Annotated in this window: 52 protein-coding genes and 7 tRNA genes (2 of these 59 cut by a window edge); 26 read left to right on the top strand and 33 right to left on the bottom strand. The window is 64.1% G+C overall.

Going from position 1 to position 56306, the window contains the following annotated elements:
• Window positions 1-4: the 5' end (the start) of a DUF559 domain-containing protein gene (locus ACSHWJ_RS11030; RefSeq protein ID WP_432539796.1), read on the bottom strand. The gene continues 4541 nt to the left of window position 1, outside the view; only the first 4 of its 4545 coding nucleotides appear in the window; it begins with the start codon at window positions 2-4; its stop codon lies off the left edge, out of view.
• Window positions 5-98: 94 nt separating this feature from the next.
• Window positions 99-947, bottom strand: coding sequence for a TrmH family RNA methyltransferase (locus ACSHWJ_RS11025; protein WP_432539795.1), 849 nt, complete (start codon window positions 945-947; stop codon window positions 99-101).
• A gap of 6 nt (window positions 948-953) precedes the next feature.
• Between ACSHWJ_RS11025 and ACSHWJ_RS11020 the strand changes: the two genes are divergently transcribed.
• Window positions 954-1550 (top strand): pseudouridine synthase, encoded by a 597-nt coding sequence (locus ACSHWJ_RS11020; RefSeq protein WP_432539794.1) that lies wholly within the window; start codon window positions 954-956, stop codon window positions 1548-1550.
• On the opposite strand, the gene ACSHWJ_RS11015 is transcribed toward ACSHWJ_RS11020, so the two are convergent.
• Both ACSHWJ_RS11015 and ACSHWJ_RS11010 read right to left on the bottom strand, forming a co-directional pair.
• Window positions 1513-5286, bottom strand: a complete 3774-nt coding sequence (locus ACSHWJ_RS11015; RefSeq protein ID WP_432539793.1) for a sensor domain-containing protein — start codon at window positions 5284-5286, stop codon at window positions 1513-1515. The genes ACSHWJ_RS11020 and ACSHWJ_RS11015 overlap by 38 nt on opposite strands.
• A gap of 38 nt (window positions 5287-5324) precedes the next feature.
• Window positions 5325-6335: a hypothetical protein gene (locus ACSHWJ_RS11010; RefSeq protein ID WP_333688025.1), complete on the bottom strand. Its 1011-nt coding sequence runs from the start codon at window positions 6333-6335 to the stop codon at window positions 5325-5327.
• 117 nt (window positions 6336-6452) lie between these two features.
• On the opposite strand from ACSHWJ_RS11010, the gene ACSHWJ_RS11005 reads away from it, so the two are divergent.
• The 5 genes from ACSHWJ_RS11005 (at window position 6453) to ACSHWJ_RS10985 (ending at window position 13406) form a co-directional block, all read left to right on the top strand.
• Window positions 6453-7589, top strand: coding sequence for a calcium:proton antiporter (locus tag ACSHWJ_RS11005; protein WP_432539792.1), 1137 nt, complete (start codon window positions 6453-6455; stop codon window positions 7587-7589).
• Between the two features lie 155 nt (window positions 7590-7744).
• Window positions 7745-9829, top strand: coding sequence for an elongation factor G (gene fusA, locus ACSHWJ_RS11000; protein ID WP_218797291.1), 2085 nt, complete (start codon window positions 7745-7747; stop codon window positions 9827-9829).
• Window positions 9830-10008: 179 nt separating this feature from the next.
• Window positions 10009-10371 (top strand): hypothetical protein, encoded by a 363-nt coding sequence (locus ACSHWJ_RS10995; RefSeq protein WP_143708446.1) that lies wholly within the window; start codon window positions 10009-10011, stop codon window positions 10369-10371.
• Window positions 10372-10459: 88 nt separating this feature from the next.
• Window positions 10460-12280 carry an asparagine synthase (glutamine-hydrolyzing) gene (asnB, locus tag ACSHWJ_RS10990; RefSeq protein WP_432539791.1) on the top strand — a complete coding sequence of 607 codons (1821 nt, stop codon included), beginning with the start codon at window positions 10460-10462 and terminating at the stop codon, window positions 12278-12280.
• A gap of 4 nt (window positions 12281-12284) precedes the next feature.
• Window positions 12285-13406: a glycosyltransferase gene (locus tag ACSHWJ_RS10985; RefSeq protein ID WP_218797289.1), complete on the top strand. Its 1122-nt coding sequence runs from the start codon at window positions 12285-12287 to the stop codon at window positions 13404-13406.
• Here ACSHWJ_RS10985 and ACSHWJ_RS10980 read toward each other — a convergent pair.
• Both ACSHWJ_RS10980 and orn read right to left on the bottom strand, forming a co-directional pair.
• Window positions 13329-14270, bottom strand: coding sequence for an SDR family oxidoreductase (locus ACSHWJ_RS10980; protein WP_218797288.1), 942 nt, complete (start codon window positions 14268-14270; stop codon window positions 13329-13331). The two genes, ACSHWJ_RS10985 and ACSHWJ_RS10980, sit on opposite strands and share 78 nt — an antisense overlap.
• 5 nt (window positions 14271-14275) lie before the next feature.
• On the bottom strand, window positions 14276-14821 hold the full coding sequence (gene orn / locus ACSHWJ_RS10975) for an oligoribonuclease (RefSeq protein ID WP_218797287.1): 546 nt from the start codon (window positions 14819-14821) through the stop codon (window positions 14276-14278).
• Between the two features lie 102 nt (window positions 14822-14923).
• Here orn and ACSHWJ_RS10970 point away from each other — a divergent pair, with 102 nt between their 5' ends.
• Both ACSHWJ_RS10970 and rsgA read left to right on the top strand, forming a co-directional pair.
• The gene (locus tag ACSHWJ_RS10970) at window positions 14924-16165 is read left to right on the top strand and encodes a M48 family metallopeptidase (RefSeq protein WP_218797286.1); all 1242 of its coding nucleotides are present in this window, start codon (window positions 14924-14926) and stop codon (window positions 16163-16165) included.
• Window positions 16166-16182: 17 nt separating this feature from the next.
• A complete protein-coding gene (gene rsgA, locus ACSHWJ_RS10965; RefSeq protein WP_218800951.1) occupies window positions 16183-17082 on the top strand; it encodes a ribosome small subunit-dependent GTPase A in 900 nt (299 codons plus the stop codon).
• Between the two features lie 3 nt (window positions 17083-17085).
• Here rsgA and ACSHWJ_RS10960 read toward each other — a convergent pair whose 3' ends face one another.
• The gene (locus tag ACSHWJ_RS10960) at window positions 17086-17394 is read right to left on the bottom strand and encodes a hypothetical protein (RefSeq protein ID WP_249385113.1); all 309 of its coding nucleotides are present in this window, start codon (window positions 17392-17394) and stop codon (window positions 17086-17088) included.
• A gap of 123 nt (window positions 17395-17517) precedes the next feature.
• Here ACSHWJ_RS10960 and ACSHWJ_RS10955 point away from each other — a divergent pair, with 123 nt between their 5' ends.
• Window positions 17518-17928, top strand: coding sequence for a hypothetical protein (locus ACSHWJ_RS10955; protein WP_143708445.1), 411 nt, complete (start codon window positions 17518-17520; stop codon window positions 17926-17928).
• 8 nt (window positions 17929-17936) lie between these two features.
• Here the strand turns inward: ACSHWJ_RS10955 and ACSHWJ_RS10950 are convergent, their stop codons facing one another.
• The 10 genes from ACSHWJ_RS10950 to ACSHWJ_RS10905 form a co-directional block, all read right to left on the bottom strand.
• Entirely contained in the window at window positions 17937-19079 is a 1143-nt protein-coding gene (locus ACSHWJ_RS10950) for an ATP-grasp domain-containing protein (protein WP_218797285.1), read from the bottom strand.
• Window positions 19080-19131: 52 nt separating this feature from the next.
• Entirely contained in the window at window positions 19132-20997 is a 1866-nt protein-coding gene (locus ACSHWJ_RS10945) for a SurA N-terminal domain-containing protein (protein ID WP_218797284.1), read from the bottom strand.
• 86 nt (window positions 20998-21083) lie between these two features.
• Window positions 21084-21160, bottom strand: a tRNA-Asp gene (locus tag ACSHWJ_RS10940).
• Between the two features lie 16 nt (window positions 21161-21176).
• A tRNA-Val gene (locus tag ACSHWJ_RS10935) sits at window positions 21177-21252 on the bottom strand.
• 14 nt (window positions 21253-21266) lie between these two features.
• Complete coding sequence (locus ACSHWJ_RS10930; protein WP_010959880.1) at window positions 21267-21539, bottom strand: HU family DNA-binding protein; 273 nt, start codon at window positions 21537-21539, stop codon at window positions 21267-21269.
• Window positions 21540-21693: 154 nt separating this feature from the next.
• Window positions 21694-24123 carry an endopeptidase La gene (lon, locus tag ACSHWJ_RS10925; RefSeq protein WP_218797283.1) on the bottom strand — a complete coding sequence of 810 codons (2430 nt, stop codon included), beginning with the start codon at window positions 24121-24123 and terminating at the stop codon, window positions 21694-21696.
• 129 nt (window positions 24124-24252) lie between these two features.
• Window positions 24253-25539 carry an ATP-dependent Clp protease ATP-binding subunit ClpX gene (gene clpX, locus ACSHWJ_RS10920; RefSeq protein WP_010959878.1) on the bottom strand — a complete coding sequence of 429 codons (1287 nt, stop codon included), beginning with the start codon at window positions 25537-25539 and terminating at the stop codon, window positions 24253-24255.
• A gap of 95 nt (window positions 25540-25634) precedes the next feature.
• Complete coding sequence (gene clpP, locus ACSHWJ_RS10915) at window positions 25635-26255, bottom strand: ATP-dependent Clp endopeptidase proteolytic subunit ClpP (RefSeq protein ID WP_275450022.1); 621 nt, start codon at window positions 26253-26255, stop codon at window positions 25635-25637.
• Between the two features lie 32 nt (window positions 26256-26287).
• Complete coding sequence (gene tig, locus ACSHWJ_RS10910) at window positions 26288-27610, bottom strand: trigger factor (RefSeq protein ID WP_041360712.1); 1323 nt, start codon at window positions 27608-27610, stop codon at window positions 26288-26290.
• Window positions 27611-27714: 104 nt separating this feature from the next.
• Window positions 27715-27799, bottom strand: a tRNA-Leu gene (locus ACSHWJ_RS10905).
• 64 nt (window positions 27800-27863) lie between these two features.
• Between ACSHWJ_RS10905 and ACSHWJ_RS10900 the strand changes: the two genes are divergently transcribed.
• The 4 genes from ACSHWJ_RS10900 to ACSHWJ_RS10885 are packed head-to-tail and all read left to right on the top strand — an operon-like array spanning window position 27864 to window position 30441.
• A complete protein-coding gene (locus ACSHWJ_RS10900; RefSeq protein WP_432539788.1) occupies window positions 27864-28835 on the top strand; it encodes a CPBP family intramembrane glutamic endopeptidase in 972 nt (323 codons plus the stop codon).
• Entirely contained in the window at window positions 28832-29512 is a 681-nt protein-coding gene (locus ACSHWJ_RS10895) for a class II aldolase/adducin family protein (protein ID WP_432539787.1), read from the top strand. The genes ACSHWJ_RS10900 and ACSHWJ_RS10895 overlap by 4 nt, the downstream gene beginning before the upstream one ends.
• Window positions 29509-29910, top strand: coding sequence for a hypothetical protein (locus ACSHWJ_RS10890; protein WP_017364908.1), 402 nt, complete (start codon window positions 29509-29511; stop codon window positions 29908-29910). Before ACSHWJ_RS10895 ends, ACSHWJ_RS10890 begins: the two co-directional genes overlap by 4 nt.
• Window positions 29911-29955: 45 nt before the next feature.
• Window positions 29956-30441 (top strand): cytochrome P460 family protein, encoded by a 486-nt coding sequence (locus ACSHWJ_RS10885; protein WP_218797280.1) that lies wholly within the window; start codon window positions 29956-29958, stop codon window positions 30439-30441.
• Between the two features lie 61 nt (window positions 30442-30502).
• Here ACSHWJ_RS10885 and ACSHWJ_RS10880 read toward each other — a convergent pair whose 3' ends face one another.
• The 4 genes from ACSHWJ_RS10880 to ACSHWJ_RS10865 all read right to left on the bottom strand — a co-directional run bounded on the left by ACSHWJ_RS10880 (window position 30503) and on the right by ACSHWJ_RS10865 (window position 32629).
• A complete protein-coding gene (locus ACSHWJ_RS10880) occupies window positions 30503-30937 on the bottom strand; it encodes an FKBP-type peptidyl-prolyl cis-trans isomerase (RefSeq protein WP_371131247.1) in 435 nt (144 codons plus the stop codon).
• A 62-nt stretch (window positions 30938-30999) separates the two neighbouring features.
• Window positions 31000-31461 carry a hypothetical protein gene (locus ACSHWJ_RS10875; protein ID WP_218797278.1) on the bottom strand — a complete coding sequence of 154 codons (462 nt, stop codon included), beginning with the start codon at window positions 31459-31461 and terminating at the stop codon, window positions 31000-31002.
• Between the two features lie 26 nt (window positions 31462-31487).
• Window positions 31488-31931, bottom strand: a complete 444-nt coding sequence (locus ACSHWJ_RS10870) for a YcgN family cysteine cluster protein (RefSeq protein ID WP_010959869.1) — start codon at window positions 31929-31931, stop codon at window positions 31488-31490.
• The gene (locus ACSHWJ_RS10865; protein WP_026045886.1) at window positions 31931-32629 is read right to left on the bottom strand and encodes a DUF2959 domain-containing protein; all 699 of its coding nucleotides are present in this window, start codon (window positions 32627-32629) and stop codon (window positions 31931-31933) included. Before ACSHWJ_RS10865 ends, ACSHWJ_RS10870 begins: the two co-directional genes overlap by 1 nt.
• Before the next feature lie 88 nt (window positions 32630-32717).
• On the opposite strand from ACSHWJ_RS10865, the gene ACSHWJ_RS10860 reads away from it, so the two are divergent.
• Window positions 32718-33158, top strand: a complete 441-nt coding sequence (locus ACSHWJ_RS10860) for an NUDIX domain-containing protein (protein WP_432539786.1) — start codon at window positions 32718-32720, stop codon at window positions 33156-33158.
• Between the two features lie 18 nt (window positions 33159-33176).
• On the opposite strand, the gene gluQRS is transcribed toward ACSHWJ_RS10860, so the two are convergent.
• From gluQRS to ACSHWJ_RS10820, 8 genes are all read right to left on the bottom strand, one after another.
• Entirely contained in the window at window positions 33177-34085 is a 909-nt protein-coding gene (gene gluQRS, locus ACSHWJ_RS10855; protein ID WP_218797277.1) for a tRNA glutamyl-Q(34) synthetase GluQRS, read from the bottom strand.
• A gap of 18 nt (window positions 34086-34103) precedes the next feature.
• Complete coding sequence (gene dksA / locus ACSHWJ_RS10850) at window positions 34104-34535, bottom strand: RNA polymerase-binding protein DksA (protein ID WP_010959865.1); 432 nt, start codon at window positions 34533-34535, stop codon at window positions 34104-34106.
• A gap of 155 nt (window positions 34536-34690) precedes the next feature.
• Window positions 34691-35221 carry a peptidylprolyl isomerase gene (locus tag ACSHWJ_RS10845; RefSeq protein ID WP_256996577.1) on the bottom strand — a complete coding sequence of 177 codons (531 nt, stop codon included), beginning with the start codon at window positions 35219-35221 and terminating at the stop codon, window positions 34691-34693.
• Window positions 35222-35418: 197 nt separating this feature from the next.
• Window positions 35419-36954 carry a complex I subunit 4 family protein gene (locus ACSHWJ_RS10840; protein WP_432539785.1) on the bottom strand — a complete coding sequence of 512 codons (1536 nt, stop codon included), beginning with the start codon at window positions 36952-36954 and terminating at the stop codon, window positions 35419-35421.
• 19 nt (window positions 36955-36973) lie between these two features.
• Window positions 36974-38524 (bottom strand): complex I subunit 4 family protein, encoded by a 1551-nt coding sequence (locus ACSHWJ_RS10835; RefSeq protein WP_432539784.1) that lies wholly within the window; start codon window positions 38522-38524, stop codon window positions 36974-36976.
• A gap of 10 nt (window positions 38525-38534) precedes the next feature.
• Window positions 38535-40064, bottom strand: a complete 1530-nt coding sequence (locus tag ACSHWJ_RS10830; RefSeq protein WP_432539783.1) for an NADH-quinone oxidoreductase subunit 5 family protein — start codon at window positions 40062-40064, stop codon at window positions 38535-38537.
• Between the two features lie 45 nt (window positions 40065-40109).
• Entirely contained in the window at window positions 40110-43331 is a 3222-nt protein-coding gene (locus ACSHWJ_RS10825) for a DUF2309 domain-containing protein (RefSeq protein ID WP_432539812.1), read from the bottom strand.
• A 73-nt stretch (window positions 43332-43404) separates the two neighbouring features.
• Window positions 43405-44871, bottom strand: a complete 1467-nt coding sequence (locus ACSHWJ_RS10820; protein WP_432539782.1) for a complex I subunit 4 family protein — start codon at window positions 44869-44871, stop codon at window positions 43405-43407.
• Between the two features lie 233 nt (window positions 44872-45104).
• On the opposite strand from ACSHWJ_RS10820, the gene gltX reads away from it, so the two are divergent.
• Both gltX and cysS read left to right on the top strand, forming a co-directional pair.
• The gene (gene gltX / locus ACSHWJ_RS10815; RefSeq protein ID WP_432539781.1) at window positions 45105-46505 is read left to right on the top strand and encodes a glutamate--tRNA ligase; all 1401 of its coding nucleotides are present in this window, start codon (window positions 45105-45107) and stop codon (window positions 46503-46505) included.
• Window position 46506: 1 nt separating this feature from the next.
• Window positions 46507-47904, top strand: coding sequence for a cysteine--tRNA ligase (gene cysS / locus ACSHWJ_RS10810; protein ID WP_218800942.1), 1398 nt, complete (start codon window positions 46507-46509; stop codon window positions 47902-47904).
• A gap of 12 nt (window positions 47905-47916) precedes the next feature.
• Here cysS and ACSHWJ_RS10805 read toward each other — a convergent pair whose 3' ends face one another.
• The gene (locus ACSHWJ_RS10805; RefSeq protein ID WP_010959856.1) at window positions 47917-48777 is read right to left on the bottom strand and encodes an NADP-dependent methylenetetrahydromethanopterin/methylenetetrahydrofolate dehydrogenase; all 861 of its coding nucleotides are present in this window, start codon (window positions 48775-48777) and stop codon (window positions 47917-47919) included.
• Between the two features lie 127 nt (window positions 48778-48904).
• Here ACSHWJ_RS10805 and fchA point away from each other — a divergent pair, with 127 nt between their 5' ends.
• From fchA to ACSHWJ_RS10770, 7 genes are all read left to right on the top strand, one after another.
• On the top strand, window positions 48905-49528 hold the full coding sequence (fchA, locus tag ACSHWJ_RS10800; protein WP_010959855.1) for a methenyltetrahydrofolate cyclohydrolase: 624 nt from the start codon (window positions 48905-48907) through the stop codon (window positions 49526-49528).
• A gap of 85 nt (window positions 49529-49613) precedes the next feature.
• A tRNA-Pro gene (locus ACSHWJ_RS10795) sits at window positions 49614-49690 on the top strand.
• Window positions 49691-49696: 6 nt separating this feature from the next.
• Window positions 49697-49773, top strand: a tRNA-Arg gene (locus tag ACSHWJ_RS10790).
• A gap of 9 nt (window positions 49774-49782) precedes the next feature.
• Window positions 49783-49858: transfer RNA gene (locus ACSHWJ_RS10785), tRNA-His, on the top strand.
• Window positions 49859-49870: 12 nt separating this feature from the next.
• Window positions 49871-49946: transfer RNA gene (locus ACSHWJ_RS10780), tRNA-Lys, on the top strand.
• A gap of 955 nt (window positions 49947-50901) precedes the next feature.
• The gene (locus ACSHWJ_RS10775; RefSeq protein WP_432539780.1) at window positions 50902-51501 is read left to right on the top strand and encodes an excisionase family DNA-binding protein; all 600 of its coding nucleotides are present in this window, start codon (window positions 50902-50904) and stop codon (window positions 51499-51501) included.
• Window positions 51488-51751 (top strand): hypothetical protein, encoded by a 264-nt coding sequence (locus ACSHWJ_RS10770; RefSeq protein ID WP_282213568.1) that lies wholly within the window; start codon window positions 51488-51490, stop codon window positions 51749-51751. Before ACSHWJ_RS10775 ends, ACSHWJ_RS10770 begins: the two co-directional genes overlap by 14 nt.
• 330 nt (window positions 51752-52081) lie before the next feature.
• On the opposite strand, the gene ACSHWJ_RS10765 is transcribed toward ACSHWJ_RS10770, so the two are convergent.
• The 3 genes from ACSHWJ_RS10765 to ACSHWJ_RS10755 all read right to left on the bottom strand — a co-directional run bounded on the left by ACSHWJ_RS10765 (window position 52082) and on the right by ACSHWJ_RS10755 (window position 54503).
• A complete protein-coding gene (locus tag ACSHWJ_RS10765; protein ID WP_432539779.1) occupies window positions 52082-53239 on the bottom strand; it encodes a GGDEF domain-containing protein in 1158 nt (385 codons plus the stop codon).
• The gene (locus ACSHWJ_RS10760) at window positions 53209-53436 is read right to left on the bottom strand and encodes a transposase (RefSeq protein ID WP_432539811.1); all 228 of its coding nucleotides are present in this window, start codon (window positions 53434-53436) and stop codon (window positions 53209-53211) included. The genes ACSHWJ_RS10765 and ACSHWJ_RS10760 overlap by 31 nt, the downstream gene beginning before the upstream one ends.
• A 119-nt stretch (window positions 53437-53555) precedes the next feature.
• On the bottom strand, window positions 53556-54503 hold the full coding sequence (locus ACSHWJ_RS10755) for an HNH endonuclease (RefSeq protein ID WP_432539778.1): 948 nt from the start codon (window positions 54501-54503) through the stop codon (window positions 53556-53558).
• Window positions 54504-55028: 525 nt separating this feature from the next.
• On the opposite strand from ACSHWJ_RS10755, the gene ACSHWJ_RS10750 reads away from it, so the two are divergent.
• The 3 genes from ACSHWJ_RS10750 to ACSHWJ_RS10740 form a co-directional block, all read left to right on the top strand.
• Window positions 55029-55385 (top strand): hypothetical protein, encoded by a 357-nt coding sequence (locus tag ACSHWJ_RS10750; RefSeq protein ID WP_041360703.1) that lies wholly within the window; start codon window positions 55029-55031, stop codon window positions 55383-55385.
• 154 nt (window positions 55386-55539) lie between these two features.
• Complete coding sequence (locus ACSHWJ_RS10745; protein ID WP_017364924.1) at window positions 55540-55950, top strand: GFA family protein; 411 nt, start codon at window positions 55540-55542, stop codon at window positions 55948-55950.
• 152 nt (window positions 55951-56102) lie between these two features.
• Window positions 56103-56306, top strand: the 5' end (the start) of a protein-coding gene (locus ACSHWJ_RS10740; protein ID WP_432539777.1) for an NnrU family protein. 477 nt of this gene lie beyond the right edge of the window; the window shows 204 of its 681 coding nt (coding positions 1-204); its start codon is at window positions 56103-56105; its stop codon lies beyond the right edge, outside the window.

Below are 56306 nucleotides of genomic sequence, written 5' to 3'. Positions count from 1 at the left end.
TCATGGAGCGGGTCCTTGTCGTCCGGCCGATGGAAACGAAGCGGTTCCTGAAACCTCGATCTCGACATAGGGTAACGGAATCTCGGCAACCCGTGCCCCTAGCGTTCCGTTTGCCGGAGGAGCAGCGAATACGTCAGGATCGCCGCGGTGGCCGAGACGTTCAGAGACTGGATCTGCCCGCCGCCCGGAATGGTGACGACGGTTTCGCAGGCGGCGAGGGTCGGCGGCGGCAAGCCGTTTTCCTCGTTGCCCAGCACCAGCAGAATGGGACGGCGGTCCCGCGGCACGGCTTCCGGGGGAATGCCTCTGGCATGCAGGGCGGTACCGACGACATGGAAATGGGGGCGCAAGCTTCGCAGCGCTTGCGCCGCGCCGGTGAGGCGACGGACGTCCAGGAACTCCAGCCCGCCTTCGGCCACCCGGTAGGCCGCGTCGGACAGGCCGGCTTGGGCCGGATGGTCCGACAGGACCAGATGACCCAGGCCGAAGAAGGCCAAGGTCCGGGCGATGGCGCCGAGGTTGTGGGGATTGCCCACGCCATCGAGCAGGACCGTGGCGGCGCCTGCTTTCGCCCAGCGCTGCGCGGTCTCGAGGGTGAGGTCCGGCACCTCGCGCGGCCTGACCGCGGCGACGATGCCGCCGTGCAGGACGGTGCCGGCGACCCGCGCCATTTCCTCCGGCGGCAGCAGGCGGTACGGCCGGCGCAGCCGCGCCAGCACGGCGCAGAAGGGGCCGGCCGCCGTTTTCATCGAGTCGTCGTAGTAGAGCCGCACCACCCGTTCGGGCTCACGCCGGAACACCGCGGCCACGGCGGACAGTCCGGCGATCTTGCCGAGCTTCTCTTCCGCCGCGCCGGAGTGGGCCGGCCGCGCCGCCCGTACCGCGGGCCCGGCTCCGCGTTTCCCGGGGGCGCCGCCCGCCCGGGGCGGCCTGGTTTTCCGTATCATCTGGTCATGTCCCGCATCATTATCTTCAACAAGCCTTACGGCGTTCTGACCCAGTTCACCGACCGTGAACACGGCCGGGCGACGCTGGCCGACTTCATTCCCATCCCCTGGGTCCGTCCCGCCGGCCGCCTGGACCGCGATTCCGAGGGGCTCATCGTCCTCACCGACGACGGCCGCCTGCAGGCCCGGATCGCCGATCCCCGCCACAAGATGGCGAAGACCTATCGGGTCCAGGTCGAAGGGCTGCCCGACGAAGCGGCGCTGAACCGGCTGCGACGGGGGGTGCGGCTGAACGACGGTCTCACCCTTCCGGCCGAGGCGAACATCATCCCCGAACCGGCCTGGCTGTGGCCGCGCGATCCGCCGGTCCGTTTCCGCGCCACCATTCCCACCACCTGGCTGGAACTGGTCATCCGCGAGGGCCGCAACCGGCAGGTGCGGCGCATGACGGCGGCGGTGGGCTTCCCGACGCTGCGCCTGATCCGCTGGGCCATCGGCGCCTGGACGCTGGAAGGCCTGGCGCCGGGGGAATGGCGGGAGCTGCCGCCCCTCGCCGGGAAGGGACTCAGGCGCGGCGCTGACGTTCGGCGACGAAGCGGATGAAGTCGTCCTTGGGCAGCGGCCGGGCGAAGTAGTTGCCCTGGAACCGGTGGCAGCCGTAACGCTCCAGGATCTCGACCTGGGTCCGGGTTTCCACGCCTTCGGCAATGACGTCGAGTCCCAGATGGCGCGCCATGCTGACGATGGTCTCGACGATGGCCGCGTCACTGCTGTCCTGCTCCAGATCGCGGACGAACGCCGAGGCGATCTTGAGGTCGTCCAGCGGCAGATGTTTCAGATAGGCCAGGGAGGAATAGCCCGTTCCGAAATCGTCGATGGAAAAACTCACGCCGAGGTTCTTCAGGCGCCCGATCTGCGCGACGGCGAGCTCGGTATGGTTCAGCAGCACACCTTCCGTCAGTTCGAGGCAAAGGTCCGTCGGCGAAACGCCGTTCTCCAGGCAGAACTGCTCCAACTGGGTCATCAGGTCGCTGCGCATGAACTGGCGCGGACTGACGTTCACGGAAAGCTTCGGCAGGGCCAAGCCCTGCGCCCGAATCTCGGCCAGACAGGCGCAGGCCCGCCTCAGCACGATAGCCCCCACCCGCAGTATCATGCCGTTCTGCTCGCAGACCGGTATGAACTGATCGGGGGAGATCGCACCGCGTTCGGGATGGAACCAGCGGATCAGGGCTTCGGCACCCACCACCCGCCCGTCACCGAGCATCTGCGGCTGGTAGTAGACCTCGAACTCGTCGTTGGCCAGCGCCTTCCGCAAGGCCTTTTCCAGCTCCAGCCGGCCGCGGACGACGGCCTCCATCGCGCTCTCGTAGAAACGGACGCCGTCGCGCCCCTCGTTCTTTGCCACGTACATGGCCGTGTCCGCCTGTTTGAGCACATCCTCGGCGGTGTTCGCGCCGTCGGGAAACAGCGCGATGCCGATGCTCACGGAGATATAGTGCACGTAATCGTCGAGCTGAAACGGCGCCGAGAGCAGCTCGCGCACCCGCCGCGCATGGACGATCGCCTGGCCCGCCGCAACCGAGGCGCTGGGCTTGACCGGCGCGAGCAGGACGACGAATTCGTCCCCCCCGAGGCGGGCCGCCGCTTCCTCGTCCTCCAGGCAGTTTTTCAGGCGCTCGGCCACCTGGACCAGCAGGCGGTCGCCCATGTGGTGGCCCAGCGAGTCGTTCAGGGTCTTGAAATAGTCCAGGTCCATGAACAGCAGCGCGCCGTAGGTTCCCTCGCGCCGCGCCGCTTTCATCTGCTGCGTGAGCCGCTCGAAGATCAGACTCCGGTTCGGCAGGCCGGTCAGGGAATCGTAATAGGCGAGCTGGCGGATCTTTTCTTCCGTGCGCTTGAGTTCGGAAATGTCCGAGGAAATCGCGACGTAGTGCGTGATGTCCCCGTTGGCCGACCGAACCGCGGTGATGGTCTTGCGCTCGGGATAGACCTCGCCGTTCTTCCGCCGGTTCCAGATCTCGCCCTGCCAGCGCCCCGTCTGTTCGAGGCTGCGCCAGACCTCCCGGTAGAACTCCGCGCCATGCAGGCCCGACTTGAACAGCCGGGGATTCCGGCCGACCACGTCCTCCTGCCGGTAGCCCGTGATCCGGCTGAACGCCGCGTTGACCCTCAGAATCCTGCCGTCGGCACCGGCGATCAGAATGGCTTCGTCGGTCTCGAAGGTCGTCGCCGCCAGCCGCAGCTCGGCCTCGACCGCCTCGCGCCGGGTGATGTCGTCCACCAGCGAGGCCACGCCGATCAACTTGCCGTCCGGCGTCGTCAGCGGGGTGTTGTACCATTCGCAACGTATCGTGCGACCGTCCGCCGTCACATTGGCGGTGACGACACGGTTGCCGGACCCTCCCGATACCTCCCGCCAGATCGCTTCCGCCTGCTCCAGTACGTCCTCCGGAAACAGTATGCCGGCGGAACGGCCGATCATCCGGTCCGCACCGTAGCCGAAGATTCTTTCCGCCGCCGGATTCCAGCGGCTGACGATGAAATCCAGGTCCCACTCGATCACCGCCAGCGGCAGGTGTTCGACGTGCAGGCGCAGCCTTTCCTCGGATTGCCGCAGCGCCCGTTCGGCTTCCCAGCGTTCGGTGACGTCCTGCAGGGTACCCTGCAGCACCGGCCCCGAATCTCCCCGCCGTCCCTGGAGTTCGACCTTGAAGTTCACCTGCCGCACCGCGCCGTCCGCCCGCCTCACACACAGCGGCCGTTCCACCCCGAGCAGATCGTCGCGTCCGCCCCGCAGCGCGGCCTCGATGAGCTCACGGTCTTCCGGGGCAAACAGGGCGGCGAACTCCCGATACCGATGGGGAACCTCACCGTCGGAGGGAAGCCCGAAAATCCGGTAGGTTTCCTCCGACCAAGTCATGCGGTCCGTCGCCGGGTCATAGACCCAGCTCCCCACGCGGGCGAGACGCTGAGCCTCCGCCAGCCGGCGCCGCTCGGCCTTGGCGATCCGTGAAGACAGCCACAGGCGCTGACGGCTCACCTCGAAGCCGAGCGTGCCCATGGCGATCAGCAGGGCGATGGCGATGGCGACCACGCGGTAAGCCGCGACCCGGTCCCGCCTCACCGCCGCGTCGATCTCCAGGCCCAGAGCGGCGAAAATCTCCCCGGTCTCCGTGTCCCGCACCGGCGCGAAAGCGGAAACCGTGTCCTTGCCATCCCCATGGGCCAGACCGAGCACCCGTGACCGGCCGCTGGTAAACACGCCGGCCACGGCTTCCGCATGCTCCGTGTTCGGCCACCCCCGCCCTTCGACGCCATTCCGGGGTGGCTCGATGTCGCCCGCGCTGGAGCCGATGGCGCGCATCGCCCCCCCTTCCGCCGGAATCAGGAGGTAAAGGCCCTTGAGTTTGGGGTCCGCGGCATCGATGCGCAGGAGCTGGCTGATGAGCCAATGCTCCTCCCGTTCCCGAACCTCCGTGGCCCCCGTACGGACCTGACGAATCCACTCCGGGTTGATCGACGCCGCCACGGTTTCGGCCTGGATCGACAACTCGCGGCGGACGCTCCGGTCGGCCGCATGCCCGAAAAGCTCGGTCAATACGAATGCAGCCCCCAGCACGACCGACGCGACCAGGACCAGCCTGACACCGAATCCCAGACCGGAACTGAGTTCCTCCGCGGGGACCGGAAGCTCGCCCGAGCGCCGGTAATGAAGCCAGATTCCCGCCCCCATGGCCAACGCACAGAGAGCGCGCAGCAGCGGCGCGGTCAGGGTGGCCGGAGGAAAACGGGACGTGCCCGACCCGGCAACCCCCAGGCTCACGGCGAAGACGGCCATCGCCAGGGCCGCCGCGACGAGGGCGACGTCGTACCGTCCTCGCGCGGTCCGCGCCGCCCGAACGAACGCCCCGACCGCCGCCAGCGCGCCCGGGAGCCCCAGGGCGTCATACAACACGCCGCTCGAGCCGCCACCTGCACTCGGGGACAGCAGCCCCACCGCTACGAACACGAGCGCCTGGACCAGATAAACCCCCCGCACGGGCAGCCGGACACCCTGGCTGACCAGCCCCTGGACGCCGAAATGGAACAGGCAGAGGAAGGAAATCGTCAAAACCGCCAACCGCGCCCAGGCGAAGACCGGATGATCCCCCAGCGAGGCGGCGAACAGGTCCAGCCATTCGTCGGCGCCATGAGCGATACCGAACATCCCCAGCCACAGCCAGGGTAGGCGCTGGCGGCTTCGGTCGTGGATCGCCCCGCAGACGGCAGCGAGCAGAATGAACGACAGGCCGTCGAAGAAGTAGATCAGATCCGGCTGTCCGTACGGCAGGACCATGGCCATCAAATCCCGTTGCCACCCGAAAAATGCCGGCATCAACGCACCGAGGCCTTGAGCCGCTCCATTCGCCCGAACATGACCGCCCTCAAGCGCTCCCGCCCTATCGCGTGCTTGAGGCCGGCGCCGACGCCGGCGACCTGATCCGTCGAAGTGCAGTGGCTGTAAAACACCAGGCTCCCTTGCCGATACGGCAGAATGCCGAGCACCATCTGGCTGGAATTGAAAGAATGGCCGACATAGAAATCGCGCACCGCAACGAGGGCGCCACCAGCCTTGGGCTGGACCATCTGATGAACCAGGATCACGGTGGGGCGCCCCTCCACCTTACGCTCGACCCATTGCAGAGTGCTGGCCGCCTCTGAAGGCGCCGGAAACCGCAGCAAAGCCGCCTGCAATTCAGGCGCGTAGTGGCGCAGCACCGCGCTTTGCTCGGTGAATGTCCTCAACTCCGCGGCCACGTCCACGGTGGCGCCCCCGGAACGGGCATAAGGCTCGATGGCGTCCGCGCCGTATCTGCGGTAGCCATCCAGCCGTTGCCACAAAACCTCCCGATATCGGCGCGACAGGAGGCGCAGCTTCTCCGTTTCGGAGACATGCGCCAAGGTCCGGCCCAGCGCTCTGAATCCCTGGATTTCGGCCGCCGAGAAATTGAATTCCGGGCCGGGCTCGACTTCGCTCAAGGCTTCCGCCTCCTCGGCATCGGAAGGGCCGAATTCGAAGCCGTTCAGCGCCTCCGGACCGCCGGCCGGAAGAAAAATGCCCGCGGCGATCACGTCGGAATCCCCCATCAGCAGCGCTCCATTGCGGACCGCGGCGATCAGCCGCTCGGGCGGCGCCTCGACGTACATGGCCAAGCCGGCGGCAAGGGTCTTGTCGGTCGGCTCGCGGACGTCGTAGGAAACGATTTCGCCCTGATCGAGACCGCCAAGGTCGGCGATTCCCAGCACCTCCGTCACCGGCCGATCCGCCGCGGCAGCGGCGAGCACCGGCAGGACGAACAGCACCCACGTCGGCAACCGCGGGAGACCTCTGAATTTCCGAAACATCACCATACCGTCCGATCCTCGTTTCCTCCGTCCCCGACACCCGGCCGCAGCACCGGAAGCCGCGCCCGCGAATGGTATCCTTAAGACAGAAGAGCAAAACGAAAGTGCGTCACAACCATGTCCCCCCCCTCGAAGTCCCGGAAAATCCTCCGCGACCACGTTTCCGTCGTTCTGGGCTGGCTCATCTGGATCATCCTGCTGCTCAGCGGCCACAAGTTCGGGCGGGGTGACAGCCTCGCGGTGCTGGCCGCCGGCTCCGCACTGACATTCTGCACCATGCTGGGCTGCGTCTTCTCGGTAGTCCGGCACGCCGACGAACTGGCCGAACTGCTGGAAGAGCCCTATGGCACGCTGGTCCTGACCCTGTCGGCCACCGCCATCGAGGTCAGCCTGATGCTGATGGTCATGGCCGGCGGCGGTCAAAATCCCTCGATGCTGCGCGACACCATCTTCGCCACCCTGATGGTCGTACTCAACGGCATGGTCGGCGTCTCCCTGGTCAGCGGCGGCTGGATCAACGTCGAACAGTCGTTCAACCTACGCGGTGCCCTGTCGTTCCTGCACCTCATCGCCCCCCTCTCGCTGCTGCTCCTGGTGCTGCCGAACTATACCAGCAGCACCGGCGGACCGACCCTGGCCCCCGTCCAGGAAGCGTTCCTGGGGATACTGTGTCTGCTCGTGTACGGGGTGTTCCTGATCATCCAGACCGGCCGGCACCGGTCCTATTTCGCCAACATGAGCGCCGTCCTCGACGAAGAGCCCGAAAACGACGGCACCGCCCCCACGCTTCGCAGCCGCCGCGGCGCCATCCTCCGGACCTCGTCGGGCCTGCTGGCGGCACTCCTGCCCGTCGTTCTCCTCGCGGAACACCTCGGTTCGGTCATCGATTTCGCGATCGAAGAGTCCCACACGCCTGCCGCGCTCGGCGGCCTGGTGGTCGCCGCCCTGGTGCTACTCCCGGAAGGCGTCGGTGCGCAGCGGGCGGCGGCGCTGAATCTGATGCAACGGGCGGTCAACATCTGCCTGGGATCCGCGCTCGCCACCATCGGCCTGACCGTGCCGACCATCCTGCTCGCCGCCAGCCTGCAGCGGCATTCCCTGACCCTCGGCCTCAACGGCGCCGAGGAAACCCTGCTGTACGCCACCCTGCTGGTCTCGATGATGACTTTCATCAGCGGGTTTGCCAACGTGCTGCAGGGGATGGTCCACCTGATGCTGTTCGTCGCCTACCTGTTTTTCGTGTTCGTTCCGTGAACGGACGCCGCCCGGCCGTCAAAAGCCGTCAACCAGGCCGTGGTACTCTCGACGCCGGCCGGGGCGGACGGCTGCGGAGCCCGAAAAGGGGAGACAAATGCCGCACCGGCGGTCTATAATTGGCGAATTTTTTTCCAACCCCCAGAAGTATCGACATGACTGATTTATCGCGTTACCGAAACATAGGCATCTTCGCTCACGTCGACGCGGGCAAGACCACCACCACCGAGCGGATTTTGAAGCTCACCGGCAAGATCCACAAGATCGGCGAAGTGCACGACGGTGCCGCGACGACCGACTTCATGGAGCAGGAGCAGGAACGTGGTATCACCATTCAGTCCGCGGCCACCACCTGTTTCTGGAAGGATCACCGCTTCAACATCATCGACACCCCGGGACACGTCGACTTCACCATCGAGGTCTACCGCTCGCTCAAGGTTCTCGACGGCGGCATCGGCGTATTCTGCGGTTCCGGCGGCGTGGAACCGCAATCGGAGACCAACTGGCGCTATGCCAACGACTCCGAAGTCGCACGGATCATCTACGTCAACAAGCTGGACCGGGTCGGCGCCGACTTCTATCGCGTGGTCAAGCAGATCAGGGACGTCCTGGGGGCCTATCCGCTGGTCATGACCCTGCCGATCGGCCGCGAAGAGAGTTTCATCGGTGTGGTCGAGCTGCTGACCCGCAAGGCCTGGATCTGGGATGACTCCGGCGACCCGATGAAATACGAGGTCAAGGACGTTCCCGCGGAGATGGCCGACGAGGTCGAAAAATGGCGCGCCGAGCTGGTGGAAAAAGCCGTCGAGCAGGACGACGAGGTCATGGAAAAGTACCTCGAGGGCGAAGAGCCGGACGTCGACACCCTCAAGCGCCTGATCCGCAAAGGCACCATCAAGCTGGACTTCTTCCCGACCTACTGCGGCTCCTCGTTCAAGAACAAGGGCGTGCAGCTGGTGCTGGACGCCGTGGTGGACTATCTGCCCGACCCGACCGAAGTCAAGCCTCAGCCCGAAGTGGACCTGGAAGGCCATGAGACCGGCGAGTTCGCCATCGTCGACCCGGATCGTCCGCTGCGCGCCCTGGCCTTCAAGATCATGGACGACCGTTACGGCGCCCTGACCTTCCTGCGCCTTTACTCGGGCCGGCTGGAAAAAGGCACCACCGTCCTCAACACCGCGACCGGCAAGACCGAGCGCATCGGCCGCATCGTCGAAATGCACGCCAATCAGCGCAACGAGCTGGACTCGGCCCAGGCCGGCGACATCGTGGCGGTGCTGGGCATGAAGAACGTCCAGACCGGCCACACCCTGTGTGACCCGGACAAGCCGGCCACCCTGGAGCCGATGGTATTCCCCGACCCCGTCATCTCCATCGCGGTTACGCCCAAGGACAAGGCTGCCAACGAGAAAATGGGCATCGCCCTCGGCAAGATGGTGCAGGAGGACCCGTCTTTCCACGTCGAGACCGACCAGGAATCCGGCGAAACCATCCTCAAAGGGATGGGCGAGCTCCACCTCGACATCAAAGTGGACATCCTGAAGCGTACCCACGGGGTGGAAGTGAACGTCGGCAAGCCGCAGGTGGCCTACCGGGAAACCATCACCAGGCGCGTCGAGGACGAGTACGTCCACAAGAAGCAGACCGGCGGTTCCGGCCAGTACGCCAAGATCAACTACGTCATCGAACCCGGCGAGCCGGGGTCGGGGTTCGTGTTCGAATCGACCGTGACCGGTGGCAACGTGCCGCGTGAATTCTGGCCGGCGGTCGAAAAAGGCTTCAGGAGCATGCTCGGCAAGGGTGTCTTGGCGGGCTACCCATGCGTCGATTTCAAGGTCAACCTGACCGATGGCGGCTTCCACGCCGTGGACTCTTCGACGATCGCCTTCGAAATCGCGGCCCAGGCGGCGTTCCGCCAATCCGTGCCGAAGGCGGCGCCGCAGCTGCTGGAACCCATCATGAAGGTGGACGTGTTCACCCCGGATGCCCACGTCGGTGACGTGATCGGCGACCTGAACCGCCGCCGCGGCATGATCAAGTCGCAGGAAGCCGGCGTGACCGGCGTGCGCATCAAGGCCGAGGTTCCGCTGTCCGAAATGTTCGGCTACATCGGCGATCTGCGCACCATGACTTCCGGCCGCGGCCAATTCTCCATGGAGTTCTCGCACTACATGCCTTGCCCGAAGAACGTCGCGGACGAAGTCATCAAGGAAGCCCAGGAGCGTGCGGCCAGGAAATAACGGCCTTCCACGCATGCTCGTCGCACCGCGGAAGGCGCCCCCCGGGCCTGCCTTCCGCGGTCCGTCCCTTTCCGGATTCCCCGGCGGATCGAGGGCCCGGGTCCTCCCTATCCTTCGGCTCACGGCCGTTGTAACTTAATGGCGACACGGGCTTGCCAACAACCAATGAGGGGGATTTCATGAGCAGAAAGAGCATGGCCGACTGGTGGAAGGAGAGGCGGGCGAACGAGGAAAGGAAAAAGACCGGCCAGAGCGACTTCGAGGACGTCGAGGCCCTGTATGACCGGCTCGGCCGGGAACCGGCGGTGGATGCCTCGCTCGAGGCGATTCGCAAGGAAATGGCCGCGGTCTACCGCGACATGCGCGCCGGCCGGATCGACTGCAACGATGGCACCCGTCTGGCCTATGTGCTCGACATGCTGCGCAAGACCCATGAATCCAACGTCGTGAAGAACCGGCTGGGCGCCCTGGAAAAAGCCATGGGCGTGAAATCCGACACCGGTCCGGAATGGCTGGGACTGCCGTTCGGCAATTCCGACTGAAGGCACGATCGGCCGCAAATCCCACTCCCACCGGGCCAACGGGGCGGCGACACTCTCTCCCATACCGACTCTTCGAGAACCGGGCACCATGTGCGGCATTGCCGGCCTGTTCAACTGCAATCTCCCTGCTGACGAGCTCCGGCTCGACCAGGCCGTGGCCAAGCTGACCCATCGGGGCCCCGACGACCGGGGCATCTTCCTCGACGGCCGCTTCGGCATGGGGCATACCCGCCTCTCCATCATCGACCTGGCGGGCGGCCACCAGCCCCTGTTTTCCGAAGACCGGAGGCTGGCGCTGATAGCCAATGGCGAAATCTACAATTTCATCGAACTGCGCTCCGAGCTGACGGCGGCGGGATTCCGTTTCCAGACCCAGTCGGATTCGGAGGTCATCCTCCATGCCTACCTCGCCTTCGGGGAGGGCTTTTTGGAGCGTATCCAGGGCATGTTCGCCTTCGCACTGTACGATGCCCTCGAAGGACGCCTGATCCTGGCCCGTGATCGCTTAGGGATAAAACCGCTGTTTCTGGCTCGGCGTCCGGACGGCATCGCCTTCGCCTCCGAAATCAAGGCCCTGCTGCCCCTGCTCGACCAGCCCCGGGAAATCGATCCGCAAGGGCTGGCCCAGTATTTCCAAAACCAGTTTTCCACCGGCGCCACGACGGTCCTGCGAGGCGTGGAGCGGGTACTGCCGGGCGAAGCCGTGGTCGTCGAAGCCGGAAAAACGACCCGCCGCTTCCGCTACTGGTCACCGCTCGCCGTGCGCACGGAAGAGCTGGATTTCGACGAAGCGGCAGCGCGCTTCGATGCGCTGATGGAGCGAGTGATGGTCGAACACATGCGCTCGGACGTGCCTTTCGGGCTGTTTCTCTCCGGCGGCGTCGACTCCTCCCTGCTGCTTGCCCTGCTGACCCGGTATTCCGGCGAGCCCATCCGCACCTTCTCGGTCGGTTTTCCCGGCACCTCGCTGACCGACGAACTGCCGCTGGCCGAAGGCCTGGCCCGGCGTTTCCGCAGCCGCCACCGCGAGATCCGGCCCGGTCCGCAAGACATCCTCCACAGCCTGCCGCTGACCGTATGGGCGGCGGACGATCTGATGCGCGACAATGCCAGCCTGCCGACGTCCCTGCTGGCCCGGGCAGCCGGCGAAGAACTGAAGGTGGTGTTCTCCGGCGAGGGCGGGGACGAAGTGTTCGCCGGCTACGGACGCTACCGGACATCGCCGCTCGAACGTCTGTTCAAGAGCCTGCTCGCGCCCGGCTCGGGCGGTTTCCGCACCCGCGGCAGCTTCCGCGGACGCTGGCCGAAGACGCTGTTCGGCCCCGCCCTGCTGGCTGCCGCGCAATCGGCCCGGCGGCCGGTGCAGGAATCCTGGCGGGAGACGCCGCGGGAATGGAGCGATCTGCAGCGGATGCAGTACGTCGACCTCTGCCACGCACTGCCCGACAACCTGCTGGTCAAGGCCGACCGCATGCTGATGGCCTGGGGCGTGGAAGGGCGGGTGCCGTTCTTGGACCACCGCGTCGTCGAATTCGGCCTGAGCCTGCCCGACCGCCTTAAGATCGAGGGACGCCAGGGCAAGCTGTTCCTCAAGCGCTGGGGCGAGCGGCTGGTGCCGGCGGAGCAGCTCTATGCCAGGAAGCGCGGCTTCCACGTCCCCCTGGGCGAATGGCTGGACGAGCCTTTTCTCGAACGGCTGAACCGGATTCTACCGGAACACCCGGCACTCACCCCCTGGTTCAAACCCGCCGGCATCCGGGCGCTGATCGCCCGCTGCCGTGACGAGCGCCAGGGCAGCGCCATGCTCTGGGCCATCATCCAGTTCGCAATCTGGCACCGGCTGTTCATTTCCGGGTATGGCGAGCGGCCGGAGGCGCTGACCGATCCCCTGGAAATCCTGCAGCGCTGAAGCCGTGACCGCACCCCGGACCTCCTCGCCACGCTTGGCCATCTTCGCCTCGTTCTCCGGCCAGGGCGGCGTGGAGAAAATGATCGCCAATCTGGCCGCCGGGTTTCTCGACGCCGGCGTCGCCGTGGATCTGGTGCTGGCGCGCGCCCAGGGAGAGCACCTGGATGCGATCCCGGCCGGCGTGCGCATCGTCAAGCTGAACGTCCGCCACACTTTCACGGCCCTGCCGGGTCTGGCCCGCTACCTCCGCGAGGAAAAACCGGACGCCGTCCTCGCCGCCAAGGATCGCGCCATCCGGGTCGCCCTGCTGGCCCGTCGCTTGGCCGGATCGAAGGCCCGGCTGGTGGGACGGCTGGGCACGACGGTATCGGCCGCACTCAAAGGCAAAGGCCGGTTGAGGGAACTGGCCTGGTTCACCGGCATGCGGCTGTTCTATCCGCACCTGGACGCGATCGTCGCCGTCTCCCAGGGCGTGAAAGACGACATTCTCTCGATAACCGCCCTGCCCTCCGAGCGGGTCCGGGTGATCCGCAATCCCGTCATCACTCCGGCACTGGAACGGCAGGCCGCCCTGCCCTGCGACCATCCATGGCCGAACGATCCGGCAATCCCTCTCATCGTCGGCATGGGCCGGCTGACCCGGCAGAAGGGGTTCCCCGATCTCATCGCCGCCTTCGCCCGGCTCCGCCGGGACCGCATCTGCCGGCTCGTCATCGTCGGCGAGGGCGGAGACCGGGAAAAACTGGAGCGGCTGGCCGATGGACTCGGCGTGAGCGAGGACGTATGCTTCACCGGCTTCCTGGCGAACCCACACGGTCTGATCGCGCGCTGCAGCCTGTTCGTACTGTCCTCGCTGTGGGAAGGCTCGCCGAACGCCCTGACCGAAGCGATGGCGCTGGGCAGGCCGGTGGTCTCGACCGACTGCCCCAGCGGGCCGGCGGAACTGCTGAACGGCGGCGAATACGGCCCGCTGGTTCCGGTCGGCGATGTCGAAGCGCTGGCCACGGCCATGGCGCATGCGCTCGATCACCCGCTGCCGGCGGAATGCCTACGTCGGGCGGTGGCCGAATACACGCAGACCATCAGCGCACGGCGCTACCTGGAAACCTTGGGGATGGCCCCCTGAGCAGGCTGCAAGGCCCCGTTCCAGGTCGGGATAGTGCAGCCGCGGACGAAGTTCGCGCAACATCCGGCCGTTGTCGAGGCGCTTGGACTCCTCCATGAACGACAGCATCTCCGGGCTCAGCACCCGCCTGGCTTCCGCCAAGGAAATCGCGGGCGGCCGCGGCAGGCCGAAGCGGTCGGCGACGGCATGGAAATAATCGGTCAGGGTGGTGGGATGACCGTCGCTGACGTTGTATACGCCCTCGGCCGCAGTCCGCCTGCCCGCGGCGACACAGACTTCGGCCAGATCGTCGGCATGAATGCGGTTGGAATAGGGACTCTCCTCCTGCCGCACCACCGGCACCCCTGCGCGCAAGCGCTCCAACGGTAACCGCCCCGGGCCGTAGATACCGGGCACCCGCAGGATCACCACCGTGACTCCGTATCGGCGGCTCCAGGCCATGAGGGTTTCCTCTGCCGCCAGGCGACGGCGAGAGCGAGCGTTTTGCGGGCGGGGAGGCCGCCCCTCGTCCACCCAGTCTCCCCCGCAGTCGCCGTAGACGCCGCTGGTGCTCACGTAAACCACCTTGCCGGGCAGGCGTCTCACCGGCAAGGCCTCGAAGAAGACCGCCAGCCGCGGATCGCCGTCGCCGGCGGCAGGCGGGGGGGCGAAATAATACAGCGTGGTCCAACCTCCGCTCAGACCAGCCAGGGAATCGGGCTTGTCCAGATCGCCGTGGACGGCGGCGATACCCTGTCGCACCAGCCGCGCCGCCGTTTCCGGCGAGCGGGCCAAGCCGTAAACTCCGCGCCCCTCGGCCGATTCCAACCGGGCCACCCGGCGGCCGATGTCGCCGCAGCCGACGATGAGGACCGTCCGCGCCAAGGTCTTCAGATCTTGAGCACGGTGTCGCGGTAATACCGCAGTTCCGCGATGGATTCACGGATGTCGTCCAGCGCCCGATGGGTGCTCTGCTTCTGCAGACCTTCCTTGAGCGCGGGCGCCCAGCGCTCGACCAGGATCTTCAGCGTCGACACGTCGAGGTTGCGGTAATGGAAATAGGCCTCCAGGCGGGGCATGCAGCGGGCGAGGAAACGGCGGTCCTGGCAGATGCTGTTGCCACAGATGGGGGATTCGTTCGGCGGCACCCATTCACTGACGAACCCCAGCGTCAGATGCTCCGCCTCGGCTTCGTCGATCGTGCTGCGCCGCACCCGCTCGGTCAGCCCGGATTCGCCATGCTGCTTGCGGTTCCAGTCGTCCATGCGGTCCAGCACCGACTCCGGCTGATGGATGGCCAGCACCGGACCTTCGGCGAGCACGTTGAGCTGGCCGTCGGTGACGATGGTGGCGATTTCGATGATGGCGTCGTTCTGGGGGTCCAGCCCGGTCATCTCCAGATCGATCCAGATGAGGTTTTGTGCGTCCTGAGCCATGCCGTCCTTCCAAGTGTCTGGGAGGGTTCCAAACTTGTCACGGATTTTATCAAAGGCTACCCTCTAGCGCCGATTGACGAAACCGATTTCCGACAATACCGCATGAATACCGTCACCACCCTGTTCCTGACGGCTCTGGCCGTCTCCTCCGGGCTTGAATACTGGCTGGCCCGGCGCCAGGCCCGCCATGTGCGTCTGCACCGCGACCATGTGCCGGACGCATTCCGGGACAGAGTGTCGCTGGAGGACCACCAGAAAGCAGCGGACTATACCCTGGCCAAGGGGAGTCTCGACGATGTCGGGCGCATCGTCGGCATCGCGATCCTGCTGGGATTCACCCTGGGCGGCGGGATCGATGCGATTGCCGCAGTCTGGAACGGTTGGGGGCTTCCGCCGATCACCACCGGCGTGGGCATCGTCCTGACCACGCTGCTGGCTTCCCAACTGCTGGAACTGCCGCTCAACCTCTACCAAACCTTCCGGATCGAGGAACGCTTCGGCTTCAACCGCACCACTCCCCGCCAGTTCGCCATCGACCTGGCGCTGCAGACCGGGCTCTCCCTCGTCATCGGCGCCCCGCTGCTGGCCTTGATCCTCTGGGTGATGGACAGCGCCGGCGCCCAGTGGTGGATCGTCGCCTGGGCCATCCTGATGGCCTTCTCGATCCTGATGAGCTGGGCCTTCCCGACCCTCATCGCCCCCTTGTTCAACAAATTCACCCCGCTCGCGGACGCGACGCTCAAGGCGCGTATCGAGGCCCTCCTCGAACGCTGCGGCTTCCGCTCGGAAGGCATCTTCGTCATGGACGGCTCCAGACGCTCCGGCCACGGCAACGCCTACTTCACGGGGTTTGGCAGCAACAAGCGCATCGTGTTCTTCGACACCCTGGTCGATTCGCTCGACCACGACGAGATCGAAGCCGTGCTGGCCCATGAACTCGGTCACTTCAAACGCCGCCACGTACTGAAGATGCTGGCCGGCACCGCGCTGGTGACGCTGGCCGGTTTCGCCCTGCTCGGCTGGCTGACGGGGGAGGACTGGCTCTATCAGGGCCTCGGCGTCAGGGAGCAGTCCCATGCCACCGCTCTCCTGTTGTTCATGTTGGTGTCGCCGGTGTTCTCCGTCTTCCTGCAACCGATCGTGGCCTATGTGCAGCGACGCTATGAATTCGAGGCCGACGATTTCGCCGCCAGCCAGACCCGTGCCCGCTACCTGGTCCATGCCCTGGTCAAGTTGTACCGGGAAAACGCCAGCACGCTCACTCCGGACCCGCTGTACGCCGCTTTTCACTACAGCCATCCGCCCGCCGCGATACGCATCGATCATCTGAGCGCGAAGATCTAGCGACGGCCCCCGCCGTCATGCAGGCAATCAGGCAAGGCCGGGTGGTCTGCCACCTCGGCAAGGGGCTGGCGGTCGAGGACGAGACCGGCCGTATCGTCCTCTGCCACACCCGGCGCCGGCTGGGCGATGCCGCCGTCGGCGACCATGTGAGATGGGAGCCCTGTGAGGGGGATCAAGGCAGGGTGCTGGAGGTGTTGCCGCGCCGATCCAGTCTGGTCAGACCCGCCCACGGCGGCCGGGTTCGCGTGGTCGCGGCCAATCTGGACCGGGTCTTCGTGGTCCTGGCGCCGGAGCCCGAGCCGGACTGGCTGCTCGCGGACCAGATCCTGGCGGTCTGCGAATACCGGCATATCACAGCCGCTCTCATCCTCAACAAGATCGACCTGGTGGGTGCGTCCGCCCTGGAGAGGGCTTTGCGCGACTATGAGGCCGCCGGCTACGAGGTGTTCCGAATCAGCACCCGGACCGGGGCGGGACTGGACGCCCTGCGGTCCATGCTCCATACAGGCTGCAGCATGCTGAGCGGGCAGTCCGGCGTGGGGAAATCCTCGCTGACCAATGCCCTGCTCCCAGACCGTAACCTGCGGATCGGCGGGCTCTCGGCCCATAGTGGCCTAGGCCGGCACACCACCACTTCGGCCACCCTGTACTCACTGCCCGGGGGCGGCGAACTGATCGACAGCCCCGGCGTGGCCGTCTTCGGGCTGGCAGAGGTCGATCCGACCGAACTGGCACAGACCTACCGCGACTTCCACCCTTACCTGGGCAAATGCCGCTTCAACGATTGCCGCCACGTGAGGGACAAGGGGTGCGCCGTACGCGAAGCCGTCGAAGCGGGGACACTTTCACCGGCCCGTTACGAGCGCTACCTGAAACTGCTGGTACGGGCAGGAACGGCGGAATTCAGCGGCGGCTGAAGCTCACGGCCGGGAATAAAGGACGTTGCAGGCGATGTGGATCTGCTGGGCGGCCAAGGCGCTGGACACGTCTTCGCCATGCTTCAGGATGCATTCCGTCGGCGTTCCTTCCAGCGGCTCCTCTACGGAAAAGCCGTCGGGAAAGTCCGAGAGACAGATTTTCATGACTTCCCGTGCCACCGGGTCATTTTTCACGTCCTCCATACCGTGGAGGATGCATTCCCAATAGTTCGCGGGCCCTGTGAGCCCGGCCCCAGCCGAGGCAGGACCCAGCAGCAGCAAGGAAAGCGTGAGCCGGATTCGGGACAACACGGGCAGACGTTCCGTCATCATGGATGATGGGCAACGATGATAACATTCCGATCCGGACGGGAACGTCGCGGGTGACCGCCTGGTATCCCGACCGCCCTTAGATTTCAATACCGGACCCTTTCCATGACGCAGCCGACGGCAGAACTCGTTTCCATCGTCCACGACAAGGTTCCCAACCGGATCCGCTTCCGGGTGCCGCTCATCCGCTACCGGCAGACCTATGCCGAAATTCTCAAACAGTCGATTCTCAAGGATTCAGCGGCCAAGGGCATTTACCACGCCGAGCCCAACATCACGACCGGTACCCTGCTGGTCAAGTATCATCCGGCCATTCACAGCGAAACCCAGGTGGTGGAACTGGTGCGGTCGACCGTAGCAAACCTCTCGACGGGAAGCATCGAGATCACGGCCAAACACAAGAATCCCCGCATCGGCAAGATGAGACCCGGCGCCTTCTTCACCCGGGAACTGGTCGTGAGCATCGTCGGCAACGTGGTGGCCGGTCTCATTCTCGCCTTTGTCGCCACCCGCTAAAAGTGGGCTCATCGGCCCAGGAGGCGCTTCACCGCCTGCCGCCAACGCACGGGCAGGAAATGGGTCAAAACCCGGCGCAGATGAGCGGCCATCAGGACGGGATCGCTCCATGGCGCATCGCTCCAGCACCGCCACAGACTGTCGAGGTCACATTCAGCAATGGCGCGATAAAGGCTCTGCGGAAACAGGTAGACCACCCTGCCGCATGCCGCTGCCGACGGCTCCCGGCATCCGGCACTGCGCGTCCCTGCGAGTATGGCGTGGAAGCTGTCCGCGAAGCGGACCCCGGAAAGCACGTCGAGGTGGTAGGTCGGCGTGGGTCTCGGATTGAATTCGATCAGATAGATACGGTCCCGTTCCGTATCGTGCACCCAGTCCACGCCGGCGAAACCATGGAATCCGCTCAGCGCGCCTACGCCGGCGAGCATCGGCCCGATCTCACGGTGGGCCATCGCCTCGCGGACACAGGAGGATGCCAGCGGCGTCGGCCAGCACTGACGGGAATACCAGGACTGCCGGCACACCGGCACGCCGCGGTCGAACAGCACGTCGGAAGAACCGACCCGGCCATCAAGGAACTGTTGGATCAGCAGCGTGCCATTGCCTTCGTTCAGCAGCTCGAAGGCCGCTCCCAGTTCGGCCTCTCCCGCCACCCTGCGGACGCCCGAACCGCTGCAACCGTGCGACTTCTTGAGCATGACGGGATACCCCATGGCGCGCGCCGCCGCCTCGAGTCCGGCCAGGCCGGTGCGGACTTCGGATTTCGGAGTGGTCAAACCCGCTGCGCCCGCCGCCCGCTGAAAGGCCGATTTCGACAGGATCACCTCGACGGCATCGCTGCGGTGGTCGACCGGAAACCAGCCGTCCAGCCATGCCTCGCCACGATGCCGGGCGATGACCGTGAGGGTCGGTTCGTCGCCGACGATGACATGGTGAAAATGCCGTTCGGCCAACAAGGTCTGGAGCTGCCTCGGCAGCGCTTCCGGTCCGGCGGCCGTGGCAACGTGACGGCTGACATAACGCGAGCGCGCCACTGCTAGCCCCGGTGGTGCCAGCAGCGTCACCCGGCAGCCGGCATCGTGCAGAATTCGGGGGAACCGGGCAATGCCGACCGCATCGATGCCGACGACCAGCAGAATGTCGAACTCCATCCGACCTCCTGCTGCCCGTCAAATCATCCTGCGGCGATGACAGAGAAACGGCTCAGTCCTGGTCGGGTTTGATATAAACGTCCGCACTTCTGCGCATCTCCGCCATGAAGGCGGCGAACTCCCGCTGGCCGGCCACCCGCGCCAAAGACTGGCGTACTGTTTCCATGTCCTTTTCGGCCTCCGGCGCCGCCTCGCCTTCCTTGATCGCCGCGATGCGGAGGATCGCCTGGTCGCCGTTTTCGAGCGCCACCCGGATCGGCCGGTTCAACTCCCGGGTTCCGAACGCGGCATTCACGACGGCAGCCGCCACCCCCGAGGCATCGCGGCGAACCGTGAGGGGACCGGTGACTTTCCAGTTGTGGGCCTTTGCCACATCCCCCAAGGTCTTGCCCTCCCCCATCTCTTTGAGCGCCGCCTCCGCGAGAGCTTCGGTCTTCTGCCTAGTCGCCCGGTCGCGCAGCAAGCTGACGATCCGCTCGCGCACTTCAGCAAGCGACATGGTTTCTGCGGGGCGATGCTCCTTCAGCCTGAGCACGACGACCTTGTCCGCCCCGACCTCGACGACGTCACTGTTCTTCCCGCCCAGCACCTCCTCGCTGAAAGCCGCCTTGCGCACCCCCTCGTCCGCAGAAATTCCCTCTCCGCTCTCGCGGGTGAATGGGCCCGTCTCCTCGACCTTCAAACCCAGCGCCTGAGCCGCCGGTTCCAGCGTGTCGGGGTGCTCGAAGGCGAATTCGGTGAGTTTCTGTCCCAGATCATAGAACCTGTTCTCCGCCGCATTCCTGCGAAAACCGGCAGCGACTTCGTCCTTCACCTGTTCGTACGGCTTGGTGGTGGCGGGTGTCAGCTCCGTCACCTTGATCAAGTGATAGCCGAAAGAGGTCCGGACCGGTTCGGACACCTCGCCCTGGGACAGGGCCAATGCCGCTTTCTCGAAGTTCGGTTCCATGCCCCCCTTGGTGACCACGCCGAGGTCACCGCCCTTCTCGGCGGAAACCCGATCGTCGGAGGTTTCCTTCGCCAGTTTGGCGAAATCCTCTCCTTTGAGCAGACGCTCCCGGATCTGTCGGATCTTCGCCAGTGCGGCGGCCTCGTCTTCAGGCTTGGCCGGATCCACGGTAACGAGGATATGACTCACCTTCCGCCGTTCTTCCGTGGTGAAACCGGTCTTTTGTTCCTCGTAGAAATTCCTCAGCTCCTCCTCAGTGGGCTTCACCTCTTTCGCCACATCGTCGAGGCTCAGCAACAGATAACTCACGCTGACGGTCTCCGGGGACTGGAACTCGTCCGGGTGCGACCGGTAATACTCGTCGATCGATGACTCGGACACCTCTTCATCTGCCTTCGCCAGCGGCACCGTCACGAACTCGATTTCACGCTCCTGGTTCTTCAGACGGAAGAAAGCCTCCACCTGTTGCCGCGTGACGAAAGCGGTATCGGTTATGCCCCGCTGAAACTGCTCCATCAGGAGCGCACGCTTGACCTGCTCGACGAAAACGGGCGAACTCATCCCTTGGGCCGAAAGCATGACGTTGTACTTGTCCTTGTCGAATTTGCCGTCGGTCTGGAAATACGGCAACGTCTGGATGAAAGCGCGCACCGCCGAATCGGGGACAGCCAGCCCTTCGCCTGCCGCGGCCTGCGAAATCAGTTCATCGCGCACCAAACGTTCGAGCGCTTGCCGTTTCAGGTGCTTTTCATCGACATCCCCCAGACCGACCAGGTTGGCCAAGTCCTGCTGATAGGCCTGGACCACATCGCGTTCGAAGAAATCCCGGTCACCGACGACCGCGACAGGTGCTTCCTTGCCCGAATCGAAATAATTGTTGATCCCCCAAAAAGCAAAAGGAATACCCACGAGAATCAACATCGCCCAGGCAAAAATCCCCTGCGCTTTATCACGAATGGCCTGCAGCATATATCGGTACCGGAATGACTATCGTTGATGGATACGACAAACTAGAGCCCAAAAAAAAACCCAGGCGAATGCCTGGGGTTTCGATATGGCGGAGCGGACGGGGCTCGAACCCGCGACCCCCGGCGTGACAGGCCGGTATTCTGACCAACTGAACTACCGCTCCAATGATCCGATTCTCTTGGTGGGTGCTGTAGGGATCGAACCTACGACCCTCGCCTTGTAAGGGCGATGCTCTCCCAGCTGAGCTAAGCACCCCAACTGAAGAACGACTAGTTTACAGCATCTTTCAGCGCTTTGCCACACTTGAATGACGGAATTTTCGCAGCCTTGATGGTGATGCTGTCGCCCGTCTGCGGATTTCGCCCCTGACGCTCTGCACGCTCCTTGACCGCGAACGAGCCGAACCCGACCAGCGAGACCGTATCGCCTTTCTTCAACGCATCGGTAATGGCGTCGATCACTGCATCCAGAGCACGCCCCGCATCGGCCTTCGTGAGATTGGCCGCATCGGCGATGGCTTCAATCAGTTCCGCTTTATTCATTTCTTTCCCCTATTTGAGTTGACTGTACCGCTGCATCGGAATGCCGGGCCGTAAATCCAGTGGAACTGGCGTCCCCCCTAGCTGCCGCACTTTAGCAGCGCAAAAAAAGCCGTGTCAAGGCGCACAAGCCCCGGAATCCTTGCCTTCCGGCCCTTCAATGCGCGGTCAGACCCCCGCTCGCACCCACCGTTTTCGGAGCGCACTCCTCGGTAGGCGGCGGTACCCGTGAGGCTGGTTCCGGCAACCGCTGCAAGGCGACGGCCAACACCTCGTCGATCCACCGGACGGTCCGAATATCCAGGTCCTGCTTGATGTTTCGGGGTATTTCGGCCAAATCCTTTTCGTTTTCCTTGGGAATCAGGACCGTGGTGATACCGCCGCGGTGCGCCGCCAGCAGCTTTTCCTTCAGTCCGCCGATGGGCAGCACCTCGCCACGCAAGGTGATTTCGCCGGTCATGGCCACGTCCGAACGCACCGGGATGCCCGTCAGGGAAGAAACGAGAGCGGTGCACATACCGATGCCCGCACTCGGTCCATCCTTGGGCGTCGCACCTTCGGGCACGTGGATGTGGACGTCGTGCTTCTGGTAAAACGCGGGATCGATACCCAGCGCTTCGGCGCGGCTCCGGACCACGGTCACCGCCGTCTGAATCGATTCCTGCATGACCTCGCCGAGCTTGCCGGTGTAGGTCTGTTTACCGGTACCCGGCATGACCACGGCTTCGATCGTCAGCAGCTCTCCCCCCACTTCCGTCCAGGCCAACCCCGTGACCTGGCCGACCTGATCGCTTTCCTCGGCGCGGCCGAAGCGGAAACGCGGCACGCCGAGGTAGTCGTCCAGATTGCGCGGAGTGACCGATACTTTCTTGTGGGTGGGCTTGAGCAGCAGATTCTTGACCACTTTCCGGCAGATCTTGGCTATTTCCCGCTCCAGACTGCGGACCCCGGCCTCCCGGGTATAGTAGCGGATGATGTCGCGGACGGCCGCTTCGCCGATGTGCAGCTCGGTATCCTTCAACCCGCAGTTCTTCATCTGCTTGGGCACCAGGTAGCGCATCGCAATGTTGACCTTCTCATCCTCGGTGTAACCGGCAAGGCGGATGATTTCCATGCGGTCCAGCAGCGCTGGCGGGATGTTGAGCGTATTCGCCGTGGCCACGAACATGACTTCGGAGAGATCGAAGTCCACTTCCAGGTAATGGTCGGCGAAGGTATGGTTCTGTTCCGGATCCAGCACCTCGAGCAGAGCGGACGCCGGATCACCGCGGAAATCCATGGCCATCTTGTCGATTTCGTCCAGCATGAACATCGGATTCCGCGTCTTCACCTTGGACAGATTCTGCAGGATCTTGCCCGGCATGGAGCCGATGTAGGTCCGCCGGTGACCGCGGATCTCCGCCTCGTCACGGACGCCGCCCAAGGCCATGCGGACGTATTTGCGGTTGGTCGCGCGGGCAATGGACTGCCCCAGGGAGGTCTTGCCTACACCGGGCGGCCCCACCAGGCAGAGAATCGGTCCTTTGATCTTCTTGACGCGCTGCTGCACCGCCAGATATTCCAGGATACGCTCCTTGACCTTCTCGAGCCCATAGTGCTCGGCTTCGAGGATTTCCTCGGCTTGCTGCAGATCGTGACTCACCTTGGTGCGCTTCTTCCATGGCAGATTCACGATCCAGTCGATGTAGTTGCGGACCACCGTGGCTTCGGCCGACATCGGGGACATCAGCTTCAACTTGTTGAGTTCGGTTTCCGCCTTGGTCCGGGCCGCCTGAGGCATACCGGCCTTTTCGATCCTCCGGGCCAACTCCTCGAATTCGTTGGGCACTTCCTCCATCTCGCCCAACTCTTTCTGAATGGCCTTCATCTGCTCATTCAGGTAGTACTCGCGCTGGTTCTTCTCCATCTGCTGCTTGACGCGACCGCGCACACGCCGTTCCATCTCCAGCATGTCGACCTCGGCTTCCATCAGCGTGATCAGCTTTTCCAGCCGGGCCGAGATTGCGCTGTTCTCCAGGATCGCCTGCTTGTCCTCGATCTTGACCGTCATGTGGGCGGCGATGGTATCGGCCAGTCGCGCCGGATCATCGATCCCCGAGAGCGAGTTGAGCACTTCGGGAGGGATGCGCTTGTTCAGCTTGACATACTGGTCGAAGGTATTGGTCGCGGTGCGCATCAGGACGTCCAGCTCCCGCTCGTCGACACCGGGAACCTCCCGAATCTCGGAAACACTGGCACTGTAGTGTCTGTCCGCGAGGCGAATGTCCTCCACTCGGCAGCGCTGGGCTCCTTCCACCAGCACCTTCACGGTACCGTCCGGCAGCTTCAGCAATTGCAGGATGTTGGAGAGCGTACCCACTCGGTAGAGGTCGTCGAAACCAGGATCATCGACTTCCGCGTCCTTCTGCGCCAGCAGCAAGACCTGTTTACTGTCGCGCATTGCGCTGTCCAGCGCGAAAATCGATTTTTCCCGCCCGACGAACAAGGGTATGACCATGTGGGGATAGACCACCACGTCGCGCAAAGGCAGAACCGGAACCCACCGTTCGCCACTTGTTATGTCGTGTTCGACGCCTGAATTTTCCATCGGAGCACCCTCTCGATTGTCTTTGAGTCACATCGGTGAGTTGAGGGCGGGGCGCGCAATTACAAGCATCGCTCACAACAAAATGCGCACACGCCGGAAAGGAAAAGCGGGCAAGTGTCACGCGGCTTATCAGTCCGCTGCCGCCGCCTGCTTTTCCAGGCTGTTGTCGTAAATCATCAGAGGCTCGCTTTCCCCGTTGATGACTTTTTCGTCGACCACCACCTTGGAGATCCGTTCCGAGGAAGGCAGCTCGTACATCGTATCCAGCAGCGTATGCTCGAGTATGGTCCTAAGGCCCCGTGCGCCGGTCTTGCGCGCCATGGCCTTGCGGGCGATGGCGCCCAGCGCGTCGTCACGGATCTCCAGTTCGCAGGACTCCATTTCGAACAGCCGCCGGTACTGTTTGACCAAGGCGTTCTTGGGCTCGGTCAGGATGCGCACCAGGGCCGCCTCGTCCAGCTCTTCCAGCGTCGCCACCACCGGCAGGCGCCCGACGAATTCCGGTATCAGACCGTAGCGGATCAGGTCCTCGGCCTCGACGTCGGCGAGCACCTCGCCGACATTGCGGCTGTCGTCCTTACTCTTGACGTCTGCTGCGAACCCGATTCCGCCCTGCTCGGAGCGCGAGCGGATGATCTTCTCCAGGCCCGCGAAGGCTCCGCCGCAGATGAACAGGATGTTGGCGGTATTGACCTGCAGGAACTCCTGCTGCGGATGCTTGCGCCCGCCCTGCGGCGGCACGGAGGCCACGGTCCCTTCGATCAGCTTGAGCAAGGCCTGCTGCACGCCTTCGCCGGAGACGTCCCGGGTGATCGAGGGGTTGTCGGCCTTGCGGGAAATCTTGTCGATCTCGTCGATGTAGACGATTCCCTGCTCCGCCTTTTCCACATCGTAATCGCACTTCTGCAGGATTTTCTGGATGATGTTCTCGACATCCTCACCCACATAGCCCGCCTCGGTCAGCGTGGTGGCATCGGCGATGGTGAAAGGCACGTCGAGCAGGCGCGCGAGCGTCTCCGCCAGCAAGGTCTTGCCCGAACCGGTCGGACCGATCAGCAGGATGTTGCTCTTGGCCAGTTCGACCTCGTTCTTCTTACTGTGGGTCTGCTGGGCGCGCAGCCGCTTGTAATGGTTGTAGACGGCGACCGAGAGAATCCGCTTGGCCTTCTCCTGGCCGATCACGTATTCATCCAGAACTTTCTTGATCTCCTTCGGCTTGGGCAGCTTGTCGGCGCCCGTGGAGGCGCTCTCCTGCAATTCCTCGCGGATGATGTCGTTGCACAGCTCGACACATTCGTCGCAGACAAACACTGCCGGCCCCGCAATCAACTTGCGGACCTCGTGCTGGCTTTTCCCGCAGAATGAGCAATACAGGAGCTTGCCGCCGCTGTCTTTGCCGTGTTTATCCTCGCTCATCGCTTTACCTCTTCGTTTCCCGCAGCGGAATCCGCCCACCGGGCGGACCCGCGCCTGCAGCCGGTACCCTCTCAGGGCCCCAATCTATCCGACATTCACGCCGCTGTCACGGTCCTGTGGGTCAACACCTTGTCGATCAGACCATAACTCACCGCGTCATCCCCCCCCATGAAGTTGTCGCGGTCGGTGTCGATCTGGATCTTCTCGATGGGCTGGCCGGTGTGATGGGCGAGAATCTTGTTGAGGCGGTCGCGCACCGCCAGAATCTCCCGGGCATGAATGTCGATGTCCGAGGCCTGCCCCTGGAATCCCCCCAGCGGCTGGTGAATCATGATCCGCGAATGCGGCAGGCAGTAGCGCTTGCCGGCCGCGCCCCCGGCCAGCAGCAGCGCCCCCATGCTGGCGGCCTGGCCGACACAGAGGGTGCTGACGTCCGGCTTGATGAACTGCATGGTGTCGTAAATCGCCAGTCCCGCCGTCACCAGCCCGCCGGGGGAGTTGATGTAGAGATGTATGTCCTTGTCGGGATTCTCCGATTCCAGGAACAGCAACTGCGCGATCACCAGATTGGCCATGTAGTCCTCGACCTGGCCCACCAGAAAAATCACGCGCTCTTTCAGCAGCCGCGAATAAATGTCGAAGGCACGCTCGCCGCGCGCCGACTGCTCGATCACGATGGGCACCAGCCCGCCCGCAGCTGTCTCGGGCCGTTTCAAGCCCCTGTCGTCCGTCATCATCGGCCTGGGTCTCACGATTGGGGTTGCTGTTCCGTGGCACCGGCCGGCGCCATGAGCGTTGCGAAATCCACGCGCTGCTCCGTCACTGCCGCCTTGGACAGGATCAGATCCACGACCTGATCCTCCAGCACCAGGTTTTCGATTTCACGCAGGTTATTTTTGTCGGAATAGTACCAGTTGACCACCTGCTCCGGATTTTCATAGCTCTGGGCCTGCTCCTCGATGGTGGAGCGCACTCGCTTCCGGTCCACGCTGAGCTTGTTCTCGTCGATCAGCTTGCTCAGGATCAGCCCCAAAGCCACGCGCCGCTTCGCCAGCGGGGTATAGCGCTCCTTCAGCGCTTCCAGTTCGACGCCCGGGTTCCCCTGCTCGGCCGCCTTGTGATACGGCTGCAGCAGCTCGTTGAGTTCATCCGCCACGAGCACTTCGGGCAAAGTGAAGGAATTGGCCGCCAGCAAGGCGTCCAGGACGGCCGACTTGGTGCGAGCCTTGAGGGCGCGCCGCATTTCCCGCTCCATATTGGCTCGGACGTCGGCCCTGAACGCCTCGACATCGCCATCCACGCCGAAGGTCTTGACGAAATCGGCATCGACTTCCGGCAGCACGCTCTCGTTGATCCCGACGACCTCGACATCGAACGCGACCGTCTTGCCGGCCAGTTTCTCGTTGCCGTAGTCCGCGGGGACATCCAGCTCGAAGGCCAGCCGACTTCCTACTTCCGCCCCGATCAGCTTTTCCTCGAACCCCGGGACCAGTGGCCTCCCTCCCAGCACGACGCGGAAATTTTCGAGTCGGCCATCGGTAAGGCTTTCCTCCCCCAGCTTGCCTTCGAAATGGATCACCACCTCGTCATTCAAGGCGGCCGGACGCTCCACGGCACGTCGGGTACGGCGCTGCTCCCGCAACCGCTGGACCATCGCTTCCAGATCGCCTTCCGTCACCTCGCAGACGAAACGCGGGCACTGCAGGTTTTCCAGGGGGGACGGTTCGAAATCCGGCAGGACTTCGAAGTCCGCGATGTAGGAAAGCCCCTCCCCTTCCCCGATGGCCGTTGCCGTGATTCGCGGCATGCCGGCCGGCCTCAGGTTTTCGTCGTTCACGGCCTGATGGAAACTGGATTGGATCATCTCCGACAGCACCTCCTCCCGCACCTGGGCGCCAAAGCGCTTGCGGACGAGGCCGGCAGGCGCCTTGCCGGGACGGAAGCCGTCCAACCTGACCTCGCGGGCCAAGGATTTCAGGCGTGACTCGACCTTTTCCCGGATCTTTTCTTCGGGGACGTTCACGGTCATTTTCCGGCTCAACTCGGAGACGGTTTCAACGGACACTTGCATACTCGAAATACCTCGGGTTCAACTTGGGCGTGGGTGCATTCAATCGGAGATGTGCCGGATGCGCTTCACCGCCTGAAGGCGGATGGCGGGCAGGCCAACGAGAGTGGTGCGAATGGAGAGACTCGAACTCTCAAGGGTTTCCCCACTGGAACCTAAATCCAGCGCGTCTACCAGTTTCGCCACATTCGCAATGAATTCATGGTTCAATTATACTCGCGGCGTCTGGCAGGACGGGCACCAGGAAAGCGCGGACATGGCAGACGATTGGGCCGGTTTCGGCAAAGAGTCACGCCATATTATAGGGATTTCAACAAATTTTCACATCCTCCCGATGCGCTTCCGTTCCGCTCTCGCCGCCGCGCTTGCTCCGTTCGTTTGCCTCGCCCTCGCCCTGATCCTCGTCGCTGCCCTCAGCTATCCCTTGGTCCGGCTCAGTGCCAGCACGCTCGGTATCACCGCGATCCTGAGCCGCGGCACCCTGCTGCTGCTCTTCGCCGGTCTCATCCTGGGCGCGAGACGGCTAGGGATCGGCTGGCGCTCGGTAGGCTTTCCCGCCAGTTACGCCGTGTTCGTCCGCCAGATCGGCATCGGGCTCGGCTTGGGCCTGGTGATGCTGGGGTTGCACGTCGCCGTGATCATGGCACTCGACATCCGCGTGTTCAGCGAAATCCAGGCGGCCCGCCACCCTTCCATTCCAGTATTGCTGCTCAAGCACGTCGGAGTCGCGCTGTTGCTGGCGACCAGCGAAGAGCTGCTGTTCCGGGGTTTGACCTTCGCGATTCTGGCAAAGTTCGTCGGTCCCGCCCACGTCATCGCCATCACATCCTTCTATTACACGCTGCCGCATTTCCTCCGCAGCCGGCTGAAACTGGGGGAGAGCGAACTGAACTGGGACAGCGGCTTCACGGTGCTGGCGGATGCGGTGGGCAATGGCATCACGGAAGCCGACTTCAGCTCCTTTCTGGCGCTGTTGTGCGCGGGCGTGTTCCTGGGCTGCATGCGTGCGCGGACCGTACAGGGTCTCGGCTACTGCATCGGCATCCATGCAGGATGGGTTTTTGTCATCAAGACGTGCAAGTCTTTCACCCATGACGGCAACGCGGGACCATTCGGCGTACTGGTGGGCTCCTACGACGCCATCATCGGCTATCTCTCCGCGGGCTGGATCAGCGCTTGTACAGTGCTCTTCCTGTTCGCCACCCGTTCAGGAACAAACGTCCGATGATGACAGGCCGTGAAGGCGTCACCCGATACCGGCTGATTTTCACACCGGCCCCCCTGCCGCACCCCGACCTTATCCGGGAGCTGAACGCATGGCGCAGCATCATCCGGATGCTGGGTCTCAACGGGTGCGATCCGCAGCGCTACGGGGGCCTTGCCTATGGAAACGTCAGCCTTCGCCTCCCCGACGGCGGTATCCGCTTCCTGATCAGCGGGACCCAAACCGGCGGACGCATGCATCTGACCGCCGACGACTATTGCGAGGTGCACGGCTTCGATCTGGAAACGAACCGGTTGGAGGCGCGCGGCCCCATCCCGCCGTCCTCCGAAGCCCTGACGCACGCCGCCGTCTATCGTGCCGATCCGGCATGGCACTGCGTCATGCATGCCCATTCCCCCGAAATCTGGCGCCACGCCGGGACGCTCGGCCTGCGGACCACGGCGCCGGAGATCGAGTATGGCACTCCGGCGATGGCGCTGGCGGTGGCGGCCCTGGCCACGAAACGCGGTGTGCCGCTGATCGCCATGCTGGGCCACTCCGACGGCGTCATCGCCTACGGCGGGACGGTCGATGCCACCGCCCGGATTCTGATAACTTACCTCGCCGAAGCCCTGCAACTGGACGACTCCTCGACGGCGGGGCAGCCGGCGACCACGCATAAACAAGGAGCCACGCCATGAGATTCGAGACGATCATCGCCTGTCTACCGCTGCCGCTGGTCCCCGTGATGGCCTCGGGCGCCGCCCTCAGCCATCACGGCGGCCTGATCCTCGATTGCACCCCACCCCTGTTTTTCGAAGAATCGCCCGCGAACGATTCGAGCGTGGAAATCTTCGACCGGTTTTCCTTCACGGCTTCCGACAACACCGACGGCGCCACGCTGAAAATCTGGGTGGACGGGAAGCCGGTTGCGCCCACGATCACGCCGCAGCGCAGCGGACGCCTGACCGTCGAAGGCCGCCCCGACGCCCCGATCGACCAACCCGGCTCCCGAGTACGGATACTGGTCAGCGGGTTCAGCAAGGATGGCTGCGAACGCAGCCACGCCTATTATGTCCACGTCAGACCCAAGGGCTGACCCGACCTTACGTCCCAGAGCAACGTCATCATAAGGAGACCACCCATGCGTAAACTGGCCATCGCCCTGTTGTTTCCCGCCGCCGCGGTCCTTGCCGAACCGGCCGCCGCGCCCAACGGCATTTCGCTCCCTGCCGGCTACAAGGACTGGAAGATGATCGGCGTTTCCTCACGGATCGAGCAGAACAATTTGCGCGTGATCCTCGGCAACGACATCGCCGTCAAGGCCGCGCGCGAAGGCAGGACCCATCCCTGGCCGGACGGCGCGATTCTGGTCAAGCTGTCGTGGAAAAAGAGCACCCATGAGCTGTTCCCGTCGGCCGAGGTACCCGGTGACTTCACTCAGGCCGATTTCATGGTCAAGGATGCCGCCAAGTACGCCTCGACCGGCGGCTGGGGCTATGCCCGGTGGCTGGGGATGGAACAGAAACCCTACGGCGCGAACGCCGATTTCGCCCAGGAATGCATGGGCTGCCACAGCGGCGCCAAAGCCGCCGACTACGTCTTCACCCATCCGGCCAAGCTTCCGTAAGCGTACGGCCCCCCATCGCGAAAAAAGCGGCGGGTGAGGGACCGGATTCCAACCGGCGCGGTCAGCCGCCCACTTTCAGCAGTTCCACTTCGAAGATCAGCGCGGCGTTCGGGGGAATGAGCCTCCCGACGCCGTATTCGCCGTAACCGAGCTCCGGCGGAATGAAAAAGCGGTACTTGGCCCCCGGCTTCATCAGTTGGAGCCCTTCCGTCCAGCCCGGTATCACGCCGTTCAGCGGGAAGCTGACGCCGTCCCCCGCATCGAAAGTCGAACCGTCGGGAAATCCGCCCTTGTAGTTGACCGTCACGGTATCCGTCGCCTTGGGCGATTCGCCCGCGCCCTCGCGGATCACTTCGTACTGCAAGCCGCTGGCCGTGGTGACCACCCCGGCTTTCTGCCCGTTGGCTGCCATGAACTGCCTGGCTTCCATGAGATTCTTCTCTCCGTCGAACGAAGGCCCGCACGCAGCCAGGCCGATTGCAAACAGCGCCGGCAAAAACCCGCGCCTCCCCGATTTCGCCACTGAAAACATCCCATGTCCCCCTAAACCGGCAGCCGTCAGACGACCCCGAAAACCAATCCGATGATGAACAAAGCCCCCATGACCGCGAGCGCCTTGAGCGTGAAGCCCGCGACCTTGGCCACTAGCCGGTCGCGGGCGGCGATGAACCGGGCCATCGCATCCAGATCGCCACGCTCCAGCTCGGCCGGCGCCAGCCCGCCCACCTCGACCAGCCCCAGGTCCTCCGCCAGTTGCGCCTTGCGCAGGAAATCGACCTGCTCGTAAGCCACGCCACAGTCGAACACGAATTCGGCCAGCGCCCGCTCTCCGGCGCCCGTCCGCGCCAGTGACTCACCCCGTGCCGTCAGATCGAGCAGGCGTTTGCGGGTGTCCGCCGGCAGCACTGCGGCCAGACCACGAATCCGCTCGGGAAGGCTACCGCCCTTGGCGCCGTAGTCCTCGGCCAGCAACGTATCCAGCCTGGTGAGGGCGGCATCGACTACAGTCTTGGAATCCATACATCCTCAATTCGCAAAAGGCAGCATCATACTGCATCGCCCAATCCCTCGATGACATGATCCTCGATGCAGTCCACGACCGTTTCCGAAACCGCCAACCGGCACACGGACTTGCCGGCGCGATGCACCGAATCGGCCGCGCCCGAGACCAGCGGGTGCCACGCCGGCAGCGGTCGCCCCTCCGAAAGGAGACGGTACGCGCAACTGGCGGGCAGCCAGTGGAACTGGTCCGGCACCTGCCGCAGATCCATGCAGTCGGGCACCAAACGGAAACGATCCTGGTAGGCGGTACAGCGACAGGCGGCGATGTCCAGCAGGCGGCAGGCCACCCGAGTGTACAGAATCTCGCCGGTATCCTCGTCTTCCAGCTTGTGCAGGCAGCACTTGCCGCAGCCGTCACAGAGCGACTCCCATTCGGCCAGGCTGAGCTCGGCCAACGCCTTGGCGTGCCAGAAAGGAGCGTCTGCCATCAGAGACCGGCCGGCAGCACCTTGGGACCACTCAGCGTACGCATGAACACCTCGGCATGGTCGATGGAGCGCTCCATTGCCTGGATCAGTCCGGCCACGCCTTGACTCATGTCGGCCAGCTCACCTTCCAGAGACGCGATGGCCTGGGCATTCAGGTTGTGCTTGAGGAACAACACCTGGTCCCGGAATAGCCGCAGGACGGGGTCGATCTTGCTTTCGGCGCGGCGCATGGCACTCATCAGCTGGGCATAGTGCTGCTGTGTCAGCTTCAGCTTTTGCCGGCTCGCCGCCCGCAGACTGCGGTTGGTGTACTGGTCGAGCTCGTCCTCCCATTCCCGGAACAGCGCTTCGGCCACATCCTGGACCGCGTCGATCCGGTCGCGCACGGCCAGCGCCTTGGAAGCCGAATAGTCGAATTCGATCTTGAGCTGCCGATAGACGTCCTCGAGGGTGCCGCCATCGAAGCGGGTCAAGGCGCTGAATCTTTCCAGGGCGGTCTGGAACTGCTCCTTGGCCTCCTCCAGACTGCCGCGCGCGCTGTCGACCCGCGCCACCAGAATGTCGCGCTTGTGCCGGCCGGCCGATTCGACCATCTGGAAATAGATTTTCTGGAATTTGCCGCCGATCAGCCGAATGATCGGGCTCAGCAGCCCCGTCAAGGTGAGATAATTTCCGCTACCGGAACCCGATTTACGCATCGTCGCAACCACTTTCGAGAAAGTCCGCGGACATGCCCGCAGTGACTGGCGATTTTACTCCCAACACACTCACCAGGTACAAAAGGCCATGCCCCGCCCCGAAACACCCGCCCTCGCCGCCGACGTCATCATCGAGCTGACCGACCGCCCCGGCCGTCCCATCATCCTGATCGAGCGCGGCTTCCCGCCGCTGGGTTGGGCCATCCCCGGCGGGTTCGTGGACGTCGGCGAAACGGTGGAGCGGGCCGCGATCCGCGAAGCGCTGGAAGAAACGGGCCTAACAGTACACCTCACTGCCCTGCTCGGGCTCTATTCCGACCCGGCACGCGATCCCCGCGGGCATACCGTCACCGCCGTCTACGTCGCAGAAGCCACCGGCGACCCGCTGGCTGCGGACGACGCCAAGACTTGCCGGATCGTCAGTCTGGACGCGCTGCCGGAGCCGCTGGTGTTCGACCATGCCCAGGTGCTCGCCGATTACCGCCGGTTCCGCGAACGGGGACGACCTGCGCCGTTGCGGATCGTTTGAGGGAAACCGCCGAGGACTTCAAACCGCCAGCCCGCCAACGTCTATCCTTCGCCCCGGAGGGAGGCGCCGGATGTCCCAGTGCGCCACTGCCCAATCCAGAATCTCGGCCGGCTTGGCCCCGATGAGAGCCGGCTCTGGAACGAACCCCAGCAGGGTCAGCACAGTCCACAGGTTTTCCGACGGGGCATCCGCGTCCACCGGGCGGGCTCCCGCCTGCTTGCTCAATTTGACGCCGCCGCGGTCGGTCAACACCGGGATGTGGCAGTAGTCCGGCCGTGGCAGACCGAGGCATTCCTGCAGCAGGATCTGGCGTGGAGTGGAGTCGAGCAGATCGACACCCCGCAGCACCTCGGTCACTCTCTGCTCCGCGTCGTCGATGACGGTGGCGAGATGATAGGCAGGAAGACCATCGCGGCGGCGGACCACGAAGTCGCCCACTGCGCTGCCCAGGTCCTGCTCGATCCGGCCCTGGAGGCGGTCATCGAAACCGATGACCGCGTCGCCCACCCGGAGCCGCAGCGCATGTTCACCGGCCGGCGGATGCGGATAACGGGCCCGGCAGCGGCCGGAGTAGATCGGGCCGGAACCGGCGAGTTCGCGGCGCGGACAGGTACACGGAAACAGGCGGCTGCCGGCCGCGAGACGCTCCAGCGCCACGCGGTAGATTCCGTCCCGACGACTCTGGAACAGGACGGCCTCGTCCCACCACAACCCATGCGTCTCCAGGGTGCGGAGGATGCTGTCGGCGTGAGTCTGCCGGCAGCGCTGCCGATCGGCGTCGTCGATGCGGACCAGCCAGGCGCCGCCCCGCCGACGGGCCTCGCAGAAACCGACCAGTGCGGTATAGAGCGAACCGAGGTGAAGAGGACCGGTGGGAGAGGGGGCGAAACGCCCCCGGTAGGGGGCTGACGGATGGCGGGAATTCAAGCCGGCACGGAGAGACCGTCAACCGAGCTGGCGCTCGCGGATTTCATCCAGGGTCTTGCAGTCGATGCACTGGGTGGCCGTCGGTCGCGCTTCCAGCCGGCGCAGGCCGATTTCCACGCCGCAGGTCTCGCAATAGCCGTATTCTCCGCGCTCGAGATTTTCCAGGGCCTCTTCGATCTTCTTGATCAGCTTCCGTTCCCGATCGCGGGTACGCAACTCGAGGCTGAATTCGGATTCCTGGGTGGCGCGGTCGTTCGGATCGGGGAAGTTGGCCGCTTCATCCTTCATGTGGTGGACGGTGCGGTCAACCTCTGCCATGAGCTCGGACTTCCAGTTCTGGAGGATCCGGCGAAAGTGAGCGACCTGCCCCGGGCTCATGTACTCCTCGCCCTCGGCGGGCTCGTAAGGAGTAAAACTGAACGGGGTTTCTGGGGCTTTGACGTTCGACATCCACTAGCTCCTTGGCCGTATCGGATTAAATCGGTAATTGATAACAGAATGCGCCTGGTCAGGCAAGAATTCCTTGCAGGGGCGGAAACCTCACAGGTCGCGGGGAACAACGGGGGATCGGAGGGTCGCGCCACGACCCTCCGGAACGGGGAGGGTCAGGGTGAAACGACGGTCGCCTTCTCGATCACGATGGCCTTCTGCGGGACGTCGGTCGGAAACGGCCCACCGGCGCCGGTCGGCACCTTCGCCATTTCGTCGACCACTTCCATTCCTTTCACGACCTCACCAAATACGGCATAACCCCAACCCTGTGGGGTGGGACTCTTGTAATTGAGGAAGTCGTTGTCGGTGTAGTTGATGAAGAACTGGGCCGTGGCCGAGTTCGGATCCGGCGTGCGGGCCATGGCGACGGTGCCACGCCGGTTGGGAAGCCCGTTGTCGGCCTCGTTCTTGATCGGCGCATGGGTGCTCTTCTGCTTGTAATCCTGGGTGAAACCGCCACCCTGGGCCATGAAGCCGGGAATCACACGGTGGAAGATGGTGCCGTCGTAAAACCCTTCCTTGACGTAAGCCAGGAAGTTCGCAGTGCTGACGGGCGCCTTTTCGGCATCGAGGCGAATCACGATATCACCCAGGTTGGTGTGGAGCTGCACTTGAGTCGGGGTCGGGGTCGGCGGAGCGGTCATCTTCTTGGCTTTTCCAGTTTCTTTGGCGATGGAGGTGAGGGGAACGAAGGCGGTGAACAATGCGGTTGCGAAAACGAGGCAGCGCATGGGATGTCTGTTGAGCATCGGGATACCTGCACGAAAGGGTCGATCGAATGGCGGGCGGTATTGTATCGGCAAACGCGTCCGGGCTCGACCTCACGGCGCGGGTTTTGGAATCATTCCGCCGCAGCCACCGAGGTCGGCCCTTCCGGCGGGGACTCGTGGACCCGAGCCAAGAGGGTGCTCACCGCGCCGTCACTGAGATCGAGCGCGAGCCGCGGAAACAGTCCCAGAATCACGACCCATGCCGCCAGCGCGGCGGCGACCAGGCGTTCGCGCGACCTGAGGTCCCATTCGCCGGCTGCCATGCCCAGCTTGTCCGGTCCGAGGAAGGCTCGCCGGAAATATCCGAGCATGCCGGCCGCGGCGACGACATCGGCAAACAGAGCCGCGAGCCCGAGTCCCATGTGTTGTCGCAGCAGACCGATGAGAATCAGGTGTTCGGCGGCAAAGCCACTGGTACCGGGCACGCCGAGGCTGGCCAGACCCAGGAGGAAGAACAGCGCGCCGAGCAGCGGCATCGGCCGCGCCAGGCCGCCCAACCGGTCTATTTCCGTCGAGCCGATCCGGTGCTGGATGAACCCCGCGACCAGGAACAGCCCCCCCGCCACGATGCCGAAATTGGCGAGCTGAAACAGCGCACCCTGCACGGCCTGGAAGTTCAAAGCCGCGAGGCCGGCGACGACCAGGCCGACGTGGCTGATGCTGGAAAACGCCAGCAGCCGGCGCAGGTTGGTCTGCCGCATTGCCACGAGGGCGCCATAGGCGGCGGTGACGATGCCGGCCCCTGCCACCAGCCCGCGATGTTCCAACGCAGCTTGCGGGCTCAATGGCACGGCGAAACGCACGATGCCGAAGGCGCCGAGCTTGAGCCCGGCCAGCCAGGCGGCGAGCCCCGCCGGGCCTTCCATGGCGAGGGTCGGCAGCCAGCCGTGAAAAGGAAACAGCGGCGCCTTGATGGCGAAGCCCAGCATAAACAGGAGGAACACCGTCGTCGCCAGCCGTCCGTCGAGCGGGGTATCCAGCAGCGCCAGATAATCGAAACTCAGGCCGGCGGGCGCCGGAACACCGAGGAAGCGGGCGTGATTCAGGGCCAGCAGCAGAATGGCGAACAGCAGGGGGATGCCGCCCGCCAGCATGAACAGGGCGTATTTGACGGCGGCGTAGCGCCGCTGCGGACCGGTACCGGAAAAACCGGCCAAGAGGTAGACCGGAGCGATCGTCATCTCCCAGAAGAGGAAAAACAACATCAGGTCGGTGGCGCAAAACACGCCGACGGTCGCCCCTCCCAACATCAGGATCATGCCGTAGTACAGTCGCACCCGGCTCTGCACCACCGTCCAGGAGGCCACGATGACCGCCAGGTTCAGGACGGCGCCGAGAAACGGGAACAGCACCGTGACGCCGTCCACGCCGAGGTGGTAATACGCGTTGAGCGAAGGAATCCAGGCATGGCGCTCGACGAACTGCAGGCGGGGATCGACCGGATCGAACCCCCACAGCAGCACCGTGGCCAGCAGCAGCTCCAACACGGCGGCGGCCAGCGCCAGGCTCCTGGCGGTCTCCGGTTTCGGCACCAAGACCATGGCAAGGGCCGCCGCGAATGGCAGGCCGATCAGCAGACTGAGCAACGGTAAGGTCTCGGGAATCATGGTGTCGTCGACGCTCCGCTCATGAGGGATGGGTGGACGGGCGCGCTGCGGCCGGAAGCACCGCGGCGGGCGGAGTGTACACTTGCGCCAGCCGGAACAGCGACTGGCGGGTGAGATGGACCCACGGAGCCGTGTAGAACCCCACCCCCAGCAACACCAGGCACAGCAAGGCGATCAGCGTGTGCTCCCGCCAGCCCGGCCGCGGCCGTTCGGGATAGGGCCGGTGCGAGCGGCGATGCGCCAGGAAGACGCGCTGGAACGCCCACAGCAAAAAGCCCGCGGCCAGCACGTTGCCGACGGCGACCGCGATCGCCGCGGCGGGACCGCGGTTCTCGATCAGCCCTTCCAGCAGCAGATGTGCGGCGTCGAAGCCGGGCGTGCCCGGCATGGCGATGGTGCTCGAGGCGGCGACCAGGAACAGCAGTCCCGGTCCCGGCAAGGATTCGAACAGGCCGCCCAGGCGCGGCAGCAGCAGCGTGCCGGTGCGGCACCGGAGCATGCCGGCCAGGAAGAACAGCCCCGCCCCCGCCACCCCGAAGTCGAATGCCAGCAGCAGCGTACCGCTCAAGCCTTCGAGGTCGAGGGCGAAGACGCCGGCCACCAGCATTCCGGTCTGGCTGACCGTGGCGAAGGCCATCAGGCGACGGAAATCGAGCTGCATCAGGGCGAGCACCGCACCGTAGAACAGGCCGGCCAGCGCCAGGCCCAGTGTCAACGCGGTCCACTCGTGGACCGCGTTGGGCAGCAGCGGCAAGACGAAGCGCAGCAGGCCATAGATGCCTACTTTCATACCCACCAGCAGCGCCAGGGCGGTGACCGGCGGGCCCTGCGCCGCGACGATCGGCAGCCAGCCGTGCAGCGGGAACTGCGCCAGGCGCACCGAGAATCCATAGAACAGCAGCACGAAAACCAGTGATTCGAACGTGCCCGACAGCGGGGTCTCCAGCAGCGCCGCCAGATCGTAAGACCAGATTCCCGTGGCCCGCGCATGCCCCAACCCCAACAGGAAAACACCCACACCCAGCAGCGCCAGCCCCATACCGGCGAAGCGCAGGTAGACCCGCCTGGCCTCGGTGCCGTCGCCACCCTCCCAGCGCCCCAGGATCAAAGCGACCGGCCACAGCTCAAGGCAGGCTGCGATCCAAAATTGGACCAGATCCAGGGCGAGAAACATACCCATCGCCGTAGCCTCGCAGGCCAGCACCGTCGCCACGTACAGGCCGGAGGGGCCGTCCCTTCCGACTTCCCGGCACAGCAGGGCCAGTACCGTCAGCAGCGCGGTCAGCAGGACGAACCCCAGGCTGATGCCATCAACGCCCAGGTGGTAATTCAAGAGGGACAGGAACACCGTGTGTTCAGTGAACTGGAAATCGGCGGTCCCGGCATCGAACCGGGCCAGCAGGAACAAGGCCACCCCCAGCTCGGCGAGGCTGCCGGCCAAGCCGATGATCCAGGCCAGACCCCGCTGTTCTGCCCGTAGCGCAGCCAGCATGAACACCAACGGCAATCCAATCAAGGTGCTCAGCACCGGGAAGCCGGTGATTTCGGACCAGGGTATCTCGCCCGTCATGGAATCCCTTTCACCCGACCGCGAACAGTGAAATCAGCAACACCAGGCACACGTAGCGTGGCTCGGCGAGCAGCGCCTCGAGCCGCTGCAGGGCACGACCGAGACGCCGTCCCGCCCGCCACAGGTCGAGGCCGACGCCCCGCAGAACCAGACGGTCCTCGAACCAGTGCAGGACATCAGCAGTGCGGGCGACGATCCAGCCCGGCAGCCCCCCGATCCGCCGCTCCGCCTCTGCGCCCAGCGGCACCCCGATACGCCGCTCCTCCCAGTTGGCGAGCGCCGCAAGCGCCTGGACCGCGGGAACTGGGACATCGAGGAGACGATCCAGTACCCGGCGGTCGAAAGCATCGAAGTCGTCCGCCAGGCGCTGCACCGGCAGGACGCAGGCGCGGTCCACTGCGGGCTCCAGCCAAAACCGGTTCAGCGAGGCGGCGTAGCCCCGGCGGCTTTCGGCCAGCCAGGCCGGCAAAGGTCGGGGCGGCTGTCCGGAAAGCGCATGCATCAGCCCGGGCGCGGTGAGGAACTGGTAGCCACGAACGACGGCATGGGCGAACAGATGCCAGAACGCGAGCTGCCAGAACCCCAGGCCGCAGGCCAGGAACATCAGTCCGACCTGGGCCAGAGTCGAAAACGCCAGAGCGGATTTGACGTCGGTCTGGCTGAGCCCGCAGAAATAGCCGTAGAGCGCGGTCGCGAAACCGGCCGCCGCCATCAGCGCCGACACCGCCTCGGCCTGGGCGAACAGGGGTTCGAGCCGCAGCACCAGGTAAACCCCGGCATGGATCATCAGCGCCCCGTAGAAAAGCGTGCTCGACGGCGTCGGCCCCTCCATGGCGCGCGCCAGCCACGGCGAGAAAGGCACCTGGGCGGACTTGGCAAAAGCCGCGACCAGGAAGCACGCAGCCACGAGGTTCTGCTTCTCCGGCGAGAGCCGTGCCAGGCCGGCCAGCAACCTCGACCACTCGAGCTGACCGGTCCAGGCGAAGCTCAGGGCGATCGCCAGAACCAAGCCGGCGTCCCCCACACGGTTGGTGAGGAAGGCTCGGGTGGCGTTGCCCGCCGCAACCGGACGATCGTAGGCGTAAGCAATCAGGAGGTAGGAGCAGACCCCGGCCAGCTCCCAGCCGAAAAACGTCAGCACCGGATTCCCGGCCAGCACCAGGAGCTGCATCGCCCCGGTGAACAGGCTGAGCACCAGGAAGAACCGGTGGAAGCCCCGCTCGCGGTGCATGTAGTCAATGGAAAAGTGCGCGACCAGGTAGGCCAAGAGGGCGATCAGCACGGACAAACCCGAGCTCAGACGGTCGAGCTGGAGGCTGAGTAGCACGCGGTAATCCGCACTGGCCAGCCAGGTGCCCAGCACCGTTCGGGCATCGAGAATGCCGGCGGATCCCAGTACCAGCAGCAGCAAAGCCAGCAGTCCGGATGCCCCCAGCGCCGCCAGCGCGATCCGGGCGCTCACGCGTTCGCAGGATTCGCCCTCCAGACGCCCGAGCGCGATGCCCGTGGCGATGCAGAACGCGGCTGCTGCGGGCAGCATTGGAATCAGAACAGCGGCTTTTTCGAGAGAGGCCATCGCGGGGCGTCAAACGGCGATCAAGGCAGGAGCCAGCGGCTCGACATGGCCCTCGAACCAGTCGGTCGAACGGCCGCACAAGGCCATATCGGTCGCCGCGCCGGCCCAGGGAACAAAGCCCCGTTCCGGATCGAACACCGAAATCGTGCCGTCGCCCGGATCGATCGCGGACAGCAGGATCCAGCCGTTGCCGACCAGCTCCCGGATCGGCGGCTGGCGGCGGTAGATCGCCGCCAGGATTTCCGGCGTCTGCTCCACCACGACCTGCAGCCGCATGGCTTCGTGGACTTCGGCCATCTGCCGCGGCAGACCGGTACGCAGATCGCTGGCGGCGCCCTCCATGATCCCGAACAGGCCGGTCACGTTGTGGGCGACCTTGGAACCGCAGCCATGGCGCTCGTTGTTCACCGTGGAAAAATAGTATTCGAGGTTGATACCGGCCCCCACGGGACCCGCCGCCAGCAGGATCCCTTCCAGGATGCGCCCTTCCGGATCACGGGTCGGGTCGTAGGAAATCAGGAACACCCGGCGGTCGAGGAACAGACCCCGGCTGACCGAACGCCGGCCGATCAGGGCGGCGGCATTGGTCGCATGACCCAATTCCGGCCGTGCCTGACTGAAATCCACCGAGCGCGCGCTGACATGGCGCAGCGCACGGGCCGGCGAGGGCCGCTGGGGCGCCGAGGCGAAACGGCGGCAGCGCTCCTGGGCCGAAAGCCGGCAGGCCTCGTCCAACTGCGCTGCGAAGGCATGCCAGCCGATGCGGCTCAAAGGCGGGATGTCCTGCACGTCGAACCAGGTGATTTCCTCGCTGCAGGTGTTGTGCTCGGCGCCGACGAACCAAGTGTCCGCCGGTACTACCAAGCCCCGCTGCGCCAGTTGCTCCCGGACCTGGGGCCGGTTGGCCATGGCTGCGAACACCCGCGCATTGGGACCGCCGTGGCGCCCGCTGCAGGCCCCGCAGTCGTAGGCCGCGAGGTGCGGGTTGTTCCGGCTGGCGGAACCGTGCCCCATCAGCACCACGATGGGCGCGAAGCCCTGAGTCAGGCCGATGTTCAGCAGGAATGCCGCCACCCGGTCCGCCTGTTCCGCGTCGGTCAGGCCCGGGCGGGGCTGCTCCGGACCGGCCGGCGCCGCATCATCCGCCGCATGCAGCGCCAGCGTGGTCGGCACCTCGGGCATCCAGAGGTCCGCCAGCCACCGGGACAACGTCGCCGCCCAGCGCGGCAGCAGGACCTTCGCGATCAGGCCAACCGCGACGCCAGGAGCCACCAGATCGATCAGCAGGTGGGAGCTGAGCAAGTTGCGCCGGATTTCCTGATTGAAGACCCGGCCGAGCAGCCGGACGACTCCCCGCCTATGGTCGTGCAATCGCCGAGCCGCTTCCTCGCCGGGGCGGGGAACCTCGCGCACCTCGTGGGAGGGTGTGACGACGATCGGGCACAGGGCCGAAGGTTCGGCATCGTCCAGCCCCTGCCAGTACATGGGAATTCCGAAAAATCCCGCGGCCCCCAGGGTCTCGACGGCGGGGTTCAGTTCTTCCAGATGGCGACGGACGCCCTCCTCCCGGTCATCCATGCAGAACACGATCTGCGCCTGAGGGCGCTCGTCGCGGGTGGCCCAGCGCCCGCGCCCATGGTTGCTGGCCAGTGCGTTGAACAGAGGCTCGCGGTAGTGGCGTTCGTAGGCGCACAGCCACAGGTAGCCGCGCTGCGCGGGCGTCAGCTCGTCCAGCGCGCAGAGCAGCCGTTCGATCTCGCTGGCCGACAATGCCTGGACATCGTGCGCCGAAAGCCCCAGATGCTGAGCCAGCTTGAACAGCCGCCAGCCGCTGCCGTGGAGGCGAATGCGTAGGTCCCGCCCTGCCCCGGGCGCGTGGCGCCAGGAAAAGATCATGTCGGCAGCGACACGCCACGGCTTCCTGTCGACGCGCTCACAGCCGGCCCGCCGTACCAGATCGGCACACGTCGCGGCCAGGAACTCCGGCAGGTCACCGCAGTACAAGGCGTGACGAACCACGAACTCGGAAAGATGAGCCTCGAAATAGCGTGCCAGTTCGCCGATGTGGCCGCCGATGCCCCAGGTTTCCGAACAGATCCGCCCCAGGTAGCGGCGGTCCAGGATGAGGCGAACCGCCAGATAGTCCATCAGGCTCACGGGCGCCGTCCGGTTGGCCCGGTAGAGCGGGCGGTGGGCCCGCCAGTTCATCATCCCGGACCAGCCGGGCAGTTCCAGCGCCAGGCGCTCCAAATAACCCTCCCAGTACGGCAAGGGGATGCCTCGCTGCTCGAGCTCGAAGACGACCACCTCGGCCGGATCGTCGGGCAGAGCGTCCAGCTCGGCGTGGCCCAACGGAACCTCGCCAAGCCCCCCTTCGGCGCCATGCCGCATGGAACGCTTCCAGGCCGCATAGAATCCCAAGCCACGGTCCGGAGAATGCCAGGCGGCCAGCCCTTCGTCGAGGTGCGAAGCGCAATGGCGAATGAGCTGGGGCCGGACGCGGTCGAGCACGTCCTGCCCGGTCAGCTTCAGTATGAAGCCGCGAAGGGTTTGCTCCCGGCCCACGGCATCGATCTCTTCGGCAAGCAAGGCACGCGCCTCCTCACGCATGGCTCGATGCGACACCGAAAGCCCGCCGCCGGAGGATTCGGCCTTGAAATCAGCGTACAGCGCTTCGGCGTGGGCGATGGCGTGACCCGACAGATCCTCCGGATGCGAGGCGATGTAGTCGCCCAGCCCGAGCCGTTCCAGACAGGCGTCCCACAGATCCCGCACCAGCCGACGCGAGGCGACGGCCTCTCCCGGTCCGCGCTTGGCCGACTCCATGAGCCGGCGCCGGGCTTCGGGCGAAACCTCCGGATCAAAGCGGTCGAGCGCCTCGAGTTCGTCGACCAGCCAGGTAAAACGGGCAGGGTCCACGGGTTCGAGGTCCACCGTCAGCCGCAGGCGATGGATCTGGCGGCGGGTCACAGGCTCGCCGCCGGCGACGGCGAGAACTTCCTCCCCCGCCGCCCCGAGGTGGCGGTCGAGTACCGCGTCGATGTCGGCATCGTCGATGCGGCCTTTCCGGTGCAGCGCACGAAATTCGTTTTCCGGCAGATAGCCACGGATGCCGGTGAGACGCTCGGCTTCCTCCAACGCCGCTGCGAACGGCAGGTGCTGGAATCCGTGCAAGGTGTTGTGGTGCACGAAATCCCGGATCGGCGCCTGGCCCGGCAGCACGTGCTCCATACGTTGGACGGCCTCCGCCAGGCGCATCTTGAGATCGGTAAGGGAGGCGCCGCCCGGGTGGCTCATGTCCGACTCAGAGGAATTCGGGCTGCAGCGCTGCCAGATAATGTCCGATCGACACCCGGCTCAGCTCGAGCAGCGCGGCGGGCGCGAGGCCGAGCCAGACGATGGCCGCCACGAGGCAGGACGCACCGGCGAATTCCGCCGGACGCAGGTCTTCCAGGCCGGACATCGCCGGCTTGGCCGGCCCGGCGACCAGCGCGGCGACACACCGCAGCGCATAGGCGCCGCCGACCAGGACCCCGAAGCTCGCGACCAGCATCCAGGCACCGAAATGCTGGAAGCCACCGAGCATCGCATGCAATTCGGCGACGAAGCCGACCGAGCCCGGCAATCCCATGGAAGCCAGCAGAGCCAGCACGGTAAACGCCGCGAGGCGGGGCGCGGTCCGGCCCAAGGCGCCGTAATCGGCGAGTTCGCGGGTATGGGTGCGTTCGTACAGGAGGCCGATCAAAAGAAACAGCGCGCCCGCCACCAGGCCATGGGCGGTCATCTGCATCACCGCGCCGGTCAGACCCACCGGATTCATCGCGGCGAGGCCCACCAGCACGAAGCCCATGTGGCTGACCGAGGAATACGCGATCATGGCTTTCAGGTCGCTCTGACGCCATGCCAGCAGCGCGCCGTACACGATCCCGACCAGAGCAATCGCCGCCAGCCATGGCTGCATGACGACCACCGCCTCCGGCAACATGGCGCAGGCGCGGATCAAGCCGTAGGCACCCATCTTCAGCAAGGCGCCGGACAGCAGGATACTGATGGGGCTGGGCGCCTCGACATGCGCCAGCGGCAGCCAGCCATGCAGGGGAAATACCGGCATCTTCACCCCGAAGCCCGTGAGGAGGCCGAGGAAGATCAAGACCTGGCTGCCGCGCGGCAGGCCGCGCGCCACCCCCTGCATCGAATCCATGAGGGTCGAATGCTCGGCCGATGCAGCGTAGACCATGAGCAGGGCGATCAGCATGAACACCGAACCGCCCATCGTGTAGAGCACGAAATTCAGGGCGGCCCCGTGCCGGCGCTTGCCGCCCCACTGATCGATCAGGAAGAACAGCGGGATCAGCGTCAGCTCCCAGAACACGTAGAAAAGCGCCCAGTCACGGGAGAGGAACACGCCCAGCATCCCGAATTCCAGACTCAGGAAAGCAATGTAGTAGCCGCGCGGCCGGGGGCTACCCAGGCCCGCCAGCAAGGCCACGAGACAGAGGAAGGCCGAGAGCAGCACCAGCGGCAGCGAGAAACCGTCTACTCCCAAGGCATAGAAACTGCCCATGCCGGGATTCCAGGGCAGCATTTCGCTGAACTGGACGTCCGGCGAGTTCGTCTCGAAACGGATGGTGACGAACAGGGTCAACAGCAGACACAGGCCGCTGAACCCCAGGGCGATGCTGCAGGCGTACCGGTGCCAATGGCGTGGCAGGAAGGCCAGTACCAGAGCGCCCGCAAGGGGCGTCCAGAGAAGGCAGCTCAATGTTTTCACGACGACCGGTATCCCGCGGTTTTGTCGATGATATCGTTTCGAAAGGGGTTGCCGGCCGTTCCACGGTCACCCGTGCTTCCAGGGACGGTGCCCGCCACACGGCGCAGAAGGTTAACATGCTCTAAGAGGATGGCAAACTGCGGAACGAGCCACCTCGGCTTGCGGGTGCTCGCTCGTTGCCGTTACTCTTTGATGCTGTTTTCCGGCCACTCGTCCGTTCCGCCATCCGCACCATGTCCGCCATCAAGACGCGATTCGCGCCCAGCCCGACCGGGCTGATCCATCTCGGCAATGCGCGCACTGCGCTCTTCAGCGCTCTCGGAGGCGACGTCTTCGTGCTCAGGATCGAGGACACCGACCTTGAGCGCAGCCGTGCCGAATTCGTCGCCGAATTGATGAACGACCTGCGCTGGCTCGGTCTGGACTGGCAGGAAGGGCCGCGCGGCGCCGAACCGGATCCGGACTGGTATCAGTCGCGGCGCGGCGAAATCTACGCAACCTATTACCGTCTCTTGGAGGAAAAGGGACTGGCCTATCCCTGCTTCTGCACCCCGCTGGAACTCGAGGTTTCACGCAAGGTGCAGTTGGGCTCCGGCCGGCCGCCGCGCTATTCGGGACGGTGCGCCCATCTCCCGGCCGACGAAGTCCGCCGCAGGCATGAGGAGGGGCTGGCCGCGACCCTGCGCTTCAGGGTACCGAAAGACCGGGTGGTGGAATTCGAGGATGAGGTCCGTGGGCCGCAGCGCTTCGCCGGGGAGGACATCGGTGACTTCATCATCCGCCGCGCCGACGGCAGCCCCGCCTTCTTCTTCTGCAATGCCATCGACGATGCGCTGATGGGCATCACGAGGGTGCTGCGGGGCGAGGATCACCTCGCCAACACCCCGCGCCAGCTCATGATTCTCGCCGCCCTGGATCTCCCCCGGCCCCGCTACGCCCACATCTCGCTCATCGTCGGCGACGACGGCGCGCCGCTGTCCAAGCGCAACGGCAGCCGCAGCATCAAGCAGCTGCGCGAGGAAGGCTATTTTCCCGAAGCCGTGGTCAACATGCTGGCACGGCTCGGCCACCATTATGATAGCGCGGAACTGCTGGGACTCCCCGCGCTGCGGGCCGGGTTCGACATCCGCCGGCTGGGCCGCTCGCCGGCACGTTTCGACGTGTCCCACCTCGACCATTGGCAAGGCCTGGCGGTGCGCGGCGCTGCCGACGACACCCTCTGGCATTGGCTCCATACCGAAACCCGGGCCGTGGTGCCGGACGCTCACCGCGCCGGTTTCCTGGACCTCGTCCGCAGCAACTGTCTGTTCCCCAAACAGGCGGATGCCTGGGCCCGTATCCTGTTCACCGACGAGCTGGAACTGGCGGCCGACATCGCCGCGGTGGCGCAGGCGGCCGGTGAGGCGTTTTACCTGGCGGCCATCGATGCCGCGACGGAGTCCCCGGACGATTTCGCCGCCTTCCTCGCCGGGCTGAAACGGCGCAGCGGCGCCAAAGGAAAGCACCTGTTCCTGCCGCTGCGGGCGGCGCTGACCGGCAGCCTGGACGGGCCGGAGCTGGCGAAGATCTATCAGATGCTCGACAAGCCGCGCCTGCACCGGCGGCTGGCCGAGTTCACCTACGAATCGGAATGACATGCTCAAGATATACAACAGCCTGACCCGGCAGAAGGAGGAATTCCGCCCTCTCGAGCCCCGTCGTGTCCGCATGTACGTGTGCGGCATGACGGTATACGACTACTGCCATCTGGGGCATGCCCGGGTCATGGTGGTGTTCGACATGGTGGCGCGCTACCTGCGGCACTTGGGGTTGAAAGTAACCTATGTCCGCAACGTCACCGACATCGATGACAAGATCATCAGGCGGGCGGTGGAAAACGGGGAAACCATCGGCGCGTTGACGGCCCGCTTCATCGAGGCGATGCACGAAGACGAGCGCGCGCTGGGCGTGCTGCCGCCCGATCACGAACCGCGCGCCACCGAGTCCATCGACGACATCCTGGCGATGATCGGCACACTGATCGAGCGCGGCCACGCCTATGTCGGCAGCAACGGCGACGTGTTCTACGCGGTGGCGAGCTTCCCCAACTACGGCCGGCTGTCGGGCAAGAACCTTGACGAGCTGCGAGCGGGCGAACGGATCGAAGTGGATGAAGCCAAACGCGATCCGCTGGACTTCGTGCTCTGGAAATCGGCCAAGCCGGGCGAGCCGTTCTGGGCATCCCCCTGGGGCCCGGGCCGTCCCGGCTGGCACATCGAATGCTCAGCCATGTCGACCCGCTGCCTAGGCGCCCATTTCGACATCCACGGCGGCGGCATGGACCTGCAATTCCCCCACCACGAAAACGAGATCGCCCAGTCGGAAGGGGCGACCGGCGAGCATTTCGTCAATTACTGGATGCACAACGGCTTCGTGCGGATCAACGAGGAGAAGATGTCCAAATCGCTGGGCAACTTCTTCACCGTGCGCGAGATACTGGCCCGCTACCGACCGGAGGTGGTGCGCTTCTTCATCCTCAACAGCCATTACCGCAGCCCGCTGAACTATTCAGACGAAAACCTCGACGAGGCCGCCGCGGCACTGTCGCGCCTTTACACCGCACTGCGCGGCCTGGCTCCAGACCTCCCTCCCCCCCTGGGAGAGGACCGGGATGAGGGCTTCTCCTCCCGTTTCGCGGACGCCATGCAAGACGACTTCAACACTCCCGAAGCCATCGCCGTGCTCTTCGACCTGGCACGCGAGATCAATCGCCACAAGGCGGCGGAGCCGGCCAAGGCCGCGGCGCTGGGGGCGACACTGAAATCCCTGGGAAACGTCTTGGGTTTGTTGCAGACCGACCCGGAAGCCTATTTCAAGAGCGATGCCGGCGGTTCGGGCTTGAGCGATGCGGACATCGAGACACGGATCCGGGCACGCCTCGAGGCCCGCAAAGCCAAGAACTGGGCCGAGTCCGACCGCATCCGGGACGAACTCAAGGCCCAGGGAATCATCCTGGAAGACTCCGCCGCCGGCACGACCTGGCGGCGCGAATGAGAAGACCGGCGCTCAGGCCATGGTCTTGGCCAGCGCGAAAATTTCCTCCGCGTCGAACACCTGATCGTTACGCTCGAATAGCTTGGCGATACAGGCCCGATGCACGGCCAGCTTGAGGGTGCCGAATCCGATCGCTCCCCAAACGATCTTACCGTGCCGGTCCGTGCCCCGGTCCATCATGTCGGTTCCGCCCAACCCCAAGGGGGGAGTGGCGTTGGCATCGGCCAGCAGCTCCAGGTCGGGGCGGTCGCGCCAGTGACATTCTTCCAACAGCCGTACCCCCGCCGCCCCGGTGGCGAACACGATCTGGGCGTCGGCGATCGCCGCGGCACGCGCGTCGTCGTCGAATGCCTCGACCGGCACCAGATCGACCCCGAAACGCGCCTTCATCTCGGCACAGGCGTGCTCGGCGCGGGCCATCTGCCGCGAGGTGATGACCACCTCCGAACAACCCTCCTTCGCCAGCATCACCGCCGCCCGCTGGCCCACCGGACCGGTGCCCGCCAGCACCACCGCCTTCTTGCCCGCCAGCGTACCGCTCGAAGCCAGCTTGGCGACCCCGGCCGCCGCGGTGGTATTGCTGCCGTTGCTGTCCAGCATCACCGACACCCGGAAATCGGCGAAAAACTTCTTCCGCACCGCCCGCAACAGATTTTGCCCTGCCACCAGGTCGCTGCCGCCCACGAATATGGCGGTGTTCTTCTTGTCCTTGGGCGCGCGGGTGAAGATGGTTCCCTCCACCAGCGGGCCGACGTTGTCGGGCGTCAAATGCCCATGGGCAATGACCTGATCGGCGCCACCGTCGTAGCCCACGACGGTATCGAAAACGGACGGATGCAGGTCGGTATCGAATTGAAACAGCAGTTTTTTCATGGTCTAAGGTTCGTACTTGGGGTTGTTCCCAGTGATCGGCACACGGTGCGTCGACTCGTGATTTTACGCCAGCCGAAGGGCTTGCTTATAATGATCGACCGTCGTTTTCTCAAGCACCGCGCGCGCCATGATCCAGGACCAGCCGATCCAGCAGTTTCTCGACGAACTCGCCAGCAAGTCGGCGACGCCCGGTGGCGGCAGTGCGGCGGCCATCATGGGCGCGATGGGAGCGGCTCTGGTCGGCATGGTGTGCAACCTGACGGTGGGCAAGAAGAACTACGAAGCCGTCGAAGCCGAAATGGCCGACGTCCTGGCAAGAGCGGACGCCTTGCGGGCGCAGTCCATCGACATGATCCGGGCGGATATCGAAGCATTCGACCGGGTCATGGCTGCCTACGCCCTGCCTCGCGAAACGGAGGAGGACAAGGTCGCACGCAGCACGGCCATACAGGAAGCGCTGAAAGCCGCGACCGAGGTCCCTTTGGCCTGCGCCCGTCTCTGCCTGGACATCATCGGGCTGAGCGAGACTGCCGCCCAAAAAGGCAACCGCAACCTGATCAGCGACGCCGGCGTGGCCGTCATGGCTGCCCATGCCGCCCTCAAGAGCGCGGCACTGAATGTCTACGTCAACGCCAAGGGTGTGAAAGACGAAGCTTTCGCCCGGGAGCGGGTGGATCGGCTCGAGGCCCTGCTGGAAGAGGGCGAGGCGAAAGCCCATGCCGTTTTCGAAACGGTGAGAGCGAATCTTTGAGACATCGAGATTGACGGACCCGTCCTGAGACTATAGAATTCCCCACTCTTTGAGTGGCGCATCGACGAGGTTCGGCAAGCTCATCCGGGGTATAGCGCAGTCTGGTAGCGCGTCTGCTTTGGGAGCAGAATGTCGGGGGTTCGAATCCCTCTACCCCGACCAGTTCAAGCGCTTGTAGCTCAGCCGGATAGAGCATCGGCCTTCTAAGCCGAGGGTCGCAGGTTCGAGTCCTGCCAGGCGCGCCAATTTCAGTGGTGACCGTAGCTCAGTCGGTAGAGTCCCGGATTGTGATTCCGGTTGTCGTGGGTTCGAGCCCCATCGGTCACCCCATCCCCGTGTCACGGGCCATTAGCTCAGCTGGTAGAGCAGCGGACTCTTAATCCGTTTGTCGTAGGTTCGATCCCTACATGGCCCACCAATTCAATCAATGGCGTCCCCGACGACTTCCGGCGTAAGGTGCGCAAGCGCTCCGTCGTCTTCACGGTCGAATGACCGGGGAGATCACGCACGGCGACCGGTGACCGTCTCCCGCAGAGCCCCGCTACGAAACCCGTGACGGCGTTGGAATCCTGATCCGGCGACCGCACCTCGTTCATCGAGCCGCAAGACACCCTACTCTCCTGAAATGACGGTACAAGCACCGTCAAAGCGATTGTTTTTATCCGGGAAACCCACCATTGCCTTGAATCGTCGCATGACTTTCGCCGTAGCTGGACTATGGTTCTTGCATTCTTCCCAAAGAGGAGGGGGACCACCGTATGGTAGAACTCCAAGCGCTCAAACGAAGAATGAGACGGTATATCCGGCGGCACCGGCGCGATCTGCTCTTTCCTTTCCTCATCGGCACGACGCTCATCGCCGCACTGATCACCGGGATCGTCATTTTCGGCCTGGAGCGGTAAGCGGACCGCTCAGGGCGGATTTTCGCGGGGTGGAAAAAAGATCGCCTCACCCCCTCCCCCAAGCCGACCTTGCGCAGGCTTTTTTCAGGGTTCGTCAGAACACCGTATTGGCAAGGCTTCGGGAGGTGGCACGTCGCAGCGACGCCGGCTGCCAGCGAGGTGCCGGGGCGAGAGATGGTCCCCCGTTTCTGGAATGCCCTGCCGCCCGAGGATTTCGCGACGGGCCCCCGGCCAGCAGCCCTTCGATGACCTTGGCGTGTGCAAGACAGGCATCGAGGGCGGTTTTTGCCCTGGGCTTCATCGCTGGTTCCAGGGAATGACCGGCGACGCAACCCCGAACGCCTCGTTACAAAGGGAAGTCCAGTCATTTACGATGCACCTCGCATCGAACCCCTACCCCCTGTCCGCTGAGGCCTGACAGATTGAAGGGTTCGCCACGCAGGCCGATTTCATGCGATCCAATCCGACTGCATGAGGAGTCCGGCGATGACTGAACCTTGGGTATCCGTCGAGCATCCGGGCGTGACGCGTGATTCGATTTACCGGTGGATCGACCGCAAGGGGCTGCCGGCACACCGGCCTGGTCGCCCGTGGAAATCCGAGATTTCCGAGGTGGATGAATGGGTACGAGCGGGAGGCGCGGATGAAGAAAAAACATGGCGATGCCGCCCCTGCATCGCCGCGAAAAAATGGAGGGATGGCCTGAATACCCACACTCAACTGGATCGGCAAGGAAGCCGTCGTCAAACACCACAAGGAAGTGCCGTTCCGCCTGCTGGAACCGGTACCGGAGCTTTCCTGCCCTCCTCTCCTCCTTGCGGGAGATGGACTTTCTCTTCCCCCTCTCCCGCCAGCGGGAGAGGAGAGAAAGCCGTCGAAGGACTGGGCGGCGGTTTCCAGTTCTGCCGCCTGTCCGCCGAACCGCTGTTCGGCGCCGACGGCCAGATCCGCCGCGACGTGACATTCGCGCAACTGGCCAAGTTCGTCTGGTTCGCCGAAACCGGCACCGGCTTCCCTCACCCCCAACCCTCTCCCAGAGGGAGAGGGGGCTCGATTTGTGTCATTCGATGACCCGGAGGTGCTGGAGTATCCGTGGGACCTGTCTCCCGTCGACGCCGCACCCACGGCCGATGGCCGGTTCTATCCCGATTTTCTATGCCAGTTGCCCGGCAGTGCAGACAGGCCCGGAGTAGTTCTGGCGGTGGGGCACAAGGGGGCCGATCGCTGGAACGGGGCTGAGGACGATCGCTCGATCGGGAGGTTGTGGGCCAACCTGTCGCAAGGCCGTTGCCGGTTCGTCATGGTCAAGGACGAGCGGTGAGAGTGGATCGAGCCGCTTTTGACATGACCCTCCGACTTCGCCGCCCTCGACGTCGTGCGCACTGAGGGGAAGACCCGGCCCGGGCCAAGGCTGGAACGAGAGCGTGCGGGATTCGGCCGGCTGAACGAACGGCTCCGGGAGTCACGGCGAGCACGTCTCCGGGACGAAGCGGCGGCCAGTCGATGGCCGGCCGCTGGTACGAGGTGCTGCGCGCGGCGGATCCCGGGGCCGGATGAAACGAGACCGTACCTGGGATCGCTCCCTGCCCCCGGGGAAACCCGCCTACGGCGATTCGATCGGCGGCGATGACCCGGCGCATTGCATCCGTCGTCAGACGACCGCCACTCGGTTGCGCCCGGCCTGTTTGGCGACGTACAGGGCACGGTCGGCATCATGCTTGAGCAGGGACAAATCGTAGGGTGGCCCTTCGATACAGGCGACACCGATGCTCACGGTGAGCGGTATGGCTTCTCCGCCGTAGAGGAAGCCGGCGTGCATCGTCGCCAGGCGCAGGCGTTCAGCGATGCGCTGTGCCTGGGCCCGCCCGGTGGCCGGCAACAGAACGCCGAATTCCTCGCCGCCGTAGCGGCAGAGCAGATCTCGGTGCCGCAGGCTTTCTTCCATGGTCTCCGCAACCCGGACGAGGGCGGCATCGCCCGCGGCATGACCGTGCCGGTCGTTGACCTGCTTGAAATGATCGATGTCGATCATGAGCAGCGAGACCGGCACCCGCTTCGTGCGAGCCCGAAGCAGTTCATCGGTGGCGAGGTTTTCGAACACTCGCCGGTTATAGATCCGTGTGAGCGAGTCGAACGATGCCAGCTGATGCAATTCGGCATTGAGCTCCTCGGCGACGATCAGACCGAAGCACAGAGAACCCAGGACGTTTCCGACCAGGATGGCGGAGTACGTCAACTGCTGCACCCAGTTTTCGTCCATGGGATGGACGATGGGTGAATCCAGGATGAGCGGACTCACCGCCCGGATCGCCAATACCACGCTGATGGCGAGCGCCAGGAAACCGGTGACCCGGTAAATCGACCGGCCAGAGGGAGGATCTGGACGCAGCAGAGCGTGTGCAATCATGAAGAACACCGCAGCGGCCAATACGCTGTTGACGCTGATGCGGAGCCCGTCGTGACCGGCGTGGAGGGTGTAGGCGTTAGCGACGGCGGCAAACACGAACACGCCCAGCAGTGCGAACTTGCCGTAGACGCGCTCCCGGAGCTCCTGCACGGCGACGAAAACCAGGAGGGTTCCGCCGATCCCGAGCGTGACCGCCCCACCCAGTGCGACCGGTTCCGGAACCAGCGATCTCGCGGTCAGGACGAAAAGCGCGAAATTCATCCCCATCATCAGCCCGCCCAATGCCCACGCATGCATGCCGCGGGTGATCCGGCCGGGATATTGGGGAGCGACCAGCAGAATCATGCCGGCCTTTCCCACCGAAGCCAGCGTCAGGAGGGTATAGAAGGTATAGGGATCCATTCTTTCGCTTTCAGGCGACCGTGGCCGGGAAATGCTGCTTCTCCATCCCGTTTGGCCTTTCGCACCCACTGCTTAAGCAGCCCCTCCGACAGCCCCAACCCGCGTTCGACTTCGGCTATCGGCCTGCCACTCCTCGCAGCGAGTTCAACCGCGTCGCTCTTGAGCGCGCTGCCGTATGTTCGTCGTGTCGCACTCATTGTCATCATTGCCTCCATTCGCAGCGTGAAGGATTTATCTCTCCTTCCACTAAAACGGGGCACATCACCCCCAGTCCACCTGCACGCAATGTTGTACCGCTTTTGGCTTTGCAAGACTTTTACCTTTTGAGCATAGCCCGGATTTCGTTTAGGCTATACGGTGGCTTTCTCATGTGCAGCATTGCATGGCAATTGGGACAAACTGGGCATAAATCATTGATTGGGTCAACTTGATATTCTGCACAAATTTCGCCCAAAGGTTTTATATGGTGAACATGGATAAAACCTTTTCCGATTTCGCCATACTTTTCATGGAAAACAAAGCCGCAAATAATACATTTTGCGCCGTAGTGTTCAATACAAGCGTTTCTGGCTTGCGGATTACGCTCATAAGCATTTACCGTAATAGACTTTGATGCACCTTCGTAAAACTCTTGAGGCTCGTCTATTTGTTCAGGCAACAATCCCAAACCAGGTTTACTTTCCGTGTAAACCCTATCTAAAATTTCTGCTCTAAAATTCACATCAACCGCCATTTTATACATAAGCGGCTCGTGAGATTTTCGATACGGCGAAGATTTAGCCCGTCCGACTTCTGCCAAAAGTGCTTCACTCCAACTTTGGTAGATTTGCTCAGATGTCTCCAGCCAATAAAGCAATTCATGGAAATTGCCGAAGCGCAAGAAATAAGGCGGGTCAGAATCTTCACCGCGCAAGTTTCTAAATTGCCCCCACTTACCCAGATCTGGACTATCCATCAATTGAGGGATTTCTCTGGCGGAGGCAGTAAAAATCAAGCCAACATATAGTTTTGTTTGTTCATTTTCTTTCTTTTTTCGCAAAGCAACAACATAGCGATTATTGATGGTAACCGGAAAACGCCAGCCTGTACTATTCGGCGACAAAGACATGACAAGTCGAGGATCATCGTTATCCAATCCTGTTATTTTGATGATCCGTTTCACCAATTCAAAATATGAATTGACCCATTCTCGACTCGGGGCATATTTTATCCGCTTGACGAGTAATTCAATCTTGTCGTTATCCGATGGCATATTTTGACCCAATTTTTCGACCTACAAGGGGCGGCACAATGCCCCGCTCACCTGCGGGCGGCAGCCCGTCGGGTGCAGCGGGAAGTTTGGCGGCGTAGCCGTCCGCCAAATCGTTATTATCTGCGAGCAATTGAATAATGAATTCTCCCCGGAAAGACGATATCACGCAAACCGAAGAATATGATCCGCCAACCGCCTGATTGAGCGGCGAATCGGCAAGATGTGCACAATCAGCCCGAACGAGGTACGCTGGCAAACCAGAGACCGCGAGCAGCCCGGCCGTTCTCCGTTCGATGTTGCGAAACGTGAAGCGGCGACCGACACGACCGCCCTCATGGGAAAAATTGGCACGGCACACGGGGAGGCCATGCCCTGTTCGGCATCGGCATGCCCAAAGCACACTGGCTCAAGTGTAACCGCCTGGAAGTGCCCGGGCGATCATGCGCGCCTTCCGGGCGCATTCGGTGTAGGATGAATCCTGGACCCGTCCCGGCGACCGGCTTCGGCATTTTTTCATCGACGTCCTTGGGAGAATCCATGAAAGCCTTGATCGCGGTTTGCACGGCTTCTTTGCTTTCCGGCTGCGGCATCGTGCTACCGGCGAAGCACAACAGCGGTGATCTCGACAAACTTACGGCAGGGATGACCGAACAGCAGGTCGACCAGGTGCTCGACTCCCATTATGTGACCCTGCACGAGGGGGAAACGGCGGAAGGCAGGAACACCGTGGTCCGCTTGTATGACCTGTACGGCAGAAATACGGCCGTCCGGAACCTCCTGCTGGGTCTCCCGACTTTCACCGTCACCTGGTGGCTGGTACCGGACACCACGGCTTACGAACTGGTCTTCGTCGATCATAAACTGCAGCGATGGGCGCTCGACGAACCGGACTGAGGGACGGACTCTGGGAGGTTTCCATGCCGAACGAACCGGAAGGACTCCATGATCGACCGACCGCGATCACGCCCGGGCTTCGAACGGCTCCCGCGGCTCGAGGCCATGTCTTCACCACAACGGTTCTCATTTCCCGATCGTCACAGGAGGTTGTATGTCGGTCTCACTCAAAGGCAGTTGCCTTTGCGGCGCAGTGAAATATGAAGTCAAAGGTGACCCTCAACGCTTCTATCATTGTCATTGTTCCCGATGCCGGAAGTCGTCAGGAACCGGACATGCGACCAATCTGTTCCTCGCGAATGCGGAACTGGTGTTTGCGGACGGCCAATCCTTGCTGAAGCAATTCAAGGTTCCCGAGGCCAAACGGTTCACCCGGCAGTTTTGCAGTCGCTGCGGAAGTCAGGTCGCCCGATACGTTCCGGAAATCGACGGTGTCGTCATACCAGCCGGCTCCCTGGACGACGAAGCCCCGATCCAACCGCAGGCGCGGATATTCTGGGATTCGAGAGCCCATTGGTCTTGCGACGGGGATGCCTTACCGCGCCATGCCGAATATCCGGGCTGAGCGCTGGCGCGTGGCATGAGTGCGACGAGTCGCCAATCCGGGCGCGGACGGTTCGGGACGGGGAACACCGGCCGCCGCAAGGTACCAGACTTGCCCGGGTATCCGCCTCGATGTCCGAAAGCCGGAATCGAGGCCCTTTCCAGGAGAATCCCATGTTGAACCTTGCCCTGGCCATGCTGTTCTTCGTCGGCATCCACTTCCTCATTTCCGGCACCGGCCTGCGCGACCGGCTCGTCGCCTACCGGGGCGAACAAGCCTTCCGCGCCGCATTTTCGGTGCTGTCCTTGCTCGCGCTCGGGTGGGTCGTGTTCGCATACCGTCAGGCGCCCTATGTCGAAACCTGGGGCCAGCTCACC

The organism is Methylococcus sp. S1M (assembly GCF_051295855.1).
Taxonomy (GTDB): Bacteria; Pseudomonadota; Gammaproteobacteria; order Methylococcales; family Methylococcaceae; genus Methylococcus; species Methylococcus capsulatus.
This window is presented reverse-complemented; position numbering and strand designations above follow the sequence as displayed.

Bases quoted from the DNA above. Each gene is read 5' to 3' on its own strand.
- ACSHWJ_RS10995 (WP_143708446.1), top strand. From the start codon at position 10,009: ATGAGCAGAAAGAGCATGGCCGACTGGTGGAAGGAGAGGCGGGCGAAC.
- ACSHWJ_RS10860 (WP_432539786.1), top strand. From the start codon at position 32,718: ATGCCCCGCCCCGAAACACCCGCCCTCGCCGCCGACGTCATCATCGAG.
- ACSHWJ_RS10895 (WP_432539787.1), top strand. From the start codon at position 28,832: ATGATGACAGGCCGTGAAGGCGTCACCCGATACCGGCTGATTTTCACA.
- ACSHWJ_RS10840 (WP_432539785.1), bottom strand. From the start codon at position 36,954: ATGATTCCCGAGACCTTACCGTTGCTCAGTCTGCTGATCGGCCTGCCA.
- fusA (WP_218797291.1), top strand. From the start codon at position 7,745: ATGACTGATTTATCGCGTTACCGAAACATAGGCATCTTCGCTCACGTC.
- asnB (WP_432539791.1), top strand. From the start codon at position 10,460: ATGTGCGGCATTGCCGGCCTGTTCAACTGCAATCTCCCTGCTGACGAG.
- ACSHWJ_RS11025 (WP_432539795.1), bottom strand. From the start codon at position 947: ATGATACGGAAAACCAGGCCGCCCCGGGCGGGCGGCGCCCCCGGGAAA.
- ACSHWJ_RS10835 (WP_432539784.1), bottom strand. From the start codon at position 38,524: ATGACGGGCGAGATACCCTGGTCCGAAATCACCGGCTTCCCGGTGCTG.
- fchA (WP_010959855.1), top strand. From the start codon at position 48,905: ATGATCCAGGACCAGCCGATCCAGCAGTTTCTCGACGAACTCGCCAGC.
- ACSHWJ_RS10825 (WP_432539812.1), bottom strand. From the start codon at position 43,331: ATGGAGCACGTGCTGCCGGGCCAGGCGCCGATCCGGGATTTCGTGCAC.
- ACSHWJ_RS10775 (WP_432539780.1), top strand. From the start codon at position 50,902: ATGAGGAGTCCGGCGATGACTGAACCTTGGGTATCCGTCGAGCATCCG.
- ACSHWJ_RS11020 (WP_432539794.1), top strand. From the start codon at position 954: ATGTCCCGCATCATTATCTTCAACAAGCCTTACGGCGTTCTGACCCAG.
- tig (WP_041360712.1), bottom strand. From the start codon at position 27,610: ATGCAAGTGTCCGTTGAAACCGTCTCCGAGTTGAGCCGGAAAATGACC.
- ACSHWJ_RS10890 (WP_017364908.1), top strand. From the start codon at position 29,509: ATGAGATTCGAGACGATCATCGCCTGTCTACCGCTGCCGCTGGTCCCC.
- orn (WP_218797287.1), bottom strand. From the start codon at position 14,821: ATGGCTCAGGACGCACAAAACCTCATCTGGATCGATCTGGAGATGACC.
- ACSHWJ_RS11015 (WP_432539793.1), bottom strand. From the start codon at position 5,286: ATGGTCCTGCCGTACGGACAGCCGGATCTGATCTACTTCTTCGACGGC.
- ACSHWJ_RS10870 (WP_010959869.1), bottom strand. From the start codon at position 31,931: ATGGCAGACGCTCCTTTCTGGCACGCCAAGGCGTTGGCCGAGCTCAGC.
- ACSHWJ_RS10950 (WP_218797285.1), bottom strand. From the start codon at position 19,079: ATGGAGTTCGACATTCTGCTGGTCGTCGGCATCGATGCGGTCGGCATT.
- ACSHWJ_RS10885 (WP_218797280.1), top strand. From the start codon at position 29,956: ATGCGTAAACTGGCCATCGCCCTGTTGTTTCCCGCCGCCGCGGTCCTT.
- ACSHWJ_RS10745 (WP_017364924.1), top strand. From the start codon at position 55,540: ATGTCGGTCTCACTCAAAGGCAGTTGCCTTTGCGGCGCAGTGAAATAT.
- ACSHWJ_RS10930 (WP_010959880.1), bottom strand. From the start codon at position 21,539: ATGAATAAAGCGGAACTGATTGAAGCCATCGCCGATGCGGCCAATCTC.
- lon (WP_218797283.1), bottom strand. From the start codon at position 24,123: ATGGAAAATTCAGGCGTCGAACACGACATAACAAGTGGCGAACGGTGG.
- ACSHWJ_RS10865 (WP_026045886.1), bottom strand. From the start codon at position 32,629: ATGCGTAAATCGGGTTCCGGTAGCGGAAATTATCTCACCTTGACGGGG.
- ACSHWJ_RS10875 (WP_218797278.1), bottom strand. From the start codon at position 31,461: ATGGATTCCAAGACTGTAGTCGATGCCGCCCTCACCAGGCTGGATACG.
- dksA (WP_010959865.1), bottom strand. From the start codon at position 34,535: ATGTCGAACGTCAAAGCCCCAGAAACCCCGTTCAGTTTTACTCCTTAC.
- ACSHWJ_RS10955 (WP_143708445.1), top strand. From the start codon at position 17,518: ATGACGCAGCCGACGGCAGAACTCGTTTCCATCGTCCACGACAAGGTT.
- ACSHWJ_RS11005 (WP_432539792.1), top strand. From the start codon at position 6,453: ATGTCCCCCCCCTCGAAGTCCCGGAAAATCCTCCGCGACCACGTTTCC.
- ACSHWJ_RS10945 (WP_218797284.1), bottom strand. From the start codon at position 20,997: ATGCTGCAGGCCATTCGTGATAAAGCGCAGGGGATTTTTGCCTGGGCG.
- rsgA (WP_218800951.1), top strand. From the start codon at position 16,183: ATGCAGGCAATCAGGCAAGGCCGGGTGGTCTGCCACCTCGGCAAGGGG.
- ACSHWJ_RS10900 (WP_432539788.1), top strand. From the start codon at position 27,864: ATGGCAGACGATTGGGCCGGTTTCGGCAAAGAGTCACGCCATATTATA.
- ACSHWJ_RS10830 (WP_432539783.1), bottom strand. From the start codon at position 40,064: ATGCTGCCCGCAGCAGCCGCGTTCTGCATCGCCACGGGCATCGCGCTC.
- ACSHWJ_RS10765 (WP_432539779.1), bottom strand. From the start codon at position 53,239: ATGGATCCCTATACCTTCTATACCCTCCTGACGCTGGCTTCGGTGGGA.
- ACSHWJ_RS11010 (WP_333688025.1), bottom strand. From the start codon at position 6,335: ATGTTTCGGAAATTCAGAGGTCTCCCGCGGTTGCCGACGTGGGTGCTG.
- ACSHWJ_RS10760 (WP_432539811.1), bottom strand. From the start codon at position 53,436: ATGAGTGCGACACGACGAACATACGGCAGCGCGCTCAAGAGCGACGCG.
- cysS (WP_218800942.1), top strand. From the start codon at position 46,507: ATGCTCAAGATATACAACAGCCTGACCCGGCAGAAGGAGGAATTCCGC.
- ACSHWJ_RS10805 (WP_010959856.1), bottom strand. From the start codon at position 48,777: ATGAAAAAACTGCTGTTTCAATTCGATACCGACCTGCATCCGTCCGTT.
- ACSHWJ_RS10750 (WP_041360703.1), top strand. From the start codon at position 55,029: ATGAAAGCCTTGATCGCGGTTTGCACGGCTTCTTTGCTTTCCGGCTGC.
- ACSHWJ_RS10845 (WP_256996577.1), bottom strand. From the start codon at position 35,221: ATGACCGCTCCGCCGACCCCGACCCCGACTCAAGTGCAGCTCCACACC.
- ACSHWJ_RS10970 (WP_218797286.1), top strand. From the start codon at position 14,924: ATGAATACCGTCACCACCCTGTTCCTGACGGCTCTGGCCGTCTCCTCC.
- gltX (WP_432539781.1), top strand. From the start codon at position 45,105: ATGTCCGCCATCAAGACGCGATTCGCGCCCAGCCCGACCGGGCTGATC.
- clpX (WP_010959878.1), bottom strand. From the start codon at position 25,539: ATGAGCGAGGATAAACACGGCAAAGACAGCGGCGGCAAGCTCCTGTAT.